49 protein-coding genes and 1 tRNA gene (2 of these 50 only partly in view) are annotated in these 57,671 nt (G+C 71.7%); 32 read left to right on the plus strand and 18 right to left on the minus strand.

All coding sequences use genetic code 11. The annotated features are described in order from the left end of the window. A protein-coding gene (locus DEI96_RS05470; RefSeq protein WP_035807635.1) for an ATP-dependent Clp protease proteolytic subunit crosses the window boundary here: on the plus strand, positions 1 to 234 show its 3' portion. It extends 396 nt beyond the left edge of the window; only the last 234 of its 630 coding nucleotides appear in the window; the start codon falls outside the window, past its left edge; it ends in the stop codon at positions 232 to 234. A 26-nt stretch (positions 235 to 260) separates the two neighbouring features. Beyond that, complete coding sequence (locus DEI96_RS05475) at positions 261 to 920, plus strand: ATP-dependent Clp protease proteolytic subunit (RefSeq protein WP_027464696.1); 660 nt, start codon at positions 261 to 263, stop codon at positions 918 to 920. A 63-nt stretch (positions 921 to 983) separates the two neighbouring features. Here DEI96_RS05475 and DEI96_RS05480 read toward each other — a convergent pair whose 3' ends face one another. Beyond that, on the minus strand, positions 984 to 1,592 hold the full coding sequence (locus tag DEI96_RS05480) for a copper resistance CopC family protein (protein ID WP_181440560.1): 609 nt from the start codon (positions 1,590 to 1,592) through the stop codon (positions 984 to 986). Positions 1,593 to 1,642: 50 nt separating this feature from the next. Then, positions 1,643 to 2,371: a YcnI family copper-binding membrane protein gene (locus tag DEI96_RS05485; protein ID WP_111024173.1), complete on the minus strand. Its 729-nt coding sequence runs from the start codon at positions 2,369 to 2,371 to the stop codon at positions 1,643 to 1,645. 236 nt (positions 2,372 to 2,607) lie between these two features. Here DEI96_RS05485 and clpX point away from each other — a divergent pair, with 236 nt between their 5' ends. Next, entirely contained in the window at positions 2,608 to 3,888 is a 1,281-nt protein-coding gene (gene clpX / locus DEI96_RS05490) for an ATP-dependent Clp protease ATP-binding subunit ClpX (protein WP_017886000.1), read from the plus strand. Between the two features lie 75 nt (positions 3,889 to 3,963). Here the strand turns inward: clpX and DEI96_RS05495 are convergent, their stop codons facing one another. Continuing rightward, a complete protein-coding gene (locus DEI96_RS05495) occupies positions 3,964 to 5,988 on the minus strand; it encodes a M3 family metallopeptidase (protein ID WP_111024172.1) in 2,025 nt (674 codons plus the stop codon). 227 nt (positions 5,989 to 6,215) lie between these two features. Further along, positions 6,216 to 6,797 (minus strand): TetR/AcrR family transcriptional regulator, encoded by a 582-nt coding sequence (locus DEI96_RS05500; RefSeq protein WP_111024171.1) that lies wholly within the window; start codon positions 6,795 to 6,797, stop codon positions 6,216 to 6,218. Positions 6,798 to 6,919: 122 nt separating this feature from the next. Between DEI96_RS05500 and DEI96_RS05505 the strand changes: the two genes are divergently transcribed. Next, positions 6,920 to 7,759: an alpha/beta fold hydrolase gene (locus tag DEI96_RS05505; protein WP_111024170.1), complete on the plus strand. Its 840-nt coding sequence runs from the start codon at positions 6,920 to 6,922 to the stop codon at positions 7,757 to 7,759. 178 nt (positions 7,760 to 7,937) lie between these two features. On the opposite strand, the gene DEI96_RS05510 is transcribed toward DEI96_RS05505, so the two are convergent. Next, positions 7,938 to 8,189: a hypothetical protein gene (locus DEI96_RS05510; RefSeq protein WP_111024169.1), complete on the minus strand. Its 252-nt coding sequence runs from the start codon at positions 8,187 to 8,189 to the stop codon at positions 7,938 to 7,940. A gap of 65 nt (positions 8,190 to 8,254) precedes the next feature. After that, entirely contained in the window at positions 8,255 to 10,849 is a 2,595-nt protein-coding gene (gene valS, locus DEI96_RS05515) for a valine--tRNA ligase (RefSeq protein ID WP_258372894.1), read from the minus strand. 288 nt (positions 10,850 to 11,137) lie between these two features. Between valS and proP the strand changes: the two genes are divergently transcribed. Beyond that, positions 11,138 to 12,703 carry a glycine betaine/L-proline transporter ProP gene (gene proP, locus DEI96_RS05520; protein WP_228513609.1) on the plus strand — a complete coding sequence of 522 codons (1,566 nt, stop codon included), beginning with the start codon at positions 11,138 to 11,140 and terminating at the stop codon, positions 12,701 to 12,703. 149 nt (positions 12,704 to 12,852) lie between these two features. Here proP and DEI96_RS05525 read toward each other — a convergent pair whose 3' ends face one another. From DEI96_RS05525 to DEI96_RS05540, 4 genes are read right to left on the minus strand one after another with little or no spacing between them, the layout of a single operon-like run. Further along, the gene (locus DEI96_RS05525; protein WP_111024168.1) at positions 12,853 to 14,541 is read right to left on the minus strand and encodes an ABC transporter ATP-binding protein; all 1,689 of its coding nucleotides are present in this window, start codon (positions 14,539 to 14,541) and stop codon (positions 12,853 to 12,855) included. Beyond that, complete coding sequence (locus tag DEI96_RS05530; protein WP_111024167.1) at positions 14,538 to 15,437, minus strand: ABC transporter permease; 900 nt, start codon at positions 15,435 to 15,437, stop codon at positions 14,538 to 14,540. Before DEI96_RS05530 ends, DEI96_RS05525 begins: the two co-directional genes overlap by 4 nt. Beyond that, positions 15,434 to 16,429 (minus strand): ABC transporter permease, encoded by a 996-nt coding sequence (locus DEI96_RS05535; protein WP_111024166.1) that lies wholly within the window; start codon positions 16,427 to 16,429, stop codon positions 15,434 to 15,436. Before DEI96_RS05535 ends, DEI96_RS05530 begins: the two co-directional genes overlap by 4 nt. 5 nt (positions 16,430 to 16,434) lie before the next feature. Further along, the gene (locus tag DEI96_RS05540; RefSeq protein WP_111024165.1) at positions 16,435 to 18,054 is read right to left on the minus strand and encodes an ABC transporter substrate-binding protein; all 1,620 of its coding nucleotides are present in this window, start codon (positions 18,052 to 18,054) and stop codon (positions 16,435 to 16,437) included. A 32-nt stretch (positions 18,055 to 18,086) separates the two neighbouring features. On the opposite strand from DEI96_RS05540, the gene DEI96_RS05545 reads away from it, so the two are divergent. Further along, positions 18,087 to 18,686 (plus strand): acyl-CoA-like ligand-binding transcription factor, encoded by a 600-nt coding sequence (locus DEI96_RS05545; RefSeq protein WP_111024164.1) that lies wholly within the window; start codon positions 18,087 to 18,089, stop codon positions 18,684 to 18,686. A 48-nt stretch (positions 18,687 to 18,734) separates the two neighbouring features. Here the strand turns inward: DEI96_RS05545 and DEI96_RS05550 are convergent, their stop codons facing one another. Beyond that, on the minus strand, positions 18,735 to 19,757 hold the full coding sequence (locus DEI96_RS05550; protein WP_111024163.1) for a cation diffusion facilitator family transporter: 1,023 nt from the start codon (positions 19,755 to 19,757) through the stop codon (positions 18,735 to 18,737). Between the two features lie 244 nt (positions 19,758 to 20,001). On the opposite strand from DEI96_RS05550, the gene ileS reads away from it, so the two are divergent. Genes ileS through DEI96_RS05575 form a run of 5 tightly spaced genes read left to right on the plus strand, consistent with a single transcriptional unit; the run spans position 20,002 to position 26,555 of the window. Beyond that, positions 20,002 to 23,259: an isoleucine--tRNA ligase gene (ileS, locus tag DEI96_RS05555; protein ID WP_111024162.1), complete on the plus strand. Its 3,258-nt coding sequence runs from the start codon at positions 20,002 to 20,004 to the stop codon at positions 23,257 to 23,259. Beyond that, on the plus strand, positions 23,256 to 24,824 hold the full coding sequence (locus DEI96_RS05560; protein ID WP_181440559.1) for a bifunctional folylpolyglutamate synthase/dihydrofolate synthase: 1,569 nt from the start codon (positions 23,256 to 23,258) through the stop codon (positions 24,822 to 24,824). Before ileS ends, DEI96_RS05560 begins: the two co-directional genes overlap by 4 nt. Then, complete coding sequence (locus DEI96_RS05565; RefSeq protein WP_051596525.1) at positions 24,821 to 25,237, plus strand: DUF4233 domain-containing protein; 417 nt, start codon at positions 24,821 to 24,823, stop codon at positions 25,235 to 25,237. The genes DEI96_RS05560 and DEI96_RS05565 overlap by 4 nt, the downstream gene beginning before the upstream one ends. Before the next feature lie 35 nt (positions 25,238 to 25,272). Beyond that, complete coding sequence (ndk, locus tag DEI96_RS05570; protein WP_017885984.1) at positions 25,273 to 25,692, plus strand: nucleoside-diphosphate kinase; 420 nt, start codon at positions 25,273 to 25,275, stop codon at positions 25,690 to 25,692. A 14-nt stretch (positions 25,693 to 25,706) separates the two neighbouring features. Further along, a complete protein-coding gene (locus DEI96_RS05575) occupies positions 25,707 to 26,555 on the plus strand; it encodes a DsbA family protein (protein WP_111024161.1) in 849 nt (282 codons plus the stop codon). 68 nt (positions 26,556 to 26,623) lie between these two features. Here DEI96_RS05575 and DEI96_RS05580 read toward each other — a convergent pair whose 3' ends face one another. Together DEI96_RS05580 and DEI96_RS05585 are read right to left on the minus strand one after the other, a co-directional pair. Next, on the minus strand, positions 26,624 to 27,487 hold the full coding sequence (locus DEI96_RS05580) for a DsbA family protein (RefSeq protein ID WP_111024160.1): 864 nt from the start codon (positions 27,485 to 27,487) through the stop codon (positions 26,624 to 26,626). Positions 27,488 to 27,518: 31 nt separating this feature from the next. Beyond that, entirely contained in the window at positions 27,519 to 28,121 is a 603-nt protein-coding gene (locus DEI96_RS05585) for a vitamin K epoxide reductase family protein (RefSeq protein ID WP_071405557.1), read from the minus strand. 347 nt (positions 28,122 to 28,468) lie between these two features. Between DEI96_RS05585 and DEI96_RS05590 the strand changes: the two genes are divergently transcribed. Both DEI96_RS05590 and DEI96_RS05595 read left to right on the plus strand, forming a co-directional pair. Then, positions 28,469 to 31,471 (plus strand): Rne/Rng family ribonuclease, encoded by a 3,003-nt coding sequence (locus DEI96_RS05590; RefSeq protein WP_111024159.1) that lies wholly within the window; start codon positions 28,469 to 28,471, stop codon positions 31,469 to 31,471. A 1-nt stretch (position 31,472) separates the two neighbouring features. Further along, a complete protein-coding gene (locus DEI96_RS05595) occupies positions 31,473 to 32,390 on the plus strand; it encodes a hypothetical protein (RefSeq protein ID WP_111024158.1) in 918 nt (305 codons plus the stop codon). A gap of 197 nt (positions 32,391 to 32,587) precedes the next feature. Here the strand turns inward: DEI96_RS05595 and DEI96_RS05600 are convergent, their stop codons facing one another. Beyond that, positions 32,588 to 32,860 (minus strand): DUF4031 domain-containing protein, encoded by a 273-nt coding sequence (locus tag DEI96_RS05600; protein WP_111024157.1) that lies wholly within the window; start codon positions 32,858 to 32,860, stop codon positions 32,588 to 32,590. A 179-nt stretch (positions 32,861 to 33,039) separates the two neighbouring features. Between DEI96_RS05600 and rplU the strand changes: the two genes are divergently transcribed. The 15 genes from rplU (at position 33,040) to DEI96_RS05675 (ending at position 49,303) form a co-directional block, all read left to right on the plus strand. Beyond that, positions 33,040 to 33,348: a 50S ribosomal protein L21 gene (gene rplU, locus DEI96_RS05605; RefSeq protein ID WP_027464715.1), complete on the plus strand. Its 309-nt coding sequence runs from the start codon at positions 33,040 to 33,042 to the stop codon at positions 33,346 to 33,348. Between the two features lie 12 nt (positions 33,349 to 33,360). Beyond that, positions 33,361 to 33,612 carry a 50S ribosomal protein L27 gene (gene rpmA, locus DEI96_RS05610; protein WP_017885976.1) on the plus strand — a complete coding sequence of 84 codons (252 nt, stop codon included), beginning with the start codon at positions 33,361 to 33,363 and terminating at the stop codon, positions 33,610 to 33,612. A 103-nt stretch (positions 33,613 to 33,715) separates the two neighbouring features. Next, entirely contained in the window at positions 33,716 to 35,293 is a 1,578-nt protein-coding gene (gene obgE / locus DEI96_RS05615; RefSeq protein ID WP_111024156.1) for a GTPase ObgE, read from the plus strand. A 7-nt stretch (positions 35,294 to 35,300) separates the two neighbouring features. Then, positions 35,301 to 36,119: a glutamate 5-kinase gene (proB, locus tag DEI96_RS05620; RefSeq protein WP_217499638.1), complete on the plus strand. Its 819-nt coding sequence runs from the start codon at positions 35,301 to 35,303 to the stop codon at positions 36,117 to 36,119. Between the two features lie 414 nt (positions 36,120 to 36,533). Beyond that, positions 36,534 to 37,799 carry a glutamate-5-semialdehyde dehydrogenase gene (locus DEI96_RS05625; protein WP_111024155.1) on the plus strand — a complete coding sequence of 422 codons (1,266 nt, stop codon included), beginning with the start codon at positions 36,534 to 36,536 and terminating at the stop codon, positions 37,797 to 37,799. Between the two features lie 40 nt (positions 37,800 to 37,839). Further along, the gene (locus DEI96_RS05630) at positions 37,840 to 38,040 is read left to right on the plus strand and encodes a hypothetical protein (RefSeq protein ID WP_035807661.1); all 201 of its coding nucleotides are present in this window, start codon (positions 37,840 to 37,842) and stop codon (positions 38,038 to 38,040) included. Between the two features lie 11 nt (positions 38,041 to 38,051). Further along, positions 38,052 to 38,651, plus strand: coding sequence for a nicotinate-nucleotide adenylyltransferase (gene nadD / locus DEI96_RS05635; protein ID WP_027464719.1), 600 nt, complete (start codon positions 38,052 to 38,054; stop codon positions 38,649 to 38,651). After that, complete coding sequence (locus DEI96_RS05640; protein WP_284183640.1) at positions 38,648 to 40,129, plus strand: hypothetical protein; 1,482 nt, start codon at positions 38,648 to 38,650, stop codon at positions 40,127 to 40,129. Before nadD ends, DEI96_RS05640 begins: the two co-directional genes overlap by 4 nt. A gap of 132 nt (positions 40,130 to 40,261) precedes the next feature. Further along, positions 40,262 to 40,636 carry a ribosome silencing factor gene (gene rsfS, locus DEI96_RS05645; RefSeq protein WP_027464721.1) on the plus strand — a complete coding sequence of 125 codons (375 nt, stop codon included), beginning with the start codon at positions 40,262 to 40,264 and terminating at the stop codon, positions 40,634 to 40,636. 108 nt (positions 40,637 to 40,744) lie between these two features. Continuing rightward, a tRNA-Ala gene (locus tag DEI96_RS05650) sits at positions 40,745 to 40,817 on the plus strand. A gap of 80 nt (positions 40,818 to 40,897) precedes the next feature. After that, entirely contained in the window at positions 40,898 to 41,821 is a 924-nt protein-coding gene (locus DEI96_RS05655; RefSeq protein ID WP_181440521.1) for an aldose 1-epimerase family protein, read from the plus strand. Further along, positions 41,800 to 43,317 (plus strand): anthranilate synthase component I family protein, encoded by a 1,518-nt coding sequence (locus tag DEI96_RS05660; RefSeq protein ID WP_111023170.1) that lies wholly within the window; start codon positions 41,800 to 41,802, stop codon positions 43,315 to 43,317. Before DEI96_RS05655 ends, DEI96_RS05660 begins: the two co-directional genes overlap by 22 nt. A 46-nt stretch (positions 43,318 to 43,363) precedes the next feature. Then, on the plus strand, positions 43,364 to 44,233 hold the full coding sequence (gene imuA', locus DEI96_RS05665) for a DnaE2-dependent mutagenesis accessory factor ImuA' (protein ID WP_181433243.1): 870 nt from the start codon (positions 43,364 to 43,366) through the stop codon (positions 44,231 to 44,233). Continuing rightward, positions 44,230 to 45,858, plus strand: coding sequence for a DNA polymerase Y family protein (locus DEI96_RS05670; protein ID WP_111023171.1), 1,629 nt, complete (start codon positions 44,230 to 44,232; stop codon positions 45,856 to 45,858). The genes imuA' and DEI96_RS05670 overlap by 4 nt, the downstream gene beginning before the upstream one ends. Positions 45,859 to 45,892: 34 nt before the next feature. Further along, on the plus strand, positions 45,893 to 49,303 hold the full coding sequence (locus DEI96_RS05675) for an error-prone DNA polymerase (protein WP_111023172.1): 3,411 nt from the start codon (positions 45,893 to 45,895) through the stop codon (positions 49,301 to 49,303). Between the two features lie 27 nt (positions 49,304 to 49,330). On the opposite strand, the gene DEI96_RS05680 is transcribed toward DEI96_RS05675, so the two are convergent. Both DEI96_RS05680 and DEI96_RS05685 read right to left on the minus strand, forming a co-directional pair. After that, positions 49,331 to 50,842, minus strand: a complete 1,512-nt coding sequence (locus DEI96_RS05680) for a sensor histidine kinase (RefSeq protein WP_111023173.1) — start codon at positions 50,840 to 50,842, stop codon at positions 49,331 to 49,333. Continuing rightward, positions 50,839 to 51,516, minus strand: a complete 678-nt coding sequence (locus DEI96_RS05685; RefSeq protein ID WP_017885962.1) for a response regulator transcription factor — start codon at positions 51,514 to 51,516, stop codon at positions 50,839 to 50,841. The genes DEI96_RS05680 and DEI96_RS05685 overlap by 4 nt, the downstream gene beginning before the upstream one ends. A gap of 195 nt (positions 51,517 to 51,711) precedes the next feature. On the opposite strand from DEI96_RS05685, the gene DEI96_RS05690 reads away from it, so the two are divergent. Then, the gene (locus DEI96_RS05690; protein ID WP_181440522.1) at positions 51,712 to 52,026 is read left to right on the plus strand and encodes a hypothetical protein; all 315 of its coding nucleotides are present in this window, start codon (positions 51,712 to 51,714) and stop codon (positions 52,024 to 52,026) included. Positions 52,027 to 52,067: 41 nt separating this feature from the next. On the opposite strand, the gene DEI96_RS05695 is transcribed toward DEI96_RS05690, so the two are convergent. Beyond that, positions 52,068 to 53,162: an FUSC family protein gene (locus DEI96_RS05695; protein WP_111023247.1), complete on the minus strand. Its 1,095-nt coding sequence runs from the start codon at positions 53,160 to 53,162 to the stop codon at positions 52,068 to 52,070. 80 nt (positions 53,163 to 53,242) lie between these two features. Between DEI96_RS05695 and DEI96_RS05700 the strand changes: the two genes are divergently transcribed. Together DEI96_RS05700 and DEI96_RS05705 are read left to right on the plus strand one after the other, a co-directional pair. After that, positions 53,243 to 54,487 carry a phosphotransferase enzyme family protein gene (locus DEI96_RS05700; RefSeq protein ID WP_111023175.1) on the plus strand — a complete coding sequence of 415 codons (1,245 nt, stop codon included), beginning with the start codon at positions 53,243 to 53,245 and terminating at the stop codon, positions 54,485 to 54,487. A 567-nt stretch (positions 54,488 to 55,054) separates the two neighbouring features. After that, entirely contained in the window at positions 55,055 to 57,181 is a 2,127-nt protein-coding gene (locus DEI96_RS05705) for a DEAD/DEAH box helicase (protein ID WP_181440523.1), read from the plus strand. 116 nt (positions 57,182 to 57,297) lie between these two features. Here DEI96_RS05705 and DEI96_RS05710 read toward each other — a convergent pair whose 3' ends face one another. Continuing rightward, positions 57,298 to 57,570 (minus strand): mycoredoxin, encoded by a 273-nt coding sequence (locus DEI96_RS05710; protein ID WP_111023177.1) that lies wholly within the window; start codon positions 57,568 to 57,570, stop codon positions 57,298 to 57,300. Positions 57,571 to 57,637: 67 nt separating this feature from the next. Here DEI96_RS05710 and DEI96_RS05715 point away from each other — a divergent pair, with 67 nt between their 5' ends. Next, a protein-coding gene (locus DEI96_RS05715) for a PadR family transcriptional regulator (protein WP_111023178.1) crosses the window boundary here: on the plus strand, positions 57,638 to 57,671 show its beginning. The gene runs 299 nt beyond the window's last position; the window shows 34 of its 333 coding nt (coding positions 1–34); the start codon lies at positions 57,638 to 57,640; the stop codon falls past the right edge of the window.

Below are 57,671 nucleotides of genomic sequence, written 5' to 3' on the forward strand. Positions count from 1 at the left end.
ATCCTCGACATGAAGCAGCGCATGGCGGAGCTCACGGCCGAGCAGACCGGCAAGTCGGTCGAGCAGATCCTCAAGGACAACGACCGCGACAACTGGTTCACGGCGCAGGAAGCGCTCGAGTACGGCTTCGTCGACCACCTCCGCGCCTCGAGCGCCGAGGTCATCGGCGGTGGTGGCACCGTCGGCGACGGCGAGACGCCCACCAGCGCAGCCGAGCCCGACGCCCAGTCCTGATCACCACCGAAGAAAAGGAAACGAGAATGCATCTCCCCATGCTCGGTGGCGCGCAGAACGTCCCGGCTCCGTCCAATCGGTACATCCTGCCGAGCTTCGAAGAGCGCACGGCCTACGGCTACAAGCGCCAGGACCCGTACGCCAAGCTGTTCGAGGACCGCATCGTGTTCCTCGGCGTGCAGGTCGACGACGCGTCGGCTGACGACGTCATGGCCCAGCTGCTCGTGCTCGAGTCGATGGACCCCGACCGCGACATCGTGATGTACATCAACTCGCCCGGTGGCTCGTTCACCGCGATGACGGCGATCTACGACACGATGCAGTACATCCGTCCGCAGATCCAGACGGTCTGCCTCGGCCAGGCTGCCTCGGCCGCGTCGGTGCTCCTCGCCGGTGGTACCCCCGGCAAGCGCCTCGCGCTGCCGAACGCCCGTGTGCTGATCCACCAGCCCGCGACCCAGCAGGGTGGCGGTCAGGCGTCCGACATCGAGATCCAGGCGGCGGAGATCCTCCGCATGCGCACCTGGCTCGAGGAGACGCTGTCGAAGCACTCCAACAAGACGCCGGAGGAGATCAACCACGACATCGAGCGCGACAAGATCATGTCCGCGCAGGAAGCCGTGGAGTACGGCCTGATCGACCAGGTCCTCACCAGCCGCAAGAACCTGCCGGCGCTCGTCAAGTAGCACCAGCAGGAACGACGAAGGCCCCGCACCGAACGGTGCGGGGCCTTCGTCGTTGCGCGGTGGTCAGTCCTCGGTGTCGTCGGACTCCGGGGCCGGCTTGCGGCGCAGGAGCAGCAGTACCGCGACGACCACCCCGACCAGCACGACGCCACCGGCGCCGATCCAGATCGCGTCGGACGCCGCCGAGTCGCTCGATCCCGAGGCGGTGCCGGTGGTGGTGTCCGAGCCGGCGTCGTCGTCACCGGCGGTGGCGCAGGTCGGGGGCTTCGCCGCACCCGAGGCCGGGGTGAAGCCCGACGGCGCCTTCCACGTGAAGGGGTACTCGTCGGACACGGTGTGCCCGTCGGCGGAGACGATCTGCCACTCGACGGTGTACTTGCCCGAGTCGCCGAGTGCGGCGGCCGTGGTCATCGAGGGCCCCTCGACGTCGACGCAGCCGTCCTCGTAGTACTTGCCGTCGGGGCCGACGATGCGGAACGCGAAGCCCGACCCCGAGTCACCGATGTCGAGCAGCTTGTCGTTCGTCGTGATGTCGAAGTTCTCCGGCAGCTCGGTCAGGGTGCCGCCGACCTCCGGGTCGGACGAGATCAGGTAGTTGTGCGCGCTGGCCGGACCGGCGAGTCCGAGGACCGCACCACCGGCGATCGCGACGGCCGCGGCGGCCCCGGCCACGAGCCTCCAGGCAGAGGACCGTGACCGGGACCGACGCGAGCCGCGCTGCGTCACTTGGCGGAGCTCCGACGACGCGTGCCGGCGACGGCGACGACCAGGGCGACGGCGCCGAGCACCAGGCCGCCGAGGCCGAGGAAGCGACCGACCAGGTCGGGGTCGTTCGAGGCGGTCGAGCCGGCGGCCTGGGCCGTCGGGGTGGCGGCGATCGGGTCGCCGTCGTCGTCCGTGGCCTCGGCGGCGGTCAGCGTGATCGAGGGTGCCGGGTGCTCGGGCTCGGCTTCGCCGGCCTGCTGCTCCTGGTTCCACTCGACGCTGCCCTTCTCGCAGGTCTGGATCGCGGGGAACTCGACCAGGTCGCCGGCCTTGCCGTCCGGCAGCGAGAACGAGAGCGCGAAGGTGTCGCGCTCGTCGGCGGGCAGGGGGGTCTTCGCGGTGTACGTGACGCTGGTGACGCGCTCGGCGGCCGTCTCGGCGTGGTCCTCGTCGGATGCCGAGGCCGACGGGTCGGTGTAGGGCTCGGTCGCCTTCGTGATCGTCCAGTTCGGGTTCACGGTGGGCGTGACCTCGATGACGGACTCCGGCACCTGGAACTGGATCTTCGTCGTGGGGGAGCCGTCGCAACCGTGCGGGACCGCGAAGGTCGCCGTGGTGTACGAGTTCGCTGCGGTCGACGTGGCCGTGGCGGACACGTGCGCGCTGGCCGCCGTGGCGCTGCCGAGGACGATGACGGCTGCGACACCGAGGGTGACGGCGCCGCCGGCGGCGAGACGCTTCTGCATGGGGTTCCTTCCGGGGTGGTTCTGCACCTGCTGTTCTACAAGATGTAGAGAAGTCCGGATCACCGTAGCAGGCTCGCACGCCCTGGGCGAACGCGCGGGCGGATTCCGGAGGGGCATCGCGGTCGGTGTCACCGGTTGCGGTTAGGCTCGTGTCCACGACGAGGTGCCCACCAGCAGCGGTGCACCAGCGGTGGTGCGACAGCGCGGCCGGCATGTCCAATCAGGGAGGCACGGGAATGGCACGCATCGGAGAGAGCGGCGATCTCCTCAAGTGCTCGTTCTGCGGCAAGAGCCAGAAGCAGGTCCAGCAGCTCATCGCCGGACCGGGCGTCTACATCTGCGACGAGTGCGTCGAGCTCTGCAACGAGATCATCGAGGAACGTCTGGCCGAAGCCGGCGAGGACACCTCGAGCGGGGACTTCGAACTGCCCAAGCCGCGGGAGATCTTCGACTTCCTGCAGGAGTACGTCATCGGGCAGGACCCGGCGAAGCGCGCCCTCGCCGTGGCCGTCTACAACCACTACAAGCGCATCCGGGCGCAGGGGCAGATCACCGCCGCCGAAGACCGCGACGACATCGAGATCGCCAAGTCGAACATCCTGCTCATCGGCCCGACCGGCTGCGGCAAGACGTACCTGGCGCAGACCCTGGCCAAGCGCCTCAACGTGCCGTTCGCCGTCGCGGACGCCACCGCCCTGACCGAGGCCGGCTACGTCGGTGAAGACGTCGAGAACATCCTCCTCAAGCTCATCCAGGCCGCCGACTACGACGTGAAGCGTGCCGAGACCGGCATCATCTACATCGACGAGGTCGACAAGATCGCCCGCAAGGCCGAGAACCCGTCGATCACCCGCGACGTCTCGGGCGAAGGCGTGCAGCAGGCGCTGCTCAAGATCCTCGAGGGCACGGTCGCTTCCGTCCCGCCGCAGGGCGGCCGCAAGCACCCGCACCAGGAGTTCATCCAGATCGACACGACGAACGTCCTGTTCATCGTGGCGGGTGCGTTCGCCGGGCTCGAGGACATCGTGTCCTCGCGCGTCGGCAAGCGCGGGATCGGCTTCGGGGCGCCCCTGCACAGTGCGACCGACCACCAGGACCTGTACTCCGAGGTGCTGCCGGAAGACCTGCACAAGTTCGGTCTGATCCCCGAGTTCATCGGTCGTCTGCCCGTCGTCACGACGGTGTCGCAGCTCGACCAGGCGGCGCTCATGCAGATCCTGACCGAGCCGAAGAACGCGCTGGTCAAGCAGTACCAGCGGATGTTCCAGATCGACGGCGTCGAGCTCGAGTTCGACCAGGGTGCGCTCGAGGCCATCGCGGACCTCGCGGTGCTGCGCCAGACGGGTGCCCGCGGGCTCCGGGCGATCCTCGAAGAGGTCCTCGGCCCGGTGATGTTCGACGTCCCGTCCGACGACGACGTCGCCCGCGTGGTGATCACCCGCGAGTCCGTGCTCGAGAACGCGGCGCCGACGATCGTGCCGCGTCCCCGGGCCAAGCGCGTCGAGAAGTCGGCGTAGCTCGCTCCGTCGTCCTCAGAGCGAAGGCCCGCACCGTGATCGGTGCGGGCCTTCGTCGTTCGTGCCGTGCGCCGCCTACTCCAGCCCGCGGCGCCGCAGCAGCGGGCCCACCTCGGCGTCGCGGCCGCGGAAGTCCCGGTACGCCTCGAGCGGGTCCTTCGCCCCGCCGACCCCGAGCAGACGCTCGGCGAACCGCTTGCCGGCCTCCCGGTCCAGCCCGCCGTTGTCGCGGAACCACTCCACCGTGTCGGCGTCGAGCACTTCGGACCAGATGTACCCGTAGTACCCGGCGTCGTACCCGCCCGAGAACGTGTGCGCGAAGTACGTCGACGAGTAGCGCGGCGGCACGGCCTCGACGGCGATGCCGGCTGCCTCCAATGCCGAACGCTCGAAGTCCTCGACGGACGTCACCGCCGCGGCGTCGGCTGCCGAGAGCCGGTGCCACGCCTGGTCGAGCAGCGCTGCGGCGAGGTACTCGGTCGTGCCGAAGCCCTCGTTGAACCCCTCGGACTCGCTGAGCCCCAGGACGAGCTCGGGCGGCAGGGGTGCTCCGGTCTCGTGGTGCTTCGCGTAGTTCGCCAGCACGGACGGCCACGACAGCCACATCTCGTTCACCTGGCTCGGGAACTCGACGAAGTCCCGCTCGACGTTGGTGCCGGAGAACCGCGGGTAGGTGGTGCGGGCGATGAGGCCGTGCAGGGCGTGGCCGAACTCGTGGAAGAGCGTCTCGACCTCGTCCTGGATGAGCAGGGTGGGGGAGCCGGCGGACGGCTTCGCGACGTTGAGGTTGTTGACCACGACGGGCAGGGTGCCGAGCAGCTCGGACTGCTCGACGACCGGGTTCATCCACGCGCCGCCGCGCTTGCCGTCGCGCGTGTAGAGGTCGAGCAGGTACAGCCCCACGGGCTCGCCGTCGTCGCCGGTGACCTCGAAGACCCGGACCTCGTCGTTGTAGCCGTGCAGGTCCGGACGCTCGGTGAAGCTCAGACCGTACAGGACACCGGCGGCGTGGAAGACCCCGTCGTGCAGGACCCGGTCGGCCTCGAAGTACGGGCGGAGCGCGGTGCTGTCCGCGGCGAACTGCTCGCCACGCAGGATCTCGGTGGCGTACGCCCAGTCCCACGACTCGATGTCGAACCCGACCGTGCGCGATCGGACCGCGCGTTCGTCGTCGGCGTTCCGGGCGGCGGCGCCGACGAGTGAGGACAGCAGCCCGTCGACGGCCTCGGGGGTCTTCGCCGTCTCGTCGGCGGTGACCACCGCGGCGTGGTTCGGGAACCCGAGCAGCTCGGCGCGCTCGGCCCGCAGCCGGACGATGCGCAGCAGCACATCGCGGTTGTCGTACTCGTTGTCGCGACGACCGCGGGTGAGCGAGGCGCGCATGATCCGCTCGCGCAGGTCGCGGTTCGCCAGCGAGGACAGCCACGGGTGTCCGGTGTAGAGCGGCAGCGTGATGAGCCAGCCGTCCAAGCCCCGGTCGGCGGCAGCGGCGGCCGCGGCGGACTTCGCCCCGTCGTCGAGCCCCTCGAGCTCGTCCTCGTTCGTCACGTGCACGGCGGAGTCGTTGGTGTCCTCGAGCAGGTTCCGCTCGAAGGTCGTCGTGAGGGTCGAGAGCTCCTGGTTGATCGCGGTCAGACGCTCCTTGCCCGCGTCGTCGAGACCCGCGCCCGCCAGGGTCATCTCGGCGTGGGTCCGCTCGACCAGGCGCAGCGCCTCACCGGTCAGCCCGGCGGCCTCGGCGCCGTCGAGCACCTCCTGCACGCGGGCGTACAGGCGGGAGTCGAGCGTGATCGCGTCACGGTGTGCGGCGAGGAGCGGAGAGACCTCGGCTTCGAGGTCGTGCAACTCCGGGGTCGAGTCGGCCGACGACAGCGTGAAGAACACGTGGCTGACGCGGGTCAGCAGCTGCCCGGATCGCTCGAGTGCGATCAGGGTGTTCTCGACCGTCGGGGCGTGCGGGTCGGTGGCGATCGCCTCGACCTCGGCGCGCTGCTCGGCCATGCCGGCCTCGAACGCCGGTCGGTAGTGCTCGAGTCGCACGTCGCCGAAGGGCGGCAGGGCGTAGGGGAGGGTGCTCGGGACGTCGAACGGGGTTGCCATCTGCCCACCCTATGCACGGGTGCTGGAGTCCGTTCCTTCCCATGGCACCCGGACTGGGAAGCGGAATCGGGCATACCTGGTCGAAAGAACCGACCAGGTACGCCCGGATCGACCAGGTACGCCCGGATCGGCCCGGCAGGCGCACCCGCGCCCGGCGTGACCCAAAGACGGACGGGAGGCCCGTGGCGGCGCCGCCACGCTCCTCCAGTCCGCATCGCGGTCGCGTGTCAGCGCATCGCGGCGTCGATCAGGGTCACCGCGGCGCGACGCGCGTGCGCGGCGGGCACAGTGGTGCCCGCGATGGCGGCGGTGGTCTGCGCGCCCTCGGCGAGCAGCGCGAGCTGTGCGGCGAGTTCCTCGGCGTGCTCGGGGTCGGCGACGACCTCGGCGGTGAGCTGCTGCACGAACCGCTGGAACGAGTCCTTGTGTTCGCGCGCGATCTCGGCGACCGCGGGCGAGGTCGCCCCGAGCTCGCCGAACGCGTTGATGAACCCGCAGCCGCGGAACGTGTCGTCGCCGAACCACGACTCGAGGAAGTCGTAGACCGCCAGGAGCTTGTCGCGCGGGCTGGCCGCAGCCTCGACCGCGCCGTGCACGCCCTGCTCCCACATGTCGTGGCGGCCGGCGAGCACCGCGGCGATGAGCTGCTCCTTGCCGGGGAACGCCGCGTACAGCTTCTTGAGGGAGACCCCTGCGCCCGTGCGGATCTCGTCCATCCCCACGGACTGGATCCCGCGCGTGTAGAACAGCTGGTCCGCGACCTCGACGATGTGTGCTCGGACGTCCGGCTCGACGGTGCTGGTGGCCATGTGTGTACCCCGTTCCCTGAGTGTTCACCGTTCTCGAGTTGCGCTGGGAACGGGCGTTCTCTACTGTAGTCCACATCGGCGGAGAACGATCGTTCTCCGCGATACTCAGGGAAGGAACGATCATGGGTGCCATCACCGTCGGAACCGAGAACAGCGTCGACATCGAACTCCACTACGAGGACAAGGGCCAGGGGCAGCCGATCGTGCTGATCCACGGTTTCCCCCTCGACGGCAACTCGTGGGAGGGGCAGGTCCCGATGCTCCTCGAGGCCGGCTACCGCGTCATCACGTACGACCGCCGAGGCTTCGGCCAGTCCTCCCAGCCGTCCACCGGCTACGACTACGACACCTTCGCCGACGACCTGCACACGGTCCTCGAGACCCTCGACCTGCGCGACGTGATCCTCGTCGGCTTCTCGATGGGCACCGGCGAGATCGCCCGCTACATCGGCCGCCACGGTGAGGACCGGATCGCGAAGGTCGCGTTCCTGGCCTCGCTCGAGCCGTTCCTCGCCATCACCGACGACAACCCCGACGGCGCCGGCCCGATGTCGTTCTTCGAGGGCATCGCCGCCGACGTGGCGAAGGACCGCTACGCCTACTTCACGAACTTCTACCAGGACTTCTTCAACCTGTCGGAGAACCTCGGCACCCGCATCTCCGAGGAGCAGGTCCGGAACGCCTGGAACGTCGCGGCCGGCTCCGGCTCGATCGCCTCTGCTGCAGCACCCCTGACCTGGCCGACCGACTTCCGCCAGGACATCCCGAAGGTCACCGTCCCCGCCCTGATCGTGCACGGCACGTCGGACAACATCCTCCCGATCGACGCCACCGGCCGACGCTTCACCCAGGCGCTGCCTGCGGCGGAGTACGTCGAGATCGAGGGCGCCCCGCACGGCCTGCTCACCACGCACACCGCCGAGGTGAACGAGGTCCTGCGCACCTGGCTCGCCGAGTCCTGATCCCTCGGCGATCACGCGGGCGCTCCCCGGCGGGGACGCCCGCATCGTGAGCACAAATGGTCGGGTTCCCACCGGGGACCCGACCATTTCTGCACTCCAAGCGAAGCGCGAACCGCGAACCGCGCGCCGCGCGCCGCGCGCCGCGCGCCGCGCCGCGCGCCGCGCCGCGCGCCGCGCGCTAGTCCTCTTCGCCCGCGTCGTCCGGGTTCGTCACCTGGGCGTGCCCGGCGTCGTCGAGGTGGATCGAGGTGCCGTCGTCGAGCTCGACGATCGGCTTGCCCTCGAGGAACGTCAGGGTCCAGCCCCACGTCGCCGTGTCGACGGACTCCGCCGCCAGCTCGTCCTCGACCCCGCGCACGGCGACGACCATCGTCTCGGGCAGTCGCGCAGGCGGCTCCCCACCCACCTTCCAGCGTGTGCCCAACTGCATCCGTGCCTCCAGTCCGGTGGTTGACGGGCCGGGTCACCAAGGCGACCCGGCCCGGACAGGCGACGTTACGCCTGCTGCTCCGCGAGTTCGATCTCGGTGACGGCGAGCTCGTCGCCGTCGACGAACGACAGGTTCTCGATGCGGCCGACGGCCGCCAGGTCGACCGCCGCGCGCTCGATGAGCACCCGCGTCTCGGCGGGCGCCGCGACGACCGCACGCGTCACGGGCGTCTTCTGGGACGCCTTCGCCGCCGTCTTCGCTCCGCGGATCCCGATGAGCGCCTGTCCGACGGCCGCGAGCAGCCCGGTGGGGGCCGCGTCGGTCGGCAGGTCGGCCGCGGTCGGCCAGGAGGCCCGGTGCACGCTGGTGTCGTGGGTCCAGGCCCACACCTCTTCCGTCGCGTACGGGAGGAACGGTGCCAGCAGTCGGAGCAGCACGTCGATCGCGCCGCGCAGCGCCAGGACCGCGCTCGCCTGCGTCTCGTGCGTCGCGTCGGACGCGGTGCCGTAGGCGCGCTCCTTCACGAGCTCCAGGTAGTCGTCGCAGAACGTCCAGAAGAAGCGCTCGGTGATCTCGAGGGCACGGGCGTGGTCGAACCCGTCGAACGCCGCGGTGGCCTGCTCGACGACCGCACCGAGTTCGGCGAGCATGTCGACGTCGAGCGCCTCGGTGACGCTCGTGGCGCCCTCGGGCAGCGGGAAGCCGTAGACGAACTTCGCCGCGTTGAGCACCTTGATCGCCAGACGACGGCCGACCTTGATCTGCTTCGGGTTCTGCGGGTCGAACGCCGCGTCCGTGCCGAGCTTGGACGAGGCCGCCCAGTAGCGGACCGCGTCGGCGCCGTGCTGCTCGAGGATGGACAGCGGCGTGACGACGTTGCCCTTCGACTTCGACATCTTCTTGCGGTCGGGGTCGACGATGAAGCCGGAGATGGAGGCGTGCTTCCACGGCACCACGTCGGCCTCGAGCTGGCTGCGGAGCACGGTCGTGAACAGCCAGGTGCGGATGATGTCCTGCGCCTGCGGGCGGACGTCGTACGGGTACACCAGGTCGTAGAGCGCCGGGTCGGTCTCCCACTTGCCCGCGAGCTGCGGGGTGAGCGACGAGGTGGCCCAGGTGTCCATGACGTCGAGCTCGCCCTGGAACCCGCCGGGCACGCCGCGCTGGTCCTCGGTGAAGCCGGGGGCGGGCTCGGAGGCCGGGTCGACCGGCAGCTGCGCCTCGGTCGGGACGATCGGCTGGTCGAACACCGGGTTGCCGTCGGCGTCGAGCGGGTACCAGACGGGCAGCGGCACGCCGAAGAAGCGCTGGCGCGAGATGAGCCAGTCGCCGGACAGGCCACCGACCCAGTTGTCGTAACGGACCCGCATGAAGTCCGGGTGGAACGCGATCTCCTCGCCGCGCCGGCGGAGCGTGCTCTTCAGCTGCTCGTCGCGCGCACCGTTGACGATGTACCACTGTCGGGTCGACACGATCTCGAGGGGCTTGTCGCCCTTCTCGAAGAACTTCACCGGGTGCTGGATGGTCTTGACGTCGCCGATCAGCTCGCCGGACTCGGTGAGCGCGTCGACGACGACCTTCTTGGCCGAGAACACGGTCTTGCCGGCCATCTCGGCGTAGAGCTCCCGGCCTGTCGCGGACTCGATCCAGGCGGGCTCGTCCGAGCGCACGCGGCCGTCGAAGCCGATGATCGCGCGGTTCGGCAGCTGCAGCTCGCGCCACCACACGACGTCGGTGGTGTCACCGAAGGTGCAGACCATCGCGATGCCGGCGCCCTTGTCCTTCTGCGCCAGGTGGTGTGCGAGCACCGGGACCTCGACGTTGAACAGGGGGGAGCGGACCGTGGTGCCGAAGAGGTCCTGGAACCGCTCGTCGTCCGGGTGGGCGACCAGGGCGACGCAGGCAGGCAGGAGCTCGGGGCGGGTGGTCTGGATGACGACGTCGTCGCCGCCGTCGGTGCGGTGGAAGGCGATGCCGTGGTACGCGCCGGGCATCTCCTTGTCCTCGAGCTCGGCCTGCGCGACCGCGGTGCGGAACGTGACGTCCCACAGGGTCGGGGCGTCGGCCTGGTAGGCCTCGCCGCGCTCGAGGTTGCGCAGGAACGCGCGCTGGGCGCTGGCCCGCGAGGTGTCGTCGATGGTGCGGTACGACTGGGTCCAGTCGACCGACAGCCCGAGCGTGCGGAAGAGCTCCTCGAACTGCTGCTCGTCCTGCACGGTCAGGCGCTCGCACAGCTCGATGAAGTTGCGGCGCGACACCGGGAGCTGGTCGGCGGCCTTCGAGGACTTGCCGTCCCCGCCCTCGAACGGCGGGGTGAAGTCGGGGTCGTACGGCAGGGTCGGGTCGCAGCGGACGCCGTAGTAGTTCTGCACACGGCGCTCGGTGGGCAGACCGTTGTCGTCCCAGCCCATCGGGTAGAAGACGTGCTTGCCGCGCATGCGCTCGAACCGGGCCTTGAGGTCGGTGTGCGTGTACGAGAACACGTGCCCGATGTGCAGCGAGCCGGAGGCGGTGGGCGGCGGGGTGTCGATCGACCAGACGGCGTCGCGGTGACCGGCGGCCTCGCGGTCGAAGCGGTAGGTGCCGTCCTGCTCCCAGGCCGGCCCCCAGACCTGCTCCAGTCCGTCGACGCTCGGCTTCTCGGGCATGGGCTTGGTCATGGGTGTGCCTTCCGTACGTGTGTGCGGCACCGAGTCCGTGATGAGGTGCCTGAGTGTTCCGCGCCTGACGCGCGGTGCCCCAATCGTAGCGGCCGCGCACGCGCACGCAGGCGGACGACCGGTCGGACGCGGCCATCGCCGAGCAAGCCTCTAGCACACCAAACTGTCGGACACGCCAAGAGCCTGGTAGTCTGTCGGAGTTTGTCCGGCGAGCGCGGAGTTCGCAGGAGCTGCAACGTCGCCGTCCGCCGGACGCCCGAAGGAAGCACCGCACCCCGGAGGAACGACTTGGCACCGAACAACGCACCCCACCCGCACGGCGATCGGCCGTTGCGCACGAAGGGCGCCGCGAAGCGCGCTCGTCGCGACCTCACGAAGGACGACGTCACCGTCGTCGAGGAGTCGCTGCTCAAGCGTGCCGTCGCGGCTGCCGCGCTCGGCAACGCCATGGAGTGGTTCGACTTCGGCATCTTCGCGTACCTGACGGTCACCATCTCGCAGGTGTTCCTGCCGCAGGGCGACCCGGCCGCGAACATCGTCGCCACGTTCGGCTTCTTCGCCGCAGCGTTCATCGTGCGCCCGATCGGTGGTGCCGTGTTCGGCCCGATCGGCGACAAGATCGGCCGCCAGAAGGTCCTCGCGCTGACGATGATCCTGATGGCCGCCGGCACGCTCATGATCGGCCTGATCCCGTCGTACGACACGATCGGCTTCTGGGCCCCGGTCCTGCTGCTCGTCGCCCGCTTCGTGCAGGGCTTCTCGACCGGTGGTGAGTACGGCGGCGCCGCGACCTTCATCGCCGAGTACTCGCCCGACAAGCGCCGCGGCTTCATGGGCTCGTGGCTCGAGTTCGGCACCCTCGCCGGCTACGTGCTCGGCGCCTCGATCGTCACCGGCCTGCAGTTCGGCCTGTCCGAGGACGCCCTGCTCAGCTGGGGCTGGCGCATCCCGTTCATCGTCGCGGGCCCGCTCGGCCTGATCGGCCTCTACCTGCGCCTCAAGCTCGAGGAGACCCCGGCGTTCCAGAAGCAGCAGGAGCAGGCCGCGGAGCGCGAGGGCCAGAAGACCCCGTTCCTCAAGCTCTTCGCCGAGAACTGGCGCTCGCTCATCATCTGCATCGGCCTGGTCCTGGTCTTCAACGTGACCGACTACATGCTGCTGTCGTACATGCCGACCTACCTCGAGCAGAACCTCGGCCAGAACGCCACGTTCGGCCTGATCCTCATCGTCATCGTGATGCTGCTCATGATGGTCGTCATCACCTTCGGTGGTCGGCTGTCCGACAAGTTCGGGCGCCGTCCGGTGCTCGCCGCCGGTTGCATCGGCTTCATCCTGCTGTCCTGGCCGGCCCTCAAGCTGGTCCAGACCGGCACCGGTGTCGGCGTCTTCGCCGGCCTGCTGATCCTCGGCGTCGTCCTGGTCACGTTCACCTCGACCATGCCGTCGACGCTGCCCGCGCTGTTCCCGACGATCATCCGCTACGGCGCCCTGGCGATCGCGTTCAACGTGTCGGTGTCGCTCTTCGGCGGGACCACCCCGCTCGCGACCGCCGCGCTCATCAACGCCGCGAAGGACGCCGGGTACGGCTGGGCCGAGGACATCCCCGCGTTCTACCTGATGCTCGCCGCCGTGATCGGCCTGGTCGCGGTGTACTTCACCAAGGAGACCGCCGCGAGCCCGCTCATGGGCTCCGGCCCGACGGTCGGCTCCGAGGACGAGATCGCCGGCGTCATCGAGGACTACAACGACCCGACGTCGGAGCTCGCGCAGTCCGACTGGGCGAAGGACTTCTCGACGAGCGAGATCCCGATCATCTCGGCCGACGCAGCGCAGAAGGAACCCTCCGGTTCCTGACCACGGGGCCGCCCCGCGGCAACCCGGCCAGGAGGCCCGGTGCACGTTCCGTCACGGAACGCGCGCCGGGCCTCCTGGCCGTTCAGGGCCGTCGGTGACGGCACGCGCGCAGCGACTGTCCACGGGCGCGAGCGCGCGTGGACGGTCGTTCAGCCCGCGAGGCCGGCTGCGGTCCCCGCTGCGGGGCCCGCTGCCAGCCGCTCCGCGGCGTGCAGCAGCCGCGCGGTCACCGGGTGCGCCGGGCGCGCGAAGACCTCGGGGGCCGGGCCGTGCTCGACGACCGCGCCGCGGTGCACCACGAGGACGTCATCCGCCATCCGCCGGACCGCCCGGAGGTCGTGCGACACGAACACCATCGCCACCCCGGTCTCGTCGCGGAGTCGTTCGAGCAGCCGCAGCACGGCGTCCTGCACCGTGGCGTCGAGGGCGGTCACCGGCTCGTCGAGCACGATCACCTCGGGGTCGGTCGCCAGCGCGCGAGCGATCGCGAGCCGCTGGCGTTGCCCGCCGGACAGGGTGCGGGGGGAGCGGGACCGCAGCACGGGGTCGAGGTCGACCTGCCGCAGTGCCGCGTCGACCCGGTCGCCGAGCGCACCGCGTGCCCGCCGCTCGTCTCCGCGTGAGAACGCGTCGGCGAGGACCCGCTCCACGTTCCACCGTTCGTCGAACGTCGCGCCGGGGTCCTGCACGACGGCCGCGACCCGGTGCCGTCGGGGGCGTCGCTCGCGTTCGGGCAGTGGAGCCCAGGGTTCGTCGTCGAGCGTGACCGTACCGGCGTCGGGTGTCTCGAGCCCGAGGAGCATCCGCGCCAGCGTCGTCTTGCCCGAGCCCGAGGCGCCGATCACCCCGAGCACCCGGCCGCGTTCGAGCCCGAACGACACATCGTTCACCGCGAGCAACCCGCCGTAGCCGCGCGAGAGCCCCTGCGCCGCGAGCACCCCCCTCGCACCGTGCGAGGTCCGTTCCGAACCGTGCGAGGATCCGGCTCCCGTGCGAGCCTCGACGCCTCGCACGGTATCCGGAACCTCGCACCGAACGGCAGCAGCCGCAGCCGCGGCACCCGGCGCCGCGGCAGCCGCGGCCGCGCGCACCAGCGCTCGGGTCGCGGGGTGCTGCGGCGCCGCGAAGACTCCGGCGACCGCGCCCTGCTCGACGATGCGGCCCTCGTGCACGACGGCGACCCGGTCGACCCACCCCGCGACGAGCCCCAGGTCGTGCGTGATGACGAGCAGTCCGGCACCGCGGGCCTGCGCCGCCCGCAGCTGTTCCATCACGGTGACGGCGACCCATGCGTCGAGCGCCGTCGTCGGTTCGTCGGCGACCAGCAGCGCGGGAGACCCGACGGTGGCCGCCGCGATGAGGGCCCGCTGTCGCATCCCGCCCGACAGGGTCCCGGCGAGCCGGCCGTCGGTCGCGATGTCCGGGTCGAGGCCCACCGCGGCCAGGGCGTCGCGCACGGCGTCCACGCGCTCGGCCGCACGCATCTCGGTGTGCAGGCGGAGGCTGTCGGCGACCTCGCGCCCGACGGGGCGCAGCGGGTCCAACGCGCCCAGGGCCTCCTGGCCGACGTAGCCGACCCGTGATCCCCGCAGCCGGCGCCACCGCCGGTCCGTGTACCCGCCCACGTCGACGCCGTCGACCGCGAACACGTCGGCGTGCACGGCGGCGTCGGGCGCGGACAGGCCGAGCACGGCGCGGGCCGTGACGGTCTTGCCGGAGCCGGACGCCCCGACCAGGGCGACGCACTCGCCGGCGTCGACCCGCAGGTCGACACCGTGCACGATCGGGGTGCCGCCGATGGCGACGGTGAGCCCGCGGACGTCGAGGACGGCGCTCACCGCGCGGCCCCGGTCCGTCGGATCGCCCGGCCGAGCACGGTGACGGCGGTCGCGAGCACCACGATCGCGAGTCCGGGGAAGGTGCTCATCCACGGCGCGGTCTGCAGGTAGGTGCGACCGTCGGCGAGCATCGCGCCCCACTCCGGCGCGGGCGGGGGCGTGCCGACGCCGAGGTAGCTCAGCGCCGAGGCCCACACGACCGCCTGCCCGACCCCGAGCGTGGCGACGGCGACGACGGGCCAGAGCGCCGTCGGCAGCACGTGCCGGACCACGGTGCGGGCGGGGGAGCGGCCGAGCAGCACCGCCGTCTCGACCACCTGCGAACTCCGGGCGGCCCGGACCAGGCCGCGCACGATCCGGGCGTAGCCGGGAGCGGTCGCGAACCCGACGGCGAGCACCGCCGGCACCGGACCCGGACCGGTCACGGCGATGACGACCAGGGCGACGAGCAGCAGCGGCAGGGCGAACGCGACCTCGGTGACGCGGCCGATGACGGCGTCGAGCAGGCGTCCGAGTCGTCCGGCCCCGGCACCGAGCCCGGCGACGACGCCGAGCAGGACGCCCACGCCGCCACCGATCAGGGTCGCGGCGACGCCGACGACCAGTGATGCCCGGGTCCCCGCGACCACTCGCGCCAGGACGTCACGTCCGGACTCGTCGGTGCCGAACGGGTGCGCGCCGCTCGGGGCGGCCAGGGCATCTGCGGGGTGCACCGCGAGCGGGTCTCCGCCGCCGAGCAGGGCGGGCCACACCGCCGCCACCACGGCGACCAGGACGACCACCCCCGCGGCGATGCCGCCGGCGCCGAGCGTCCCCCCACGGACGCGCTCGGTGCCGGCGGCGGTCTGGTGGCCGGGCGCTCCGGTCTGGAGGCCCGGGTCGGCGATCCCGCTCACCGCGCGCCCGCCGGGCGGCCGGGTCCACGGCGTTGCGCACCACCAGGGCGCAGGGCCGCGTTCCGTGCGGTGCTGCGCGGGTCGACGGCACGCTCGACCAGGTCGGCCACGGCGAGCACGACGACGTACGCGGCCGCCGACACCATCGCGATGCCGGCGACGAGCGGCATGTCCCGCTGGGTGACCGCGGTGACCAGGGCACGGCCGATGCCGGGCAGGGCGAACACGGACTCCACGACCACGGCTCCGGAGACGAGCGACCCGAAGGCCCACGCGGACAGCGCGATCCCGGGCAGGGCGGCGTGCCGGAGCAGGTGCCGTCCGAACAGGCCGAGGCGGGTCTCGCCCCGACCCCGGGCGGCGAGTGCGAAGGCGGAGCGCTGCGCGTCGACCACGCCGTCGCGCACGGTCTCGGCCAGGTACCCGGCGACCGGCACGGCCACGGTCAGCACCGGGAGCACCCAGCCGCGCGCGGTGCCGTCACTGACCGCCGGCACCCACCCCAGGGACGTGGCGAAGACGACGATGAGCACGCTGCCGAGCCAGAAGTGCGGCATCACGCTCGCGGTGACGCTCAGGGCGCTGGTGAGCCCGGCGGCGACCCGGCCGCGCTGTGTCGATGCCCACGCGGCGACGATCGCGAGCACCCAGGCGACGACGAGGCCGGCGACCGCGAGCGTCAGCGTGACGGGCAGCTGCTGGGCGAGGAGCGTCGCGACCGGGGTGCGGAAGGCGTACGAGTCGCCGAGCTGCCCGGTCGCCAGGCGTCCGAGGAACACCGCGTACTGCACCAGGACCGGCTGGTCGAGGCCGTACTCGTGGCGGACCTGGGCGACGGCCTCGGCCGAGGCCTGCGACCCCGGTCCGCCGAGGATCGCGAGCGCCGGGTCACCGGGGATCAGCCGGATCGCGACGAAGACGATCGTCGCGACGGCCCAGAGCACGCCGATGCCCCCGGCGAGCCGCCGGAGGGCCCACCAGACCCATCGCATCCGGGTCAGCGGTCGATCCAGGCGGTGCCGAACCAGGGCGTCGAGACCGGGGTGGTCCGGATGCCGTGCACGGCCGAGCGCACCAGGAAGTGGTTCTGCTGGTCGTACAGGGGGAGCACGGTGTCGCTCGCCAGGATCGCCTTCTGCGCCTGCTCGTACAGGTCGGCGCGCTCGTCGGCGTCCGAGGTGCGGGCGGCCTGCTCGAGCAGCCGGTCGACGGCGGGGTCGTCGAGCTGGGCCAGGTTCGCGAAGTAGCCGGACGGTGCCGGTTCGATGCTCGCGCTGTCGTACAGGATGCGCAGGACGTCGGGGCCGACCTTCGTGTAGGGGGCGCTGACGACGTCGTACTCGTTCGCGGCGAGGGCGGCGTACCAGCTGGACAGGTCGAGTTCGTCGAGCACGACCTTGAACCCGACGGCCTTCTCGGACGCCTGGATCTGCTGGAACAGGCTGCGCTCGGCCGGCACCGACTGGTTCGTCGAGACGGGGAACGTCACGGTGAGCTGCTGGCCGTCCTTCTCGCGGATGCCGTCCGACCCGACCTTCCACCCGGCGTCGTCGAGCAGCTGCTTCGCCTTGGTCGGGGAGTACTCGAACCGGCTCTTGTCGGAGTACGCGAGCGGCTCAGCGCTCGAGAGCACCGAGTACGAGCGCTTCGCGGTGCCGAGGAACAGCGACTGCAGGCCGGGGTCGATCTCGGCACCGGCGATGAAGGCCTGGCGCACCGCTTCGTCGCGGAACACCCCGTGGCCGGAGTTCAGCTCGAGCCGGTTCGAGGCGCCCGGGCGCGGGGCGTCGAGGTCCCTGATGGCGCCCTTCGCCGACGCGGCCTTGAGCTGGTCGGGCTGGGCGTTGTCGATCACGTCGACCTGACCGGACTGCAGCGCGGCGTAGCGCGAGGTCGAGTCCGGCAGGAACCGCCACGTGATGCCGGACAGGCGCGGCTTCGTCGCGCCCCAGTAGTCGGTGTTCTTCGTCAGGGTGACGCGGTCGCCGTGCTTCCAGCCGGTGACCTCGAAGGGGCCGGTGCCGACGGGGGACTCGCAGTTCGTCGCCTGCTTCCGTTCGAGCGCCTTCGGGGACTCGATGCCCACCCAGGGCTGCGAGAAGGACTCGAGCAGCGCGCTGTCCGGCCGGCTCAGCGTCAGCGTCACGGTGTGCTCGTCGGTGGCGGTCGCCTTCGTGATGGACTGCAGCGCCAGGTAGCCGGTGCTCGAGGCGGTGGCCGGGTCCTGCACGTGCTCGATGTTCGCCACGACCGCGGCGGCGTCGAGCGTGGTGCCGTCGGTGAAGGAGACGTCGTCGCGCAGGGTGAACGTCAGGGTCTTCCCGTCGTCGCTCGTGGTCCACTTCGTCGCGAGTTCCGGCGTGGGCTTGCCGTCCTCGAGCCCGACGAGCTCCTCGATGTACTGCGTCGCGAGGAGCGCCTGCGGGTAGTTGCCCCCGACGTGCGGGTCGAGGCAGGTCGGTTCGGCGTCGCCGGAGGCGTAGGTGAGCGTGCCGCCCGCGACCGGGGTGCTGCTCCCGGTGCTCGTGCCCGGTCCGCTGCAGGCAGCCAGGACGAGCAGGACCGCCGAGGCGCCCGCGACGGCGGTGAGGGTTTTCTGTACTGAGTCCAAGATCATGGCTGACCGAGTCTAGCGGTTTACTGGGCCCCATGGACGAACCGATCCGCCGCGGTGGCCGACCCCGACGCTCGAGCGCCGAGGTGCTCGCGGACGCCGCCGCCGAGCTCTTCCTCGAGCAGGGGTACGGACGCACCACGGTCGATCAGATCGCCGCCCGCGCCGGGGTCAGCCGTGCGACGTTCTTCAACTACTTCCCGGCGAAGGCCGACGTGATGTGGCTCGAACTCGACGCCGCCGTCGCCGGGCTGCCCGGGTACCTCGCCGCGTCGACCGAGCCGAGCGTCGTCCGGGCCGTCGAGCAGGCGCTCCTCGCCGCTGCCCGGGCCCACGACCCCGAGCGGGTGCCGTGGGCCGTCGCGCAGGCCGAGGTGATGGGCATCGGGCCCGAGCTGGTGGCGGGCGTCGCGGTCCGGGTGAGGGCGCAGCACGAGGCCGTCGCCGCCTTCGTCGCGGGCCGCACGGGGGAGCAGCCGCGCTCGCTCTGGCCGCAGACGGTGTCCGGCGCGATGCTCGGAGCCGCCGCCGCGGCGTTCGGGGTGTGGGTCACCGACGGGGTCGGCCGCCGTGCGCTCGTCGAGTACGTCGCGGCGGCGCTCACCCCGGTGGTCGCGGGCCTCGACGCCCGCTGACACGCCGGCGTCTTGCGACACGAACCCGGCCACCCGCCCAGTCGACGCTCACTCCGTGCGCAGGGTCCCCGCGCCACCGGACGCCACGTCCGAAGCCGTGCCGTCGCGCACGACCTCGGGCACGTCGCCGTCGGTCGGCACCAGCGACTCGTCGCCCGGGTAGCTCAGGGTGAGGACGGCCTCCTCGATGTAGGGGCTGTCCTCGAGCGACTGCTCGACGTCCCGCAGCCGCACCGCGACGTGCTCCTCGGTCTCGTTGCCGGTCAGGTCGACGGCCGCGACGAGGTACACCCGCGACGGCCCCACGAACTCCAGGTGCAGGTAGGTGACCCGCTCGACCTGCGACCGGCCCAGCAGCTCGACGAGCACCGCGTTCTCGAGCTCGGGGGACGTGCTCTCGCCGAGCAGGAACCGGCGGTTGCGGTCGATCAGGACGATCGCGACGAACCCGAGCAGCACACCGATCGCGATGGAGCCGAGCGCGTCGAACACCGCCAGCCCGGTGACCTGGTGCAGGAACACCCCGAGGAACGCCACGACCAGGCCGATCAGCGCCGCCGCGTCCTCGGCGAACACCGCACGGAGCGTCGGGTTCGACGACTGCAGCACGTGCCGCAGCACCGGGACCCTGCGCTTCGTCGCGGCGCCGTGTGCCTGCCGGTACGCCTGCAGGAAGCTCGTGCCCTCGAGCAGGAACGCCACCCCGAGCACGACGTAGTTGAGCACGACGTCCTCGGCCGGCCCGGTGTCCCCGAACTCCGAGATGCCGTGGTAGATCGACACGATCGCACCGGCCGTGAACAGGCCGAACGCGGCGAACATCGACCAGATGTACGTCTCGCGTCCGTACCCGAGCGGGTGCGCGGTGTCCCGCTTCTTGCCGCCCCGTCGTTCGGCGACGAGCAGGAACACCTCGTTGCCGGTGTCCGCCCAGGAGTGCGCCGCCTCGGCCACCATCGACGCCGAACCCGAGACGAGCGAGGCGACGGTCTTCGCGATCGCGACGAGCAGGTTCGCCCCGAACGCGATCAGGACGGTGACGAGTGACTCGGGGCGTTCTTCTGCGGGCATCGCTCAAGCATGCTCCGGTCCGGTAAAGTCGTGTTCCACGAGCGTCGATCCGGCCATCACCGGGGAGCTTCCGGAAGAACGCGGAGCGCACCAGCGCCTCCGTCAGTAGAACCGGGCGGGTTCGGGACCGTCACCATCCCCGACACAGAGTGGTCGCACAGCGCACGTTGGGCGGCAAACGAGGTGGTACCGCGGAACCTGTTTCCGTCCTCGTGGAGATCGAGCGAACCCACAAGGAGTCCCGGTGCCGTACCCGTTGAACGCCGATGCCGATGGCGTCGTCCCCTCGCCGAGCTTCCCCGCCGTCGAGCGGGGCATCCTCGCCTTCTGGAAGCGCGACGACACGTTCCAGGCGTCCATCGACGCGCGACAGGGCTGCCCGGAGTGGACCTTCTACGACGGCCCGCCCTTCGCCAACGGCCTGCCGCACTACGGGCACCTGCTGACCGGCTACGCGAAGGACGTCTTCCCGCGCTACCAGACCATGCGCGGCAAGCAGGTGCACCGCCGCTTCGGCTGGGACACACACGGCCTGCCCGCCGAGCTCGAGGCGATGCGCCAGCTGGGCATCACCGAGAAGCACGAGATCGACGCCATGGGCATCGACGTCTTCAACGCCGCCGCCAAGAAGTCCGTACTGCAGTACACCGACGAGTGGCAGGAGTACGTCACCCGCCAGGCGCGCTGGGTCGACTTCGAGGACGACTACAAGACCCTCGACGTCACCTTCATGGAGAGCGTGCTCTGGGCGTGGAAGCAACTCTGGGACAAGGGCCTGGCGTACGAGGGCTTCCGGGTCCTGCCGTACTGCTGGAACGACCAGACGCCGCTGTCCAACCACGAGCTGCGCATGGACGACGACGTCTACAAGATGCGCCAGGACCAGTCCGTCACGGTCTCGTTCCCGCTGTACGGCGACCGCGCTTCCGCGCTCGACCTGACCGGTGTGCGCGCGCTCGCCTGGACGACGACCCCCTGGACCCTCCCGACGAACGCCGCGTTGGCAGTCGGTCCGGAGATCGCGTACGCGGTCGTCCCGGCAGGGCCTGGAGGCGCGGCTGACGGTGCCGACGCCGGTTCCGTCTCCTACCTGCTCGCGTCCGACACCGTGGCCGCGCACGCCAAGGAGCTCGGCTACGCCTCGGGTGACGAGGCGCTCGCCGCCGTCGGGCGCACGCTGACGGGCGCCGAGCTCGACGGCGTCGAGTACGAGCGGCTGTTCGACTTCCTGGCCGACCAGGAAGGGTACGAGCATGCATGGCGCATCCTGGTCGCCGAGTACGTCGAGACCGGTGAGGGCACCGGCATCGTGCACCAGGCCCCGGCCTACGGTGCCGACGACCAGGAGGTCTGCGCCGCCGCCGGCATCCCTGTCGTGCTGTCCCTCGACGAGGGCGGCGTCTTCACGTCGCAGTTCGGCGAGGTCGCCGGCATGCTCTGGTCGGACGCGAACAAGCCGTTGACCAAGGCCGTCCGCGACGCCGGGCGACTGCTCCGCCAGGCGTCCTACGAGCACAGCTACCCGCACTGCTGGCGCTGCCGGAAGCCCCTCATCTACAAGGCCGTCTCGTCGTGGTTCGTCCGCGTCACCGAGCTCCGCGACCGCATGGGCCAGCTCAACCAGGACATCAACTGGGTGCCGGACAACGTCAAGGACGGCCAGTTCGGCAAGTGGGTCGGCAACGCCATCGACTGGTCGGTCTCGCGCAACCGCTACTTCGGCACGCCGATCCCGGTGTGGCAGTCCGACGACCCCGAGTACCCGCGCACCGACGTGTACGGCTCGCTCGCCGACATCGAGCGCGACTTCGGTCGACTGCCGGTGAACGCCGAGGGCGAAGTGGACCTGCACCGGCCGTTCATCGACGACCTGACGCGGCCGAACCCCGATGACCCCACGGGCGGGTCGACGATGCGCCGGATCACTGACGTGTTCGACGTGTGGTTCGACTCCGGCTCGATGCCGTACGCCCAGGTGCACTACCCGTTCGAGAACCGGGAGTGGTTCGAGTCGCACAGCCCGGCCGACTTCATCGTCGAGTACATCGGGCAGACGCGCGGCTGGTTCTACGTCATGCACGTGCTCTCCACCGCGCTGTTCGACCGGCCGGCGTTCCAGAACGTCATCAGCCACGGCATCGTCCTCGGCTCGGACGGCCAGAAGATGTCGAAGTCGCTCCGGAACTACCCGGACGTCTCCGAGGTCTTCGACCGCGACGGCGCCGACGCCATGCGCTGGTTCCTGATGTCCTCGTCGGTGATCCGCGGCGGCAACCTCGTCGTCACCGAAGAGGGCATCCGCCAGGGCGTCCGCGAGTTCATGCTGCCGCTGTGGTCGACGTACTACTTCTTCACCCTGTACGCGAACGCCTCTGGCCCCGACGGGTACCGGGCCCAGCGCCGGACCGACTCGACCGACGTGCTCGACCGGTACCTGCTCGCGAAGACCCGGGTCCTCGTCACCGACGTCCGGACGCACCTCGACGCGCTCGACACCCCGCTCGCGGCCCAGGCCGTCCGCGACTTCGCCGACGTGCTCACGAACTGGTACGTCCGCCGCTCGCGCGACAAATTCTGGACCGGGGCCGACGCGGACGCCGGCGCCGAGACCCGTGCGGCGTTCGACACGCTGTACACCGTGCTCGAGACCCTGACCCGGGTCGCCGCCCCACTCGCGCCGCTCGTCACCGAGGAGATCTGGAAGGGCCTGACCGGCGGACGCAGCGTCCACCTGACGGACTTCCCGGACCCCGACGAGTTCCCCGCCGACGACGCCCTCGTCGACGCGATGGACCGCGTGCGCGACGTCGCCTCGAAGGGCCTGGCGCTCCGCAAGGCCACCGGCAAGCGCGTCCGCCTGCCCCTGGCCACGTTGACCCTGGTGGTGCCGGACCCGGCCGCGGTCGAACCGTTCGCCGACATCCTGCGCGACGAGCTCAACGTCAAGCGCGTGGTGCTCGAGGCCCAGGCGGAAGAGTCGCTGGCGCAGTACGGCATCGAGCGGAAGCTCACCGTCAATGCCCGCGTCGCCGGCCCCCGCATCGGCAAGCAGGTGCAGCAGGTGATCCCGGCCGCCAAGAAGGGCGACTGGACCGCGACCGACTCCGGCGTGACCGTCGGTGGCGTCGACCTGATCGAGGGCGAGTACTCGCTCGACCTCACCGTGGCCGACGCCTCGGTGGCCGTGGCGTTCCTCGACGAGGGCGGCTTCGTCGTGCTCGACACCGTGACGACGCCCGAGCTCGAGGCCGAGGGGCTCGCCCGTGACGTCGTCCGCGCCGTCCAGCAGGCCCGCCGCGACGCCGACCTCGACGTCAGCGACCGCATCGCCCTGACCCTCCGGGTGGACGGCACGGCCGACGGCGCGGTCCGCGCGCACCAGGAGCTCATCGCCGGGGAGACCCTGGCGACGAGCGTCGAGATCGTGCCCCTCGGGGCGGACGACACCACCACCGACGTCGGTGACGGTGCGAAGGTATCCGTGGAGGTAGCACGCGCATGAGTGACCACGACCAGTACGACGACCACGAGGCGAACGAGGAGTTCGTCGGACACGACGAGTTCGACGGTCACGGTGTTGATGGGCGCAGTGAGGACGGCATCCGGATCCCGGTCGGCCCCTCCGGCGACGCTCCGGCCGATGCCGTGCCCTACGGCGGTGACGACGACGAGGTCCGCCGCGTCGAGGCCGCCCTGTACGCCCGCATCGGCGAACAGGCGCCCGAGCGCCGGCTGACCGCCACGCGCCGCGCCGTCGAGCTGCTCGGCGACCCGCACCTGGCGTACCCGGTGATCCACGTCACGGGCACGAACGGCAAGACGTCGACCGCGCGCACCATCGAGAGCATCGTCCGGGCCCACGGTCTGCGCACCGGCCTGATGACGAGCCCGCACCTGGTGTCGATCCGGGAGCGCATCGTGGTCGACGGCCAGCCGATCGCGGCGGACCGGTTCGTCGAGAACTGGGACGACATCGCCCCGGTGCTCGAGATCACCGACCGCGAGCTCGCCGACAAGGGCGAACTCCCGCTGACCTTCTTCGAGGCGCTCACCGTGCTCGCCCTGGCGTGCTTCGCCGAGGCCCCGGTGGACGTCGCCGTGATCGAGGTCGGCATGGGCGGCGAGTGGGACTCCACCAACGTCGTGCAGAGCCAGGTGTCGGTGTTCACGCCGATCGCCATCGACCACGCGAAGCAGCTCGGTGCCACGGTGGCCGAGATCGCCCGCACCAAGTCGGGCATCGTCAAGCCGTCGTCCGCCGTGGTGTCGAGCCGACAGGTCCCCGAGGCCCTCGCCGAACTCGAGCGCGCCGCCGAGCTCACCGAGTCCACCCTGGCCGTCGAGGGCACGGTGGGCCCCTTCGAGCCGGTACCTGACCGTCGCGAAGCGGCGGGCAGGCCGAGCTCGCAGGGATTCAGTGTCGTCGACGTCACCCCGGCCGTGGGCGGACAGCTCATCACCGTGCAGGGCATCGCCGGCCGCTACGACGACCTGTTCCTGCCGCTGTTCGGCCGGCACCAGGCGGAGAACGCCGCCGTGGCGATCGCGGCGGTCGAGTCGTTCCTCGGTCGCGGGGCCCAGGCCCTCGACGAGGACGTCCTCTCCGAGGGCATCGCCGGCACGACCAGCCCCGGCCGCCTGCAGCCCATCGCGACCGACCCGACCGTCGTCGTCGACGCCGCGCACAACCCGCACGGTGCGAAGGCCCTGGCCGAGGCCCTGCCGGTCGCGTTCCCGTCCGAGCACGTCGTCGGCGTCGTCGGGATCCTCGGCGACAAGGACGCCCGCGGGTTCGTCCGCGCGCTCAAGGACACCGTCGCCACGTTCGTCGTGACGCAGCCGCCGGGGGAGCGTGCGCTCGACGCGGACGAGTTCGCCCGGGTCGTCGTCGACGAGGTCGGCGAGGACCGCGTCGTCGTCGAGCCCTCCCTGGCGTCCGCACTGCAGGAAGCGCGCAGCCTGGCCGACGAGGCCGACGCCGAGGACGCCCTCGTGCTCGTCGCGGGCTCCATCGTGATGGTGGGCGCGGTCATGGACCTCGTGCACCGCGAAGGCGAGGCGAAGTGACGGACGCACCACGGGCCTCCCGGCCGGGCCGCGCACCGCGCACCCGGAAGCCGCGCCGCGAACGCGGGGCGCAGGAGAGCCTGCTCTCGATCACGCTCGTGCTCGAGGCGATCATGTTCTTCTTCCCCATGCTCGTCGTCTTCGGCAAGGGCACGCTGCCGCCCGCAGCGGCCTTCGGCGGGGGCATCGGCGCGATCATCGTCCTCGCAGCTGCCTCACGTCTGACGGGCAACCGGGCCGGTGTATGGTTCGGGTGGCTGCTGCAGGCGGCCATCCTCGCCACCGGGTTCATCGAACCGTTCATGTTCGCGGTCGCCGTGGTGTTCCTGGCGCTGTGGGTCTTCTGCTTCGTCAAGGGCGGTCAACTGGACCGTCAGAACGCCGCGCGCCGAGCGGCCATGGGCGAGGACTGACCACCACATTCGACCCCGAACACAGGGAGTACTGCGTGTCCGACTTCGAAGAGACCCTCGTCCTCGTCAAGCCCGACGGCGTCGCCCGCCAGCTGACCGGTGAGATCCTCCGCCGGATCGAGGCGAAGGGCTACGAGCTCGTCGACCTGAAGATGCTCACCGCGCCGCGTGACCTGCTCGACGCGCACTACGAGGAGCACCAGGGCAAGCCGTTCTTCGAGCCGCTCGTCGAGTTCATGCAGTCCGGTCCCGTCGTCGCCGTGCGCGTCGCCGGCAACGGTGCGATCGCGGGCTTCCGCTCGCTCGCCGGCACCACCGACCCGACCTCGGCCGCACCCGGCACCATCCGTGGTGACCTGGGCCGCGACTGGGGCCTCAAGGTGCAGCAGAACCTGGTCCACGGTTCGGACAGCCCCGAGTCGGCCGCGCGCGAGCTCGCGCTCTGGTTCGCCTGAGCGACGGGGACGACGTGACGAACAACGACCGACCCACCAAGAACGAGCGGCGTCAGCACGCCCGAGAGGTCGCACGGCAGCGCGCCGACGCCGAGAAGCGCCGCAAGCGCCGCAACAAGTGGTTCCTGCAGGGCGGCATCGGCCTGGGCATCCTGGCGATCGCCGCGATCATCGCGATCGTCGCGGTGAACGTGAACAACGCGCCCGTGGTGTCGGCAGCCGGGCCGAAGAACATGGCCACCGGCGCGATCCAGTTCACCGGCCAGGACGGCAAGGTCACCCCGGTGACCACGCCGGCCGTCTCCCCGACGGGCTCGGCCTCGCCGGTCCCGACGGCGAACAGCGACGGCGCCGTGACGGTCACCGAGTACGTCGACTGGGCCTGCCCGGTCTGCAAGCAGTTCGAGGCGGCCTACTCCGACCAGATCCTCGACAAGGTGAAGTCGGGCGACGCGACCCTGGCGATCCAGCCGGTGTCGATCCTCGACCGCAGCTACGCGGGCTCCCGCTACGCCAGCCGTGCCGCGAACGCCGCCATGTGCGTGGCGAACTACGCGCCGGACAAGTTCCTCGACGTGCAGACGCAGTTCTTCGAGAACCAGCCGGCCGAGGGCACCAAGGGCCTGACCAACTCCGAGATCGCGAAGCTCGTCAAGGCGGGCGGCGCGACCGGTTCGGACCTGTCCCAGTGCCTGTCGTCCGAGCAGTTCAAGGGCTGGGTGACGAAGTCGACGCAGGCCGTCACCACGAACGAGGCGCTCGCGGGCACGCAGGGCTTCGGCACGCCGACGATCGTCGTCGACGGCAAGCGCCTGGACGACCTGAGCACCGTCATCACCGCGATCGACGCCGCGGCGAAGTAGCACGCCCCGAACGACCGACGGCCCTCGCTCCCATCCGGGAGCGGGGGCCGTTCGTCGTGTGTGGGGGGCTAGGACGTCCCGCCGTGCTCCCGGACGAAGGCCGCGAACGCGTCGACGTCGGCGAGGGACGCCGCGCCGTCCGCGTTGTACTGCGCGCCGTCGACGATGATCGTCGGCGTGCTCGTGATCCCGTCGAGCGACGAGTTCGGCACGGGGTCGTTCATCGCCCGGTTCGTGGCGTCGGCGACCCACCCGGCGAAGTCCTGCCGGGTGATGCACGGTGTCACGGCCGGGTCCGTCGCCCCGGCCTCGTGCGCGAGGGACGCCAACTCGTCGTTCGTGAGTCCGCGCGTGCTCTCCGAGGGCTGGTGGTCGTAGAGCGAGCTGTTGAAGGCCAGGAACGCGTCCGGGTCGTGGTCCGCGACGCACGCGGCAGCGGTGGCCGAGCGGGTGGAGTACCGCGATCCGAGCGACACGCGGTCGAGCAGCCCGAGCGGATGCAGCTCGAGGGTGGCGGTTCCGTCCTCGACCCACTGCCGGATCCGGGGCATCTGGGCCGTCTCGAACTGGTTGCAGTACGGGCACATGTAGTCCGCGTAGATCGTGATCGCGGTCTTCGAGCCGTCCTGCTCGGTCGGCGTCGGGGCCCCGCCGTCGGGCACCGCTCGCGTCTCGACGGGCACGATCCTGCCGTGCACCCCGGTGAGCAGGACGCCGTCGCTCGCTGTGTTCCGCGGACCCGGCCCGGCGGGCTGCACGGAGTTCGCGATGACCAGGACGACCACCGCGACCACCGCGAGGCCCGCGACGATGAGCCCGCTGATGCCGAGTGTGCGGAGGCGACGGCGGCGCGACTGCTCCGCCGCCCGTGCCGCTCGCGCGCGTTCCCGTGCGGCGTCCCGGCGCGCCCTGCTGCTCTCGATCTCGCTCATCGATCCCGAGCGTAGGGGCAGCGGGGACGGCTCAGAAGCTGGTGAGGACCGCGGGGAACTTGATGATGATCGTGACGATGATGACCAGGTAGTTCGCCAGCGCGAACGCCCAGCTGAAGGGCAGGAGCGACCGGCCGACACGCTGCGCCCCGGCGCCGAAGCGACCCTGGGCCATGTTCCAGATCGTGAACACCCAGAACATCGGGATCGTCATCGACCAGACGAGCATGCACCACGGGCACAGGGCGCCGATGACGAAGACGGTCTGCGTGAACAGCCAGGTCACGAACACCCACGCCAGGAAGACACCGGCGTTGAAGACGATCCAGAACCAGCGCGAACCGTTCCGGAACCCGGCGAGCAACAGCACGGCGACGGCGATCGGGGCGACGAACCCCATGACGCCGAGCAGCGGGTTCGGGAACCCGAACAGGTGCCCCTGCCAGCTGGCCATCACGTCGGAGCAGTTGATGAACGGGTTCACGTCACAGCTCAGGACGGCCTTCGGGTTCTCGTACTTCGTGAACTCGTCGAGGACGAGCCGGAACGAGCCGAACAGGCCGACGATCCCGGTGACGAGCAGGAAGACCGCCATCGCGATCGGACGACGGGGGGCAGGTGCAGACGCGGTCACGCGGTCATCATCGCATGCGGGTTCCGGTGCTTTCCGGGTGCGGCATGCGATAATGCCTGGAGGTCGTGCGGCCAACCGCACACCGAAGAGAGCTTTCCGAGTGACGCCCCACCGGGCCGAACCCGGACGATCCGGTGCGGTGAGAGCGCACTGTGGTCGGGCAGCGTCACTCCGATGCCGAGCCGGACCGGGCCGGGTGCCCGGACCGGAACGGGCGCGGACGCAACGAGAAGTTGACGTGGACCGATCACGACACAGCGAGCGCGGGGGCGTCGACGCCGCCCGCCACGACACAGAATTCCCGCCACCCGAAAGGGTGCGAGTGGGGCCGAGGAGTGCACCAGTCCATGGTGGAGCAGAACAACGACAACACGACCAACGACGAGAACGCGCCGAAGCGCCGGAGCCGCCTGTTCGGCGGTCGCCGCGCCCGGTCGTCCGGCCAGGAGGCCCGTGGGGGCGCCGAGCAGGCACCCCACGCCGACGAGACCCTCGCGCTGACGGGCGGCGCTGACGCCCGTCCCGCGGCCAGCGTCGCGTCGGCCGGTTCACCGGACTCTCCCGGTTCGCCGGATTCGCCCGACTCTCCGGCATCGCCGGCGTCGCCCGTCGAGCCGACCGACACCGGGGCGGTCTCCGTCGCGGTCGAGGCCGTCGCCGACAGCGGTGCCGAGCCGCACGACGTGAGCACCCTGACCGGTGACCTGCCGGTCGTGACGGGCGACCAGTCGGGCAGCGCGACCGACGGGGCGGACGCGGACCGCGCCTCCCGTCCGGCCGACGCCGCACCGACCGCCGAGGCGAGCGACGACGCCGCACCCGACGACGAGCCGTTCGTGCCGAAGGCCACGAGCACGCTCAGCCTGATCTTCCACGCGCCGGTGCTGCCGGAGCTGCCGCAGCGCGCGCCCCGGTTCGAGCGTGACCGCGACCGCGACCGCGACCGCGATCGTGACCGCGACGAGGACGACCGCTACGACCGCGAGGACCGCTTCGACCGCGACCGTGACGACCGCGACGACCAGGGCGGCTCGCGCCGTCGCTCGCGGCGCCGTGGTTCGAGCGCCGACCGCGAGGCCCGCGAGCCGCGCGACCACCAGGAGCCGCGCCGCCGCGAGCCGGAGCTCATCACCGAGCCGCAGCGCATCAAGGGCTCGACCCGACTCGAGGCGAAGAAGCAGCGTCGTCGTGACGGCCGCGACGCCGGACGCCGCCGCCAGGTGGTCAGCGAGGACGAGTTCCTCGCCCGCCGCGAGAGCGTCGACCGCCAGATGATCGTCCGCTCCAGCTCGTCGACGATCGAGATCGGCGTGCTCGAGGACGGCATCCTCGCCGAGCACTACATCACCAAGTCCGAGAACGTGTCGCTCATCGGCAACGTCTACCTCGGCAAGGTGCAGAACGTCCTGCCCTCGATGGAGGCGGCGTTCGTCGACATCGGTCGCGGTCGCAACGCCGTGCTCTACGCCGGTGAGGTCGACTGGAACTCGGTCGAGACCGGCAACCACGGTCGCCGCATCGAAGCAGCGCTCAAGCCGGGCGACAAGGTCCTCGTGCAGGTCACGAAGGACCCGGTCGGCCACAAGGGTGCCCGCCTCACCAGCCAGATCTCGCTGCCGGGTCGCTACCTGGTCTACGTGCCGAACGGCTCGATGAACGGGATCTCGCGCAAGCTGCCGGACACCGAGCGTGCCCGACTGAAAAAGATCCTGAAGGAGGTCCTGCCGGAGCACGCGGGCGTCATCGTGCGCACCGCTGCCGAGGGCGCGACCGAGGAGCAGCTCACCCGCGACGTGCAGCGCCTGACCAGCCAGTGGGAGGCCATCCAGAAGAAGGTCGCCGGTGGTCACGCCCCGGTCATGCTGCACTCCGAGCCGGACCTGCTCATCAAGATCGTCCGTGACGTCTTCAACGAGGACTTCACGAAGCTGATCATCGACGGCGAGGCCGCCGGCGGCACCATCGACGAGTACCTGTCGGCCGTCGCCCCGGACCTCAAGGACCGCGTCGTCCGCTACGAGGGCCCGGACTCCTTCGAGGAGTTCCGCCTCAACGAGCAGATCGACAAGGCGCTCGACCGCAAGGTCTGGCTGCCCTCCGGTGGTTCGCTCGTCATCGACCGCACCGAGGCGATGACGGTCGTCGACGTCAACACCGGCAAGTTCGTCGGTTCCGGGGGCAACCTCGAAGAGACGGTCACGAAGAACAACCTCGAGGCCGCCGAGGAGCTCGTCCGCCAGCTCCGCCTGCGCGACATCGGCGGCATCATCGTCGTCGACTTCATCGACATGGTGCTCGAGGAGAACCGCGACCTCGTGCTCCGCCGCCTGGTCGAGTGCCTGAGCCGCGACCGCACGAAGCACCAGGTCGCCGAGATCACCTCGCTCGGCCTCGTGCAGATGACCCGCAAGAAGATCGGTGTCGGCCTGCGCGAGTCCCTCGACGAGGTCAACGCCAAGGTCAACGACAACAACGCCGACCCGGGCCCGAGCAAGGGGCGTCGCAAGGGTCGTGGTGGGAACGGCAACGAGAACGGCCGATCCGACAACGGCAACGGCAACGGCAACGGCGGCAAGGGGAACTCCGGTTCCTCGGGGCAGTCGAACGGTGCCTCCGGCCAGGCGCACCAGATCACCGACGACGTGAAGAACGCGCTGTCGCGGATCGCCGCCTCGACCCTCTCGCACGACGAACAAGAGGCCGCAGCCGCTGCCGTGACCGCGACGGAGGCCACGGCACCGTCGTCGGCCGACGCGTCCACCGGCCCGGACAGCACGGGTGGCGAGCAGCCGACCGGTTCGAAGCGTCGTCGCCGTGGCCGTGGTGGCCGCGGGGCAGAGCAGCAGAGCGGAGACCAGCAGAGCGGCGACCAGCAGGCCGCTGCCGACGCTCGGGCCGCCGATGCACCGCAGGCACCCGCTGCCGAACAGTCGGACGCGTCGGGGTCGTCGGTCACCGCTGAGCCCGCCGTGATCGTCGAGCCCGAGGCGCGCGCGCCGAAGGTGGCTGCTCCGGCCGCCACCGAGCCCGCAGCCGCACCGAAGGCGAAGGCCCCGGCCCGCCGTCGTGTGAGCTCGAGCGCCACCGTGACGCCGACCGACAACACCGTGGCGATCCTGGACATCCCGATCGCCGCGGCGCCCAAGCGCGAGCCCCGCGCGGTCGCCCCGGACGCCGAGTCCCTGCTCGACTCGGTGCTCCAGGCGCTCCCGGAGCCGAAGCAGCCCGGACAGGGGCGCTCGCGCTCCCGCCGGGTCTCGTCGCCGAGCATCAGTGCTCCCGCCACGCCGACGGAGGAGTCGACCGACGACGTCGACGGCTCCGACGGCGCAGTGATCCTGGGGAACTGACGTGACGAACCCGGGCGACCCGCAGCAGCAGCGTGGGTACTACGGTGCGGGCTGGTCCCAGCCCGCACCGCCCGGCCCGGGTGCCCAGCAGCCCGGCGGCCCGGTGCCGCCGCAGCAGGGCGGTGTGCCGCAGTACGGGCGTCAGCCCGGTGCCGGTGCGCCGTACGCCCCGCCGCGGCCGCCCCGTGCCCCGGCCGACCCGCGCCGGGCTTTCGCGCCCGGCGCCTCGGTGACGAACACGGCCGGTGCGCTCATCGCCGTGGTGGCCCTGGTGCTCGTCGAGTTCGTGTCCGGGCTCTTCGGGCTGCTCGGCACCTCGCTCGTGGTCAGTCCGTTCCGGCACTACGGCGCCGGCACGAGCCTGCTCGGCAGCTTCACGACCGGGGTCTTCGTGGCTCCGTTCCCGTACTACGTCGGCTCGTTCCTGGCCCTGGCGTTCCTGACGCCGATCGACCGCCGCAGCCCGCTGCCGAGGCTCCTGCTCCGCGTGGTCCTCGCCGGCGCCGCGGGCACGGTGGCCCTGATGCTCGTCGGGGTGTTCACCGGCTCGTTCGGAGCGGCCACCGCCGGCGGCTCCCAGCTCGTCATCGACGTGCTCACGCGACCGGTGCAGAACGGTCTGCCGTTCACCGTGATGCTCCTGGCGACCGCCACGGCGGCCTGGCTCTGGCTCGGTCGGCCGCGACGCGGACGAGGCACGTCGACGACCCCGGGGATGCCGGGCACCGTCCGACCGGCCGACGCGGTCCCGCCCTCGACGATCCAGCCGCAGGCACCGCAGCAGCAGCCGGCACCGTACGGGCAGGGGCGCGTGCAGCCCGACCCCCACGGTCAGTACGGCGGGCAGTACGGCGCCGGGCCGCGCCCAGACCAGCAGCAGCCCCCGGCGAACCCCTGGGGCGGTCCAGCGCCCCGCTGAGCCCGTTCGCGGCCCCTCGCACGGTGCGACGCCCCCTTCGAGCCGTGCGAGGTTCCGTACTCGGTGCGCCGGTCTCCGCGTCGCACGGAGTGCGGAACCTCGCACCGTTCGCGCGGCCCTGCGAGCCGGCGGCGCACCGTGTGCGGCGCGGGGCGGGGCGGACGCACGCCGCGCCTCCCGGCCGTCCGGACGCGCGGTCAGGTGCCGCGCTTGTCTCGCTGCGCCACGCGCAGCCCACTGCGGATCAACCGCAGCACGAGCTCGCGACCGGTCACGGCCGAGGCGCCAGCGGCCACCAGTTCGTCGTACCGCGAGAGCGGGACGTCGTAGTGGTCGTGGTCGAACGCACGGCGCGGCACACCGGCCCGCGCAGCGAACGCGTGGAGTTCCGCGTAGGATTCATCACTGACGAGGTGCGACCACAGTGTGTCGTGGGCGGGCCACGTCGGTGGGTCGATCAACACGGTCACCGTGCAATCGTACGGGTGTCGCCGTTTGACCGGACCCAGGGTGATCGAGTATTCTCGGTCCCTGGTGTCAGCGGGCCGTTCTGCCTGCGTCGCCGATCGGGCCCGGCCTTCCGGGAGCCGCTCGTGCAGAAGTGGGCACCCGAGACTTCCCTCAAGCAGAGTTACGTAAGGATTTCCACGTGGTTTACGCAGTAGTGCGCGCCGGCGGCCGTCAGGAGAAGGTCGAGGTCGGCACCATCCTGACCATCGACCGTGCCAAGGCGGACGACAAGGGCAACATCGACCTCGCCCCCGTGCTCCTCGTGGACGGTGACAAGATCACGTCGGCGGCTTCCGAGCTCGCGAACGTGACCGTCACCGCCGAGGTGCTCGACGACCTCCGTGGTCCCAAGGTCATCATCCAGAAGTTCAAGAACAAGACCGGGTACAAGAAGCGCCAGGGTTTCCGCGCTGAGCTGACCCGCGTCAAGATCACCAAGATCGCGTAAGGGAGTCAACTCATGGCACACAAGAAGGGTGCGAGTTCCACTCGCAACGGTCGTGACTCGAACGCACAGCGCCTCGGCGTGAAGCGCTTCGGTGGCGAGGTCGTCAACGCCGGCGAGATCATCGTCCGCCAGCGCGGCACGCACTTCCACCCGGGCGCCAACGTCGGCCGCGGTGGCGACGACACGCTGTTCGCCCTCTCGTCCGGTTCGGTCGAGTTCGGCACCAAGGGTGGCCGCAAGGTCATCAACATCGTCAACGCGTAGTCGTTCGAACGACTGCAGCTGGAGGGGCGGGCCGAGTGCCCGCCCCTCCTTCGCTTTTCCCGCCGACGATCCCGTCGGCCAACGAAACACCTGGAGTGGACCCATGGCGACCTTCGTCGACCGCGTGACCCTGCACCTCAGCGCGGGGCACGGCGGCAACGGCTGCGTGTCGGTCCGCCGTGAGAAGTTCAAGCCCCTCGCCGGGCCCGACGGCGGCAACGGCGGTGACGGCGGCGACATCGTGCTCGTGGCCGACCCGCAGGTGACGACGCTGCTCGGCTACCACCGTTCCCCGCACCGCTCGTCGAAGAACGGGCAGCCCGGCATGGGTGACCACCGCAGCGGTGTGAGCGGCGAGGTCCTCGAACTCCCGATGCCCGTCGGCACCGTGGTCTACGACGAGTCCGGCGAGGTCATCGCCGACCTCACCGAGCCCGGCATGCGCGTCGTCGTGGCCCCCGGTGGACAGGGCGGCCTCGGCAACGCGGCGCTCTCCACCACGAAGCGCAAGGCCCCCGGCTTCGCGCTGCTCGGCACCGAGGGCTGGGCGGGGGACATCAGTCTTGAGCTGAAGACCATCGCCGACGTGGCCCTCGTCGGGTTCCCGAGCGCCGGCAAGTCCTCGCTGATCGCGGCCGTCTCCGCCGCCAAGCCGAAGATCGCGGACTACCCGTTCACGACCCTCACGCCGAACCTCGGCGTCGTCGAGTCCGGTGACACCCGCTTCACCGTCGCCGACGTCCCCGGCCTGATCGAGGGCGCGTCCGAGGGCAAGGGCCTCGGCCTGGAGTTCCTGCGCCACGTCGAGCGGTGCGAGGCACTGCTCCACGTCATCGACTGCGCCACGCTCGACCCGGGCCGCGACCCGATCAGCGACCTCGACGTCATCCTCGGCGAGCTCGAGCGCTACCCGGTCCCCGAGGGCCAGGTGCCGCTGCTCGAGCGCCCGCAGCTCATCGCCCTGAACAAGATCGACGTGCCCGAGGCGCAGGAGCTCGCCGAGTTCGTCACCGCCGAGCTCGAGGGCCGCGGCTACCGCGTCTTCCCGATCTCCACGGCGTCCCGCAAGGGGCTTCGTGAGCTGACCTTCGCGCTGGCCGACATCGTCGAGCAGGCCCGTGCAGCCCGTGCTGCCGAGCCGGTCCCGGAGCGCATCGTGCTCCGCCCCCGCTCGGTCAACGAGAAGCCGTTCACCGTGCGCGCCGAGGGCGGCGAGGAGCACCGCTTCTACCGCGTCCGCGGTGCGAAGCCGGAGCGCTGGGTCCAGCAGACCGACTTCACCAACGAAGAGGCGATCGGCTACCTGGCCGACCGGCTCGCGAAGCTCGGCGTCGAGGACGGCCTGTTCAAGGCCGGAGCCGTCGCCGGCTCCACCGTCGTCATCGGTGGCGACGGCGGCATGGTGTTCGACTGGGAGCCCACGCTCACGTCGACCGCGGAGCTCATCACGAGCGCCCGTGGCACCGACGCCCGCATCGGTGCGACGTCGCGTCCGACCCGCAACGAGCGGCGCGAGGAGTACTTCGAGCGGATGGACGCCAAGGCGGCCGCCCGTGCCGAGCTCGAGCAGGAGCGCGTCTCCGGGCTCTGGGTGGACGACGAGGTGGTGACCAGCGACCAGCTCGGCACCGGTGACCAGTTCGACGCCGACCGGGTCGAGACCAGCGACCAGAAGGACTGACCGCGGCATGACCGACACGACCGCCCGCACCGACCTCGGACCCGTCACACGGCGCGAGGACATCCCGCGTGCGCGGCGGATCGTCGTCAAGGTCGGCTCGTCCTCGGTCAGCGGTGACGCCGCCGGCCAGATCGGCCCCCTGGTGGACGCGCTGGCTGCCGCCTACGGCCGGGGGACCGAGGTCGTGCTCGTGTCGTCCGGTGCGATCGCGACCGGGTTCCCGTTCCTCGGGCTCGAGGGCCGACCGGACGACCTCGCCACCCAGCAGGCTGCGGCGGCCACCGGGCAGAACGTCCTGATGTTCCGGTACCAGAAGGAACTCGACCGGCACGGTGTCGTCGCGGCGCAGATCCTGCTCACCGCCGGAGACCTGCAGAACCCCACGCACCGGGTGAACGCCCAGCGTGCCATCGACCGGCTGCTCGCCCTGCGCGTGCTGCCGATCGTGAACGAGAACGACACCGTCGCCACGCACGAGATCCGCTTCGGCGACAACGACCGGCTCGCGGCGCTGGTGGCCCGGCTGCTCGGCGCCGACGCCCTCGTGCTGCTCTCCGACGTCGAGGCGCTCTACACGGCGCCCCCGGAGCAGCCCGGCGCGACCCGCATCGACGAGGTGCCGTTCGGCGACGAGCTCGCCGGGGTCACCTTCGGCTCGATCGGCACCGCCGGCGTCGGCACCGGGGGAGCGGGGACCAAGGTCGCCGCCGCGCGGCTCGCGGCCGAGGCGGGCACCGCGGTGCTCGTGACGGACACGGCGCTGGTCGACCGCGCGCTGGCGGGCGAACACCTCGGCACCTGGTTCCACGCCGCACCGCGTCCCTGACGCAGCCCGCACCGCGCCGCGCCGGTGGCCGCGAGCGGTCACGACTCGCCGTCGGGACGGCGCCGACTGGTCGGAGACCGTCGGTGTGGGCGTCGCGGAGCGACGGTCTGTGACCGCTCGCGTGGCGCTGGACGACGTGTCGTGACCGGCCGGCGGGGTGGACGCGACCGTCTGGAGGCCCGGTGCGGGTCCCGGGGACCGGTGCCGGGCCTCCAGACGGTCACGGCTCACCGACGGGACGCGGTCATGTGGTCGGGAACCGTCGGTACGGTCGCCGCGGCGCGACGATCTGCGACCGCTCGGCAGGCGGGTGACGACGTGTCGTGACCGGTCGGCGCGGCGGACCGGGCCTGGAGGCACGGCGAGCGTCCGCAACGCCCGTCACGAAGCGAGGGGCGGACCTACAATCGGTCCATGTCGTCGATCGCGCCCGCCCCGACCCTCACCGACAAGCTCGTGGCGGCACGGGCCGCTTCGTCGGCGCTCGCGACCGCGACGACCGCCGTCAAGGACGCGGCCCTCGGCGCGATCGCCTCGGCGGTGCGTGCCGCGACCGACGAGATCGTCGCCGCGAACCACGACGACCTCGTCGCCGGCGAGGACGGCGGGCTCTCGTCCGGGCTGCTGGACCGGTTGCGACTCGACCCCGTCCGGATCGAGGCCCTCGCCGCCGCGGTCGAGCACGTCGTCGGACTGACCGACCCCGTGGGCGAGCACGTGCGCGGGTCGCAGCTGCCGAACGGACTCCAGCTCACCCAGGTGCGCGTGCCGTTCGGTGTCGTCGGGGCCATCTACGAGGCACGCCCGAACGTCACCGTCGACATCGCCTCGCTCGCGCTCAAGTCGGGCAACGCCGTCGTGCTCCGTGGCGGGTCGGCGGCCCAGCACACGAACGCCGTGCTCGTCGCCCGGATCCAGGACGCGGTCGAGTCGGTCGGGCTGCCCCGCGACCTGGTGCAGACCATCGACGAGTTCGGCCGCGCCGGTGCCACCGAGCTCATGCGGGCACGGGGCCTGGTCGACGTGCTGATCCCGCGGGGGAGCGCCGCCCTCATCCAGACCGTCGTCACCGAGTCGCAGGTGCCCGTCATCGAGACCGGTGCGGGCGTCGTGCACGTGTTCCTCGACGCGTCCGCACCCGAGCAGCGTGCGGTCGACATCGTCCTGAACAGCAAGGTGCAGCGGCCGAGCGTGTGCAACGCCCTCGAGACCCTCCTGGTGCACGAGGCCGCGGCCGAACGACTCCTGCCGGTGCTGGCCGACCGGCTGCGGGCGTCGGGTGTGACGCTGCGCGGCGACGACGCCACGCGGGCGATCGTGCCCGGGGTGCTCCGCGCCACCGACGACGACTGGGCGACCGAGTCGATGGACCTCGACCTGTCGATCCGCGTCGTGCCCGACGTCGACGCGGCGATGGCGCACATCGCCCGGTGGTCGACGCACCACACGGAGTCGATCGTCACGAACGACGTCGACACCGCCGAACGGTTCCTGGCGACCGTCGACTCGGCGGTCGTGATGGTGAACGCCTCGACCCGGTTCACCGACGGCGGCGAGTTCGGTTTCGGTGCCGAGGTCGGCATCTCGACGCAGAAGCTGCACGCGCGCGGTCCGATGGGCCTGCCGGAGCTCACGAGCACGAAGTGGATCGTGCGCGGGTCCGGGCAGATCCGCGGCTAGACTGAACGGCGTCTTTCCCCGACCGAACGGAGCACGAACGATGACCCTCCTCGCAGAAGCTGCTGAGCACGCCTCCGGGGCGCCCGCGTTCGTGTTCCCGATGGTCGGCGCCCTCTTCTTCATCTTCCTCGGCTTCGTGACCTGGAGCTTCCGCGACGTGGCCTACCGCCACTCCCAGAAGTTCGAGGCCACCCGCCACCACGAGACGGGTGTCGACGAGTTCGGTCACACCAAGATCTGACCGACCACTCGATGCTCGAGACCACCGGACGGCCACGCATCGGCGTGATGGGTGGCACGTTCGACCCCATCCACCACGGGCACCTGGTCGCGGCGTCCGAGGTGGCGCGGGCGTTCGACCTCGACGAGGTCGTCTTCGTCCCCACCGGACAGCCGTACATGAAGTCCGACGTCACCGACGCCGAGCACCGGTACCTGATGACCGTGATCGCCACCGCGTCGAACCCGATGTTCACCGTCAGCCGCGTGGACATCGACCGCCCGGGGCCGACGTACACCGTCGACACCCTGCGGGACCTGCACGAACAGCGACCGGATGCCCAGCTCGTCTTCATCTCGGGCGCAGACGCCGTTCAGCAGATCGTCGACTGGAAAGACCATGATGGTCTCTGGGACCTCGCGCACTTCGTGGCCGTGACGCGTCCGGGACACGCCTTGAGCCTCACCGGATTGCCCGAGCGGGACGTAAGCTTGCTCGAAGTCCCTGCACTGGCCATATCCTCGACGGATTGCCGTGACCGGGTTCGACGGGGGTTCCCCGTCTGGTACTTGGTTCCCGACGGTGTCGTCCAGTACATCTCCAAGCACCATCTGTATCGGAGCGTTGCATGAGTTCGTCCGACGCGCAGCCGCCCCTGTCGCGGCGCCAGGCGCGCGAGCGGGAGCGTGCCGCCGCGGCCGGTTCGCAGCCCGCGACGCCGCCCCCGACCGTCGCCGCACCCGCCGCCGAGACCCCCGAGTCCCGTCGCCGTCCGGGGTCGCACGTCGCCCCGGCCCCCGGTGGCCCCGCCCAGTCGTCCGCGCCGGCATCGGCGCAGACCGACCCCGGGTCGGCCCCGTCCGTCCCGGTGTCGGCGCCCGCGGCCGGTGTGCCGCCGTTCCCGCCGGCCTCCGCGACCGAGATCGTCCCCGGCAGCGGTGGACTCACCCGTCGGCAGATCCGGCAGCTCCGTGCCGCCGAGCGCCAGGCGGTCCTGCCGGTCCCACTGCAGAACCCCACGCCACAGTCGTCCGACCGCACCGTCGAGGACGTCCTCGGGTCGGTGGACACGATCGACCCCTCCGCCGCGCCGCAGAGCGCTCCGGTCGCCGAGGCCGCGCACGACGAGCAGCCCGCTGCCCCGACGGTCCTCGACCAGGCCGCCGTCGCCCAGGCCACCGAGGCCGACGGGTCCCCGGACGCGCTCGAGCCCCTCGACGAGGCCGCTGCGCACGCCGAGGAGCCCCGCCGCCACCGGTCGACGTGGTCGCCGCCCGCCGACGTCACCGAGTCCGACGTGTCCGACGTCGCCGAGTCCGATGCGCCGGAGACCGACGCCCCGGCGGACGAGACGACCGACGTCGCACCGGCGGACGAGTCGTCCGAGGACGCTCCGGCCCGGTCTGCCGACGACGCTCCCGCCCCCGCTGCCGGGTCGCAGCCCGCCGTCACGCCGGTCCCGATCCCGACGAACGCCGCCGCAGCGACCCCCGCGGTGTTCCCGCTCTCGCTCGACGCCGAGGACGACGACACCAACGAGGTGCCGCTGCCCGAGCCCGCGACCGAGGCCCCGAAGGTCCCCGCGGCGTTCCAGCGTCCGACCGAGCCGAAGCCGGTGACCACGGCCTTCGCGCCGCCCGCCGGCCACTGGTCGCAGCAGGCGCACGACTCGAACGACTCCGAGGTGCACGACGCCGAGACGGGCACCCGCCGCGTCGCGGTGACGAACACAAACGCGATCATCCTGCCGAACTCGGCCCTGGCCGACCCCACCGGGGCGCTCAACGCGACGGGCGAGGTGATCCTGACCGGATCGATCGACCTGCCGGCGTCGCTGTCGTCGACGGGGTCGCACCGGCCGATCGACGGCGCCGAGGTCGACCGTCTGCTCGAGCAGCAGGACGAGCAGCCCGAGACCGACGCCAGCCCGGTGCGGGCCAGCCGTGCGGTGTCCAGCCACACCTCGACCCGTCAGGTCGTGCTCGCCGCGGCCAAGCCGAAGGAGTCGCGCACGCCGCTGATCCTCGGTGTGACGGTCGGCGCGGTCGGGCTGGCTGCGGCCGGCGTCATCATCACCGCACTGCTCACCACCCACGCGTTCGGCGGCTGACCGCTGCCGTCCTCGACGTCCGTTCTCCACCACCCCGCCGACCCTGGCCTGGCCGCTGTCGGCGGGGTGGCTTATGATCGTGACCCATCAAGCGAACCGGCTGTCCGTCGGTTCGACGACCGGAAGGAATCCGTGACCGCCTCCACTCGCGCACTGGAACTCGTGCAGGCCGCAGCACTCGCGGCCGACGCCAAGCAGGCCGAGGACCTCGTCGCTCTCGACGTGACCGGGCCGTTGCAGCTCACGGACGTGTTCCTGCTCGCAACCGGTCGGAACGAGCGCAACGTGCAGTCCATCGCCGATGCCGTCGAGGAACGCCTCCTCGAGCTCGGTGCCAAGACGCTCCGCCGCGAAGGCCGTACCGAGGGCCGCTGGGTCCTCATCGACTTCGGCGAGATCATCGTGCACGTCTTCCACGACGAAGACCGTCAGTACTACTCGCTCGAGCGTCTCTGGGCCGACTGCCCGACGATCCCGCTCGAGCTCCCGGTGGACCACACCGCCTGATCAGCGACGCGCCCGGGTGACGGCTTCGATTTCGTTGCCCGGCGTTCGCATGGTGTACGCTTCTATGGTGCCTCCGGGGAACCGGTTGGTACAGAAGCAGCACGATCTGGGTCTGTGGCGCAGCTGGTAGCGCACCTGCATGGCATGCAGGGGGTCAGGGGTTCGAGTCCCCTCAGATCCACCCTCAACCCCGTCGTTCCTCGGAACGGCGGGGTTTTTCGTTGCGCCCGGCGGCACTCGGCGGCCCGATACGCTGAGCGCATGAGCAACGACGCGCCGCTGTCCGGGTCCCCGCTGACGATCGCCTCCGCCGGGTACACGGCCGACATCGCCACCGTCGGAGCGACACTGCGGACCCTGCGGCACGAGGGCCGAGACCTGGTCGTCCCGTTCGACGCCGACGAGGTCCGCCCGGTCTTCCGCGGTGCCGTCCTGGCCCCGTGGCCGAACCGGATCGTCGACGGCGAGTACTCGTTCGGCGGCGTCGACCACGAGCTGGCCCTCACCGAGCCCGGACGGCACCACGCCCTGCACGGACTCGTCGCGTGGACGGACTTCCGCGTGCAGGAGCAGGCGGACGACCGCGTGGTGCTCGCCACGACCGTCCAGGCGCAGCAGGGCTACCCGTACCGCGTCGAGGTCACCGTGGAGTACCGGCTCGACGCCGAGGGGCTGCACACCACGATCACCGGGACGAACACCGGGGCCGAGGACGCACCGTGGGGGACCGGCCCGCACCCGTACCTCGTCGCGGGTACCGGCACCGTCGACGACTGGACCCTCACCCTCCCCGCCGCCCAGGTGCTCGAGGTGACGCCGGACCGGCTCATCCCGACCGACCTGGTCCCCGTGCACGACGAGTTCGACCTGCGCACGCCCACCCTGATCGGCGACCGGTTCATCGACCACGCCTTCACCGGCTTCGACCGCGACGCCGCCGGCCTCGCCACCATCGCGGTCACGGCGGCGGACGGTCACGGGGTCCGTGCGACCTTCGGGCCGGAGTGCGGCTGGGCCCAGGTGCACACCGCCGACCACGTCGTCCCCGAGTACCACCGCGCCGGTCTCGCCGTCGAGCCGATGACGTGCGCCCCGGACGCCTTCAACCACGGCGAGGACCGCGGCCTCGTGGTGCTCGCGCCCGGTGCCTCGCACGCCGCCGCATGGACGATCGCCGCGATCTGAGCACCCCCGACCCCGGCGTCCGCGTCGAGGTCCGTCGACTCGACCCGGTCCCCGACCTCGCGGCCCTGGCGGCGCAGGTCCCCGGGGACCTGGTGTGGCTCGACTCCGGCCTGCCCGACGGTGCTCCCGACACGGCTCGACCCCGGGCACGGTGGTCCGTGCTGGCGTGGACGGACGGGCCGTTCGCCGCCCTGTTCCGGCACCAGGACCGTCGCGCGCACCTGACGGTCGCCGCGCCCGCCGAGGGGTGGTTCGGGCCCGCCCGATCCGAGGAGCGTCCGGCCTTCGCGGTGCTGGCGGACCTGCTCCGACGCACGCCCCGCCTGCCCGAGCCGGTCGTCGGGTGCGGGTTCGCGCTGGGCTGGGTCGGGTTCCTCGGCTACGAGCTCGGCCGCGAGTCCGGCGGCCCGGACCGCACCGCCGACGGGCACGCCGACGCCGACCTGCGGTTCGTCGACCGAGCCGTCGTCGTCGACCACACCGGTGGCGCCTGGGCGCTCGCGCTCGTCGCCGACGCGGAACCGGCGGCCAGTGCGCGGAACCGCGCGTGGCTCGAGGACGTGCCCACCCCCGCGACGTCGGCCGGCGTCGTGGACGCGGCCACGGGCCTCCCGGCCGGGGTGTCCACGGCGAACGGACGCGTGACGCGCGCCGCCTACGAGCGGGCGGTCGACGCGTGCCGCGCGGAGATCCGTGAGGGGAACGCGTTCCAGGTCTGCCTCACCACCGCGTTCACGGTCGGACGGGAGGCCCGTGGCGGCCCCGGTGCGGATCCGCACCTGGGCGAGTACCTGCGGATGCGGGCGTCCGACCCGGTGCCGTTCGGTGCGTTCCTGCGGCTCGGCCCGCTGCGCGTGGCGAGCCGGTCACCGGAGCGGTTCCTGCGGATCGACGCGGCCGGAGCGGTGCTCGCGGAGCCGATCAAGGGCACGCGGCGGCGGCTCGCCGACGCGGTGGCGGACGCGGCTGCGCGGGACGACCTGGCGGCGAGCCCGAAGGACCGCGCCGAGAACGTGATGATCGTCGACCTGCTGCGGAACGACCTGCTGCGGACCGCGGTGCCCGGCTCGGTGCACGTCGAGCGGCTGTGCGCCGTCGAGACGTACGCCAGCGTGCACCAGCTGGTCTCGACGATCGGGGCGGTGCTGCCGCCGAGGACGTCGCGGGCCGACGTGGTGCACGCGGCGTTCCCGCCGGGGTCGATGACCGGGGCACCGAAGAGCAGTGCCACGGCGATCGCGGACCGGCTCGAGGGGGCGCCGCGCGGGGTGTACTCGGGCGCGATCGGGTACTTCTCGGCGAGCGGGGCGGCCGACCTGTCGGTGGCGATCCGTAGCCTCGTGACCGTGCTCGACGAGTCGGGGGCGGTGCGTTCCCGGACCCTCGGAGCCGGGGGAGCGGTGACCTGGTCGTCGGTGCCCGCGGACGAGGCGGACGAGGTCGAGACCAAGACGCGGTCGGTGCTCGGCGGGGTCGGGGCGGTCGCCAGCTGGTGAGCTGATGCCCTGATCCGAACACGTGTTCGACCAGGACTGTCCACAGATGTCGGACGCGATTGACATCATCGAACACATGTTCGAATATGAGGGCATGCAGACGGCGGCGGCACTCCGATCGCCCACCCCGGACCGGGGCGGGCGGAGCGGTGCTGCACGCGGCGGCAGTGGTGCGGGCGGTGGCGGTGCGCGCCGTGGGCCGGACCACCTGAGCGATGCCCGGGCCGCGCTCGACCGCATCACGTCACTGCGCTCCCGGGTGGCCGACATGGAGTCCACCCGGGTCGACACCGCCGGGCTCCCCACCGCCTCGGCACTGGAACCCCTGCTGCCCGGCGGCGCGATCCGGGTCGGTGGCACCTACGCCGTCCCCGAGTCGGTGCTGCTCGCGATCACGATGCTGCAGGCGGCCTCGGCGGCCGGGGCGTGGTGTGCGGTCGTCGGGGTGCCGTCCTTCGGGATCGAAGCCGCCGCCGCCGCGGGGATCGACCTCGAACGGCTCGTGCTCGTCCCCGATCCGGGCGACCAGTGGCTCGCCGTGACGGCGGCGATGGCCGACGTCGCCCAGATCGTCCTCACCCGACCGCTCGGCCGGGTCGTGCCGGGCGACGTGGCACGGCTGTCGGCCCGCCTGCGACAGCGCGGTGGTGCACTCGTCGCGCTCGGCTCCTGGCCCGGGGCGGACGTCACGCTGCGGGTCACGTCCTCGACGTGGAGCGGCATCGGTCAGGGCCACGGACACCTGACGGAGCGCCGGGCCACCGTGACCGCGACCGGGCGTGCCGGCGCGGTGCGTCCGGCGACCGCCGAACTGCTCCTGCCCGCGGCCGACGGTGCGGTCCGGGCCGCCACACCCGTGCCGACGGTGGGCTCCGGGGACACCCGCGTACTGCGGCCCGTGGCGGTGGCGTCGTGATCGCCTCCGGGCGCGTCCGGACCGACGCGATCACGCGTGGGGCTGCGCTGCCCGAACCGCCACCGACCCGGACGATCGTGCTCTGGTGCCCGGACTGGCCGGTCATCGCGGCGGCTCGGGCCGGTGGCACCCCGCCGGAGCAGCCCCTCGCCCTGACCGCGAAGGGGCTCGTGTTCGCGAGCTCCGCGTCCGCGCGTGAGCAGGGTGTCGTGCGGGGGCTCCGCGTGCGTGAGGCGCAGGCACGGTGCCCCGAACTCCTCGTGCAGCCCTACGACGACGCCCTCGACCACCGCGCCTTCGAGCCCGTCATCCGTGCGGTCGAGGCGGCGGTCCCCGGGGTCGAGGTGCTGCGGCCGGGCACCCTCGCGCTCCGTGCCCGCGGGCCGGCCCGGTACTACGGCGGTGAGCGCGCGGCGGCGGCGACCCTCGCCGGCATCGCGGCCGACCACGGCGCCCCCGCGGTGCGGGCCGGGGTGGCCGACACCCCGTTCGCGGCGGACCAGGCCGCCCGGGCCCGTCCGGTGCGTCCCGGTGAACGGGTGCGGCTCGTGTCCGTCGGGGGATCGGCGGACTTCCTCGCGCACCTGCCGCTCGGCGTGCTCGGTGACCCCGACCTCACGACGGTGCTCGACCGGCTCGGCATCACCACGCTCGGCGACTTCGCGGCACTCGGCGACGAGCAGGTGCGGGACCGCTTCGGCGTGGCCGGGGCGTTCCTGCACCGGTTGGCCGGGGGCCGCGACCCCCGCGAGATCGCTGCGCGGGAGATCCCGCCGGAACTCCGGGTCGAGGCGTCGTTCGAGCCCCCGCTGGACCGTGCCGACCAGATCGCGTTCGCGTTCCGGCGTTCCGCCGACGACTTCGCCGAGCGACTCCGGGCCGCGGGGCTCGTTGCGACGACCATCCGTGTGGGGATCGTCGACGAGCGCGACATCCTGCTCGAACGGACCTGGGCGCACCCGCGCTGGTTCGACGCCGCCGACGTGGTCGACCGGGTGCGGTGGCAGCTCGCCGGCGGGGTGGACCCCAGCGGGCTCGAGGCGCCGGTCACCTCGGTCGTGCTCGAGCCGGTCGCCGTCGACGACATGGCGAACCACGAGCGCGGGCTGTGGGGCTCCGGCCCGGACGAGCGCGTGCACCACGGCCTCGCCCGGATCCAGGGCATGGTCGGCCACGACGGTGTGGTGAGTCCGCGCATCGGTGGTGGCCGCACCCTGTCCGAGCGCGTGGTGCTCGTGCCGTGGGGTGACGCGCCCGCCGGTGGTGAGCGTGCCCTGGCGACCGTCCGCGACCGACCGTGGCCCGGCAAGCTGCCCGGCCCGCCACCAGCAACCGTGCTCGAGCGTCCCCGACCGGTCGACGTCGTCGCCGTCGGCGGTGCGAGCGTCGACGTCGACGAGCGCGGCGTGCTGTCCGGTGCACCCGACCGGTTCCGCGCCGAGGGCGACCGGGGCGGCGGGTTCTCCGCCGTGACGGCCTGGGCGGGGCCGTGGCCGCTCGTCGTCCGGTGGTGGGAGTCCGGCGGCCGGCGCCTGCACCGGCTGCAGCTCGTCGACGCCGAGGGGCGCGCCTGGTACCTGGTGCTGGCGGACCACCGCTGGTGGGCAGAGGCGATCGCGACGTGACCCCGACCACCACCACCGACAGGAGCGTGACCTGATGGGCTACAGCAACCCACCCATCCCGTGGTCGCAGTTCGAGCGTGCCCTGTCCGACAAGCGGAGCCCGGGCACGGGCCACGACGGCGACGGCGGCGACAGCCCGGCGTGGTCGCGGAAGCGCGAGCCGTACGTCCCGTCACCGCTCGACACCGACGGCGGACCCGTGGTGCCGTACGCCGAACTGCACGCGCACTCGGCCTTCAGCTTCCTCGACGGCGCCAGTCAGCCCGAGCACCTGTTCGAAGAAGCCGCTCGGCTCCGACTGCACGCCCTCGCGCTCACCGACCACGACGGCTTCTACGGGGCCGCCCGGATGGCCGAGGTCGCCGAGTCGTACCCGCAGGTCGGCACCGTCTTCGGCACCGAGCTGTCCCTGGGGCTGACCGAACCGCAGAACGGTGTGCCCGACCCCGAGGGCTCGCACCTGCTCCTGCTCGCCGACGGCCAGGACGGCTACCACCGGCTCGCCGGCGCGGTGACGAGCGCACACCTGGCCGCCGGGTCCGAGAAGGGCAGCCCGCAGTACGACCTCGACGACCTCGCCGCGCGGGCCGACGGGCACTGGCGGGTCCTCACCGGCTGCCGGAAGGGCTCCGTGCGGCAGGCCCTCGAGCAGGGTGGCGAGTCCGCCGCCGAGACCGCGCTCCGGGTGCTGCTCGACCGGTTCGGCAGCCGCAACGTCGTCGTGGAGCTGCTCGACCACGGCGACCCGCTCGACAGCGCCCGCAACGACGCACTGGCCGCCCTCGCCGCGAAGCACGCGCTGCCCCTGGTCGCCACCGGCAACGTGCACTACGCCACCCCCGACCGGTTCCCGGTGGCGACCGCGCTCGCGGCGGTGCGCGCCCGCCGCAGCCTCGACGAGATCGACGGCTGGCTGCCGGCCGCCGACACCGCCCACCTGCGCTCCGGCGCCGAGATGGCCAGACGGTTCGGGCGCTACCCCGGCGCGATCGAGCGGACCGTGGAACTCGCCGACGAGCTCGGGTTCCGGCTGAAGACCGTGCAGCCCGGGTTGCCCGACCTCGACGTCCCGGACGGACACACCGCGATGTCGTGGCTCCGCGAGCTCACGTGGACGGGTGCCCGGCGGTTCTACCCCGGCAGCGCCGACGGCGTCGACCCCCGCAAGCGGGAGCGCATCGAGCGTGAGCTGTCCGTGATCGAGGAGAAGAACTTCCCCGGGTACTTCCTGATCGTGCGCGACATGGTGCAGTACGCCCGCGGTCGGGGCATCCTCTGCCAGGGGCGGGGCTCGGCGGCGAACTCGGCGGTCTGCTACCTGCTCGAGATCACCGCGGTGGACTCGATCCGGTACGGGTTGCCGTTCGAGCGGTTCCTGTCGGCGATGCGCGACGAGGAACCCGACATCGACGTCGACTTCGACTCGGACCGCCGCGAAGAGGTGATCCAGTACGTGTACGCCAAGTACGGTCGGCACAACGCCGCCCAGGTCGCGAACGTCATCACCTACCGGCCCAAGGGCGCGGTGCGCGACATGGCGAAGGCGCTCGGTCACAGCCCCGGGCAGCAGGACGCCTGGTCGAAGCAGGTCGAGCGGTGGGGCTCGGTGACCGAGAGCCAGGACCACGACATCCCGCCCGCGGTCGTCGGGCTCGCGAGCGACGTCCTCGGGTTCCCGCGGCACCTCGGCATCCACTCCGGCGGCATGGTGCTGACCGACCGTCCGGTGGGCGAGGTCGTGCCGATCGAGCACGCCCGGATGGACGGCCGCACCGTGCTGCAGTGGGACAAGGACGACTGCGCGTACATGGGGCTCGTGAAGTTCGACATGCTCGGGCTCGGCATGCTCGCGGCCCTGCAGTACTCGTTCGACCTGGCGGCAGAGCACTGCGGGGAGCGCTGGGAGATGCACTCCATCCCGAAGGAGGAACAGGGGGTCTACGACCAGCTCTGCCGCGCGGACACGATCGGGGTGTTCCAGGTGGAGTCCCGCGCGCAGATGGGCACCCTGCCCCGACTGCTCCCGCGGCGGTTCTACGACCTGGTGATCGAGGTCGCACTCGTCCGACCCGGGCCGATCCAGGGCGGCGCGGTGCACCCGTACATCCGCCGACGCACGGGCGAGGAACCGATCACCTACATGCACCCGGCGCTCGAACCCGTGCTCGAACGCACCCTCGGGGTCCCGCTGTTCCAGGAACAGCTGATGCAGATGGCGATCGCGGTCGGCAACTGCTCCGGTGACGACGCCGACCTGCTGCGGCGGGCGATGGGGTCGAAGCGCGGGCACGAGAAGATCGACCGACTGCGGGACAAGCTCTACGCGGGGATGGCGGACAACGGCATCCACGGAGCCGACGCCGACGCGATCTACGCGAAGATCCAGGCGTTCGCGAACTTCGGCTTCGCGGAGAGCCACTCGATCAGCTTCGCGCTCATCGTCTACGCGAGCGCGTGGATGCGGCTGCACTACCCGGGGGCGTTCCTGGCGGCACTGCTCCGGGCGCAGCCGATGGGGTTCTACTCACCGCAGACCCTGGTCGCCGACGCCCGGCGGCACGGCGTCCGCGTGCTGCGACCGGACATCCTGCGGTCCGGGGTCGACGCCACGCTCGAACCGCTGCCGGACGGGGATGCCCCTGCCGGTGCCGACGCGTGCCTGGCCGCCGAGCAGCCACCGGTGCTGCCCTTCGACAAGGCGCTCCCCGACGACACCGCGAGCCACCGACGCGACGGTGCCTTCGCCGTGCGGCTCGGGCTCGCCGAGGTCGCGTCGCTCAGCCGGAAGAGCGCCGAGAAGATCGTCGCGGAGCGGGACGCCAACGGTCCCTTCCGCGACATGTCGGACCTGGCCCGCCGGGTCGGGCTCACCACGCCGCAGCTCGAGGCCCTCGCCGCCGCCGACGCCTTCGCCCCGTTCGACATCGACCGCCGCGGTGCGATGTGGTCGGCTGCCCAGGCGGCCGCCGAGCGCCCCGACCAGCTGCCGGACACGCAGGTGTTCGTGCAGCCGCCGCTGTTCGGGCAGATGACGAGCGGGGACGTGCTCATCGCCGACATGTGGTCGACGGGCATGACGACCGACGACCACCCCGTCCGGCACGTGCGCGACCGGCTCGCCGCCCGCCGGGTGCTCAGCGTGCAGGACACCGCGACCGCCGAGACCGGACGACGGGTCGAGGTCGGCGGGATCGTGACGCACCGGCAGCGTCCGGCGACGGCCTCCGGCATCACGTTCCTGAACGTCGAGGACGAGACCGGGCTGGTCAACGTCATCTGCAGCGTCGGGGTCTGGGGGCGCTTCCGCCGGGTGGCGCGGGAGTCCCCGGCGGTGATCGTCCGGGGCATCCTCGAGCGCTCGCCCGACGGGGTCGTCAACCTGGTGGCGGACCGCATCGAGCACCTGTCGCTGTCCGTCCGCACCCGCTCGCGGGACTTCCAGTGAGCGGTCTGCTCAGGCGAGCGGTCGTGCTCAGCGCACCTCGGGCATGCTGATCGTGACCTCGAGCCCACCGGCGGGCACGTTGCGGAGCGACGCCGTGCCTCCCGCCCATTCCGCCACCGCACGCACGATCGCGAGTCCCAGCCCCGAGCCGCCGGGCAGGGCGCCGGCACCGGTCGACGGGTCCGGGTTGGGGCGGGACGTCCGGGCCTCGTCCGGACGGGTGAAGCGGTCGAACGCCACCGGGATGAAGGACTCGGGCACACCGGGGCCGTCGTCGGTGATCTGCAGCACGCCCTCGCCGCCGGTGCTCCGCCAGGACACGAAGATGCCGCCGCCGCGGGGGAGCGCGGCCACGGCGTTGCCCGCGATGTTCGTGACGAGCTGGGCCATCCCGCCGGTGTCGATCCGGTACCGCGGTTCGACGGTGCCGCCGCCGATGCCCGGCCCGGAACCGCCGACGGCGACGGGCGGCTCGAGGTCGAAGTCGACGGTGACGTCCTTCGGCGAGGCGATGAGCCGGACGCGGTCGACCGCGGCCATCACCTCGTCGCCGAGGTCCGACCACGCGGTCTCGGGGCGCCGGTCGCCGTCCTGTTCACGGCGCTCCGACTCCTCGATCCGCGACAGGGCGAGCAGGTCGTTCGCCAGCCGTGACAACCGCGCGACGCTGTGCTTGGCGCGTTCGATGTGGGCGGCGAGGGCGGCGGCGTCGTTGCCGTCGAGCGAGGCGAGGTCGAGCTGGGTCGTCAGGATCGCCAGGGGCGTCCGGAGCTCGTGGCTGGCGTCCGACACCATCTGGCGTTCGCGCTCGGTCGCCTGCCTGGTCCGGGCGAGGAAGGCGTTGAGCGTGGTCGCCAGGGACGCCAGCTCGTCCTGGGCGGGGCCCACCGGCAGTTCGGCACGCTCCGGGGCGACGGAGAGCCGTTCGGCCTCGCGGCGCATCCGGTTCACCGGGCGCAGCGCGGTGGTCGCGAGCACCCAGGACGCAACGCCGAAGGCGAGCAGGATGGCCAGACCGGTCAGCGACAGCGTCGTCGTGAGGTCGTCGACGACGATGGCCTCGGCCTGCGAGTTGCGGGCGGCGACGACGGTCCAGCGGCCGGCCTCGTTGACGGGGTGCTCCACCACGACGCGGTACTCCGAGCCGGATGCCGTGATGATCGAGGTGCCGGCGGGGGTGGACCGCAGACTGCCGAGCGCCTGCTCGACACGATCGGGCATCGTCGACAGCACGATCTCGCCGGACGGGGACACGACGGCGACGAGCTGCGCGTTGCCCGGCGGCGAGAGGTCGGGGTCGCTGTCGACCTCGAGCGTGGCGACGTACGGGTCGGCATCGGCGTCGAGCAGGGTGCGGGTCGCACTCGCGACGACGCTCACCACCTGGAACCGCATCACCAGGACGAGCAGCAGGATGACGATCGCGGCGATCGCCGTCGAGCCGATCGTGATCCGGGCACGCAGCGACAGCAGACGCAGCGGCCGGATCGGACCGCCCCGTCGGCGGTCCGATCGTGGGGCGTCGTCGGCCCCGCTCACGCCCCGAGCAGATCCAGGCGGTACCCGCGACCGCGGACCGTGGCGATGGCGACGGTGGCCTCGTGCGCGGTGAGCTTCTTGCGGAGGTACGAGATGTACTGCTCGACCACGTTCGGGTCGACGTGCTGCGAACCGTCCCAGACCTCTTCCAGGATCTTCGGGCGGTCGACGACACTGCCGGCGGACCGGGCGAGCAGTCGGAGCAGGGCGAACTCGGTGGGGCTCACGGCGACACGCTGGCCCTTGATCGAGATGCGGCGGGCCTCGGAGTCGATGGAGACGTCCCCGACCTCGATCGTTCGGGGTGCCCCGGCGGACTCACGACGGCCGAGCGCACGCAGCCGAGCGGTGAGCTCGGCGAAGGCGAAGGGCTTGGTGAGGTAGTCGTCCGCGCCGGCGTCGAGCCCGAACACGCGGTCGTCGACGGCATCGCGCGCGGTCACGAGCAGGATCCGCACGGGGTCCTCGCGCTCACGGATCCGCCGGGCGAGCTCGAAGCCGGACATGCCGGGCATCATCACGTCCACGACCGCCAGGTCGAACGCCTGCTCGCCGAGGGCGATGAGCGCCTCGACACCGTTCTCGACGGCCGTGACCCGGTACCCCTCGGCCGCGAGTCCGCGTTCCATCAGGGCACGCATCTCGTCGTCGTCCTCGACCACCAACAGCCGCATAGTGGACCTCCTCGGACCCATCGTGGCATCGAACCGGCGCGGACGGCCGTTCTGCGGGTCCGACTCGCTGAATCTCGTCACAGGACAGAGCAGAACGGTCTGTCCCACGTTCTAGGGACGTGAGTGCCGCTTGCTTCGTTGCTAGGCTCCGGCAGCGGACAGCGCGACCCGATGCGCCGCCCGCACTGGGGGATCATGAACGACTCGATCGACCACCCGGCCATCGTGCGCCTGCGCGCCGAACTGGACGCCGCGTGGAAGGGCATCGGCGCGCTCGCGCAGCTGGAGGACGCTCCGCGCGACCGCGTGGTCGCGGAACTGCGGACGGCGGTACCGGACGTTGCGAGCCGTGCTGCACGTGAGGTCGGCATCGAGGCCGTCGTCGCGGAGATCAGCCGGTACGCCGACGCCGGCATCCCGGGTGCGACCGGGACCGACGTCGTGCCGACCGCGGTGATCTGGTCGGACGTCGTGCGGACGGCGTCGGAAGCGGCCTGCGCAGCGCGCTGACGCCCAGCAGCGCGCAAGCGCAACGTGCCGGTGTGCCGGCGCTAGTCGTCCTCCCCGAGCAGCTCGCCACGCACCCGTCGGATGTCCTCGAGCAGCGCCCCGATGAGCACCCAGTGCCGGGAGTTCGGTCGCACCACCTCGAGCGGCGCGGTGAGCGCCGGCTCCGAAGCCTCCGCCCACGGCTCGGCGTCCGGCCCGGAGGCAGCAGTGTCCGCTCCGCCGACCCCGGCCACCGGGTCGAGCCGTGTCGACTCGACCCGCGCACTGAGGGCCCGGACGTCCGCGCCGATCCGTGCCACCTCGGTCGCGATGCCGTGCACCACCGGGTCGTCGCGCAGGTCCGGTGCGGTGTTGTCGCGGATCGCCCGCGTCATCCCGGTGACCCGGGTCACCAGGACGCGCAGGTGGTCGGTGGTCACCACGTCGCGGTCGAGGATCGTCCGGTGCCGTCCACTGCGCGGGTTCATCGTCAGGGACTCGCGCGCCGACCCCAGGGACGCCTCGGCCTTGGCGTGCTGCTGCCGCAGTGCGCGGGCCGCGACGAGCGCCTCGTCCCAGCGCTCGCGGTCCCACCCCTCGGTCAGGCCGATCGCGATCCGCTCGAACGCCACCGCGGTGTCGCGGGCGAGCCGGGCGACGGCGAGGTGCGCCGGTTCGAGCAGCACGGGCGGCACGATGAGCGCGTTCACGACCAGGGCGACGATCGCACCGATCACGGTCTCGAGGATCCGGTCGGCGGAGTAGTTCGGCGTCACGACCCCGGCGGTGAGCACGAGCATCCCGCTGATCCCCACCTGGGTGGCCGAGGTCGGGGTGAGCCGGAGCGCCCACGCGATGAGGATCGCGAGCACGATGACGAGCAGCACGACGAACACACCGTCGCCGAGCAGCAGGTGGAACCCGGTGGCCAGCACGACGCCGATCACGACGCCCGCGCTCCGTTCGAGCCCCTTCACGAACGACTGGTTGATGCTCGGCTGCACCACGAGCAGTGCAGCGATCGCCGCGAAGGTGGGGAACGGCCCCTGGATGACCAGGCGGCAGAGGAGCACGGCGGCGACCACCGCGACGGCGGTCTTCACGACCTGCAGGAACGGCGTGCGACTGGAGCTGCGGAGACGCGCGACCGGGTTCACACCGACCACGGTAGCCACCGGCCGCGCGCCGAGCCGTGCACGAACGCGACGAAACCCGCGCGACACGGTTGACTGATGTCGTGTGGCCCAACCATGAGCGCGTCATCCCGCAGGCCTTCGCCGGCTCCGGGACCTCCGTGGTGGCCGCGCGGGCGCACTCCGTCGAGCCCTCGGGCAACGGCTACCTGTACGGCTACGAGGTCGACACGGTGGACCGCAACGGCCAGCGCGCCACGGTCCTGACCTACGTCGACACCGGCGGCACCCACGACCAGAACAGCGCGATCGTCACCGACCCGGCGACGGGCGACCCGGTGTCGGTGTGGGCGTACCCCAACGACCCCGGCCTGCCGGTGCTGCCGCAGGTCACCTACCGCGACGCCGTCGCCGAGCTGCTGACCACGCTCGGCATGCCCGTCACCGACCCGGTGCTCACCGTGGCGGCGTACCGCCCCGGCAAGCGCGCGGTCGTCCGCGTGGACGCCCCCGAGCGCACCCTGTTCCTGAAGATCGTCCGTCCGCACCGGGTCTCGCCGATCGTGCAGTCGCACGAGCAGTTCGTCGCGGCCGGTCTGCCGGTGCCGCGTGTGCTGTCCAGCCGTGGCGACGGCTTGCTCGTGCTCGAGCGCATCCGCGGCGTGCCCGCCGGCAGCCGCATCCTCGACATCGCCGACGACCCCCGCTTCGTGGCGTCGCTCGCCGCGCTGAGCGGTCGGGTCGCCACCGTCCCGATGACCCAGCAGGCGCGCGCCGACGCGATGGACCACGCCGACTGGCACCGTCGCACGCTCATCGCCGCCCTGCCGCGCGACGCCGAGGAGATCGACCGCCTGTACGACGCCATCGGCCGCCGCTCCATCGGCTGGTCGAGCTCGACCAAGCAGGTCGTGCACGGCGACCTGCACCTGGAGCAGGTCTTCGTCGACGAGGACGAGCCGTGGCGCATCTCCGGCCTGCTCGACATCGACACCGCGGGCTGGGGCTTCCCGGTCCGTGACGTCGGCGCCGTCGTCGCCCACCTCGTGGTCACCGGGCTCTGGCACCGGTCCCGAGGCGACGCCGAGCGCGGCGCCGCCGCCGAGCGCCTCGCCGACGCGATCGCCCGCGACTGGGTCGCGCGCAACCCGCGCGAGGCCGACCGGATCGGACCCGCCATCGGCGCCCAGCTGCTCGCCCACGCCGGCGGCCAGGCGACCACCGGTTCCGCCAACGGGATCCAGACCGCCCAGCAGCTCCTCGCCGCGACGCAGGCCGCCCTGGCGGACGCGGCCCCGAGCCTCCCGACCGGTGGTTCGACCCGCCCGCGGTCCGCACCGCAGGTCTGAGACGCGACGTCGCTTTCACGAAAGCGACAGTTCTGCGCGGAACATCCGCGGCATCCTGCCGCTTTCGCGGGGTCACCGGGGCAGGGACCCGGAGACGTGTCGCTTCGGTGGGGTGAACGCGACCGAAGGACGGACTGGAGGCGCGGGTCGGGCCCGCCACGGGCCTCCCGTCCGCCGTCACGACGCGCGCGGGCAACGCGCCGGTCGCCTCCGTCGGTGGTCCGGGAGTAAACTGAGCGCGCACGCACCGCGTTCCCGCGTGCCGCGTCGATTCCGGACGCAGCCGTCGATCACTTGATCGACGCGGGGACCGGGCCGTGACCGCCCCGAGGGGGCATCACGTGCGTGTGACGACGCCGGATCCCGGCGCGGACCGTCCGAACCTGCTCCCGGCAGGTGCTCGTGTGGAACGGCTCGCGGGAGTCCACCGGACGTCCCGATGCGGGGACCGGCGATGCGGTGGGCCACGGTGGCCCGCAGCTGAACCGGAGCCGTGCCAGGCACCGGTGCAGGACTTCCCGCCCCACGGGCGGATCGCCCCGACGTGTGGGCGGAACAGGAGGAGCGTTGGCTCGATCAGGCACCCGGCGTGCTGCCGGCGGGACGCGGACCGCGTCACGTCGCACCAGGCCGCTGGACAACGACGGCGTCATCCCCGTCCTCGCCCGCGCTGTGCGCGAGGTCGAGGCCGCGGCGCAGCGCGGACCGCTCAAGGCATCGAACCGGACGAAGTTCCAGGCGGTCGCCCTGCTCATGCGCGAAGAGCGCGCACGGGTGAAGGCCGACACGGAGCTCACCGACGCGCAGCGCGCCGAGCAGCTCAAGCGGCTCGACGGCGTGGCCACGATCCTCGCGAAGACGGCGGCGCGCGACACCAGTGTCATCCAGCTCCTCGCCGAAGAGGTGCAGGTGTCCGAGGCGACGCGTGCGGTCAAGCGCGACATGATGATCGCCGGCGGCATGGAACTGCAGCCGGAGGACCTCGTCATCGCGTCCGAGCCCGCCGCGGTGGTCGAGACCCCGGTGCGGGCCGTCTTGCCGCAGGCGGTCGTGCAGCGCCAGCTGGCGAACCCCTTCATGCCGCCGGACTTCGCCCTCGCCGACCAGCCCGTCGCGCACCCGCGTCGCCTGGCGAACTGGGAGCTGTTCGGGCCGCTGTTCAAGTCGTTCGAGTACGGCGCGGGCGGGGGAGCGGCGACGATGCCGCTGCCGGAGCCCACGACGCTGCACTCGCGCTCGGGCACCACGCTCATGAAGCACCAGGCGGAACTCGTCGCCGCTGCATCGCAGGGGCACCGCACGTTCCTGCTCGCCGACGAGCCCGGCCTCGGCAAGACCGCACAGTCGCTGCTCGCCGCCGACGCCGCGAACGCGTTCCCGCTGCTCGTCGTCGTGCCGAACGTCGTCAAGACGAACTGGGCGCGTGAAGCCGAGCGCTGGGTGCCGAACCACCGCGCCACGGTGATCCACGGGGACGGCAACGACCTCGACGGGTTCGCCGACATCGTCATCGTGAACTACGAGATCCTCGACCGGCACGCCGGGTGGCTCGGCAACTTCGGGTTCAAGGGGATGGTCGTCGACGAGGCGCACTTCATCAAGAACAGGGACTCGCAGCGCGCCCGGTTCGTGCTGCAGATCGCCGAGCGCATCCGGCAGCGCACCGCCGCACCGCTGCTCATGGCGCTGACCGGTACCCCGCTGATCAACTCGGTCGAGGACTTCCGCACCATCTGGGAGTACCTCGGCTGGATCGACGACAAGAAGCCGCGCGCGAAGCTCATGAACGAGCTCGAGGAGATCGGCCTGACGCCGGCCGACCCCGGGTTCTTCGTCGAGGCCCGCCGTGCCGTCATCGACCAGGGCATCGTCCGACGCCGCAAGGTCGACGTCGCCGCGGACATCCCCGCCCGCCGGATCGCCGACATCCCCGTCGAGCTCGACGGTGACGAGGGCCGCTCCATCCGCGACGCCGAGCGCGAGCTCACGGCGAAGCTCGTCCGTCGCTACCACCAGGCGCTCGACGCCCGCACCGGGCAGGACCCGGTCGTCGGCATCGACCACAAGCTGGTCCGCCAGGTCGCGCGCTGGGAGCTCGAGGACCAGGACGCCTCGTCGACCGGCGAGAACGTGTTCTCGATGGTCCGCCGCATCGGCCGGGCCAAGGCCCAGCTCGCGGCTGACTACGCGGCACAGCTCGCGTCGAACGTCGGCAAGGTCGTGTTCTTCGCGAAGCACCTCGACGTGATGGACCAGGCGGAAGAGGTGTTCGCCCGTCGCGGCCTGCGCACCGCCACGATCCGCGGCGACCAGACCCCCACGCAGCGCACGGCCGAGATCGACTCGTTCGTGAACGACCCCGACGTCGCCGTCATCGTCTGCTCGCTGACCGCGGCCGGTGTCGGGCTGAACCTGCAGGTGTCGTCGAACGTCGTGCTCGCCGAGCTGTCGTGGACGAGCGCCGAGCAGACCCAGGCGATCGACCGGGTGCACCGCATCGGGCAGGAAGAGCCCGTCACCGCGTGGCGCATCATCGCCGCGCAGACGATCGACACCAAGATCGCCGAGCTCATCGACTCGAAGGCGTCCCTGGCCGCCCGCGCGCTCGACGGTTCGGACGAAGAGGTCGTCGACTCCGGTGACATCCAGCTCGACGCGATGGCTGCGCTGCTGACCGAGGCGCTCGGCGGCTAGGGCCGGCGTCCGGCGCTGTCGCGTCCCGCACAACCAAAGTCCGTCCGAACCACGCGACCACGTGGTTCGGACGGACTTTGGTTGTTCGCCGAGGCTTCGCGCCGGAGGGCCGCCGCTCAGATGCGGGACTGCACCTCGGCCAGGGACGGATTCGTCGCCGTCGAGCCGTCGGGGAACACCAGCGTCGGCACGGTCTGGTTGCCGCCGTTGACCTCGGCGACGAGCTCGGCGGTACCGGGGGTCTGCTCGATGTCGACCTCGGTGAAGGGCACCCCGGCCTTCGACATCTGGTTCTTCAGCCGGGCGCAGTAGCCGCACCAGGTGGTGGTGAACATCGTGACGCCGCCGGCTTCGGGCCTGAACTGCTCGCGGGTGATCGTGTCGCTCATCCCTGCAGGCTAACTCGTCCTCCTGAGGGGGCTTGCGCGGCTTGTTCTATATAGGTAGTTTGAGCGCATGGAACCCATCCGGCGCGTGACCGCCCCCACGC

It is taken from the genome of Curtobacterium sp. MCLR17_031 (assembly GCF_003234775.2).
GTDB lineage: Bacteria > Actinomycetota > Actinomycetes > Actinomycetales > Microbacteriaceae > Curtobacterium > Curtobacterium flaccumfaciens.

Coding starts and splice junctions, on each gene's coding strand:
- DEI96_RS05475 (WP_027464696.1), top strand. CDS start 261: ATGCATCTCCCCATGCTCGGTGGCGCGCAGAACGTCCCGGCTCCGTCC.
- DEI96_RS05485 (WP_111024173.1), bottom strand. CDS start 2,371: ATGCAGAAGCGTCTCGCCGCCGGCGGCGCCGTCACCCTCGGTGTCGCA.
- clpX (WP_017886000.1), top strand. CDS start 2,608: ATGGCACGCATCGGAGAGAGCGGCGATCTCCTCAAGTGCTCGTTCTGC.
- DEI96_RS05495 (WP_111024172.1), bottom strand. CDS start 5,988: ATGGCAACCCCGTTCGACGTCCCGAGCACCCTCCCCTACGCCCTGCCG.
- DEI96_RS05500 (WP_111024171.1), bottom strand. CDS start 6,797: ATGGCCACCAGCACCGTCGAGCCGGACGTCCGAGCACACATCGTCGAG.
- DEI96_RS05505 (WP_111024170.1), top strand. CDS start 6,920: ATGGGTGCCATCACCGTCGGAACCGAGAACAGCGTCGACATCGAACTC.
- DEI96_RS05510 (WP_111024169.1), bottom strand. CDS start 8,189: ATGCAGTTGGGCACACGCTGGAAGGTGGGTGGGGAGCCGCCTGCGCGA.
- valS (WP_258372894.1), bottom strand. CDS start 10,849: ATGACCAAGCCCATGCCCGAGAAGCCGAGCGTCGACGGACTGGAGCAG.
- DEI96_RS05535 (WP_111024166.1), bottom strand. CDS start 16,429: ATGCGATGGGTCTGGTGGGCCCTCCGGCGGCTCGCCGGGGGCATCGGC.
- DEI96_RS05540 (WP_111024165.1), bottom strand. CDS start 18,054: ATGATCTTGGACTCAGTACAGAAAACCCTCACCGCCGTCGCGGGCGCC.
- DEI96_RS05545 (WP_111024164.1), top strand. CDS start 18,087: ATGGACGAACCGATCCGCCGCGGTGGCCGACCCCGACGCTCGAGCGCC.
- DEI96_RS05550 (WP_111024163.1), bottom strand. CDS start 19,757: ATGCCCGCAGAAGAACGCCCCGAGTCACTCGTCACCGTCCTGATCGCG.
- DEI96_RS05560 (WP_181440559.1), top strand. CDS start 23,256: ATGAGTGACCACGACCAGTACGACGACCACGAGGCGAACGAGGAGTTC.
- DEI96_RS05580 (WP_111024160.1), bottom strand. CDS start 27,487: ATGAGCGAGATCGAGAGCAGCAGGGCGCGCCGGGACGCCGCACGGGAA.
- DEI96_RS05590 (WP_111024159.1), top strand. CDS start 28,469: ATGGTGGAGCAGAACAACGACAACACGACCAACGACGAGAACGCGCCG.
- rpmA (WP_017885976.1), top strand. CDS start 33,361: ATGGCACACAAGAAGGGTGCGAGTTCCACTCGCAACGGTCGTGACTCG.
- obgE (WP_111024156.1), top strand. CDS start 33,716: ATGGCGACCTTCGTCGACCGCGTGACCCTGCACCTCAGCGCGGGGCAC.
- proB (WP_217499638.1), top strand. CDS start 35,301: ATGACCGACACGACCGCCCGCACCGACCTCGGACCCGTCACACGGCGC.
- DEI96_RS05625 (WP_111024155.1), top strand. CDS start 36,534: ATGTCGTCGATCGCGCCCGCCCCGACCCTCACCGACAAGCTCGTGGCG.
- DEI96_RS05630 (WP_035807661.1), top strand. CDS start 37,840: ATGACCCTCCTCGCAGAAGCTGCTGAGCACGCCTCCGGGGCGCCCGCG.
- nadD (WP_027464719.1), top strand. CDS start 38,052: ATGCTCGAGACCACCGGACGGCCACGCATCGGCGTGATGGGTGGCACG.
- DEI96_RS05640 (WP_284183640.1), top strand. CDS start 38,648: ATGAGTTCGTCCGACGCGCAGCCGCCCCTGTCGCGGCGCCAGGCGCGC.
- DEI96_RS05655 (WP_181440521.1), top strand. CDS start 40,898: ATGAGCAACGACGCGCCGCTGTCCGGGTCCCCGCTGACGATCGCCTCC.
- DEI96_RS05660 (WP_111023170.1), top strand. CDS start 41,800: ATGGACGATCGCCGCGATCTGAGCACCCCCGACCCCGGCGTCCGCGTC.
- imuA' (WP_181433243.1), top strand. CDS start 43,364: ATGTCGGACGCGATTGACATCATCGAACACATGTTCGAATATGAGGGC.
- DEI96_RS05675 (WP_111023172.1), top strand. CDS start 45,893: ATGGGCTACAGCAACCCACCCATCCCGTGGTCGCAGTTCGAGCGTGCC.
- DEI96_RS05685 (WP_017885962.1), bottom strand. CDS start 51,516: ATGCGGCTGTTGGTGGTCGAGGACGACGACGAGATGCGTGCCCTGATG.
- DEI96_RS05690 (WP_181440522.1), top strand. CDS start 51,712: ATGAACGACTCGATCGACCACCCGGCCATCGTGCGCCTGCGCGCCGAA.
- DEI96_RS05710 (WP_111023177.1), bottom strand. CDS start 57,570: ATGAGCGACACGATCACCCGCGAGCAGTTCAGGCCCGAAGCCGGCGGC.